Source organism: Lacinutrix cladophorae (assembly GCF_053604645.1).
Genome location: NZ_JBSHNR010000121.1, coordinates 865,073 through 919,312 on the forward strand (window position 1 = coordinate 865,073; position 54,240 = coordinate 919,312).

General features: G+C 32.0%; 49 protein-coding genes and 1 tRNA gene. 34 read left to right on the plus strand and 16 right to left on the minus strand.

The features are described 5' to 3' along the window. Positions 1–54: 54 nt before the first annotated feature. The 13 genes from ACVC3Y_RS16795 to ACVC3Y_RS16855 all read left to right on the plus strand — a co-directional run bounded on the left by ACVC3Y_RS16795 (position 55) and on the right by ACVC3Y_RS16855 (position 12,503). A tRNA-Arg gene (locus ACVC3Y_RS16795) sits at positions 55–128 on the plus strand. A 508-nt stretch (positions 129–636) separates the two neighbouring features. Beyond that, on the plus strand, positions 637–1,455 hold the full coding sequence (locus ACVC3Y_RS16800; protein ID WP_452227527.1) for a hypothetical protein: 819 nt from the start codon (positions 637–639) through the stop codon (positions 1,453–1,455). Positions 1,456–1,482: 27 nt separating this feature from the next. Beyond that, entirely contained in the window at positions 1,483–3,060 is a 1,578-nt protein-coding gene (locus ACVC3Y_RS16805) for a phage tail sheath family protein (protein WP_452227528.1), read from the plus strand. An 18-nt stretch (positions 3,061–3,078) separates the two neighbouring features. Next, complete coding sequence (locus ACVC3Y_RS16810) at positions 3,079–3,543, plus strand: phage tail protein (RefSeq protein WP_452227529.1); 465 nt, start codon at positions 3,079–3,081, stop codon at positions 3,541–3,543. 38 nt (positions 3,544–3,581) lie between these two features. Next, the gene (vgrG, locus tag ACVC3Y_RS16815) at positions 3,582–5,381 is read left to right on the plus strand and encodes a type VI secretion system tip protein VgrG (protein ID WP_452227530.1); all 1,800 of its coding nucleotides are present in this window, start codon (positions 3,582–3,584) and stop codon (positions 5,379–5,381) included. 12 nt (positions 5,382–5,393) lie between these two features. Further along, positions 5,394–5,693 (plus strand): PAAR domain-containing protein, encoded by a 300-nt coding sequence (locus ACVC3Y_RS16820; protein WP_452227531.1) that lies wholly within the window; start codon positions 5,394–5,396, stop codon positions 5,691–5,693. 32 nt (positions 5,694–5,725) lie between these two features. Next, positions 5,726–7,366 carry a hypothetical protein gene (locus ACVC3Y_RS16825; RefSeq protein ID WP_452227532.1) on the plus strand — a complete coding sequence of 547 codons (1,641 nt, stop codon included), beginning with the start codon at positions 5,726–5,728 and terminating at the stop codon, positions 7,364–7,366. A gap of 30 nt (positions 7,367–7,396) precedes the next feature. Then, positions 7,397–8,203: a hypothetical protein gene (locus ACVC3Y_RS16830; protein WP_452227533.1), complete on the plus strand. Its 807-nt coding sequence runs from the start codon at positions 7,397–7,399 to the stop codon at positions 8,201–8,203. Between the two features lie 21 nt (positions 8,204–8,224). After that, positions 8,225–9,175 carry a hypothetical protein gene (locus ACVC3Y_RS16835; RefSeq protein ID WP_452227534.1) on the plus strand — a complete coding sequence of 317 codons (951 nt, stop codon included), beginning with the start codon at positions 8,225–8,227 and terminating at the stop codon, positions 9,173–9,175. Beyond that, positions 9,138–10,490, plus strand: a complete 1,353-nt coding sequence (locus ACVC3Y_RS16840) for an ATP-binding protein (RefSeq protein WP_452227535.1) — start codon at positions 9,138–9,140, stop codon at positions 10,488–10,490. The genes ACVC3Y_RS16835 and ACVC3Y_RS16840 overlap by 38 nt, the downstream gene beginning before the upstream one ends. 10 nt (positions 10,491–10,500) lie before the next feature. Next, positions 10,501–11,016, plus strand: a complete 516-nt coding sequence (locus tag ACVC3Y_RS16845) for a hypothetical protein (protein WP_452227536.1) — start codon at positions 10,501–10,503, stop codon at positions 11,014–11,016. A 50-nt stretch (positions 11,017–11,066) separates the two neighbouring features. Further along, positions 11,067–11,582 carry a contractile injection system tape measure protein gene (locus ACVC3Y_RS16850; protein WP_452227537.1) on the plus strand — a complete coding sequence of 172 codons (516 nt, stop codon included), beginning with the start codon at positions 11,067–11,069 and terminating at the stop codon, positions 11,580–11,582. 36 nt (positions 11,583–11,618) lie between these two features. Then, positions 11,619–12,503 carry a zinc-dependent peptidase gene (locus ACVC3Y_RS16855; protein ID WP_452227538.1) on the plus strand — a complete coding sequence of 295 codons (885 nt, stop codon included), beginning with the start codon at positions 11,619–11,621 and terminating at the stop codon, positions 12,501–12,503. Here the strand turns inward: ACVC3Y_RS16855 and rpe are convergent. From rpe to tamL, 8 genes are all read right to left on the minus strand, one after another. Continuing rightward, positions 12,500–13,162 carry a ribulose-phosphate 3-epimerase gene (gene rpe, locus ACVC3Y_RS16860; RefSeq protein WP_452227539.1) on the minus strand — a complete coding sequence of 221 codons (663 nt, stop codon included), beginning with the start codon at positions 13,160–13,162 and terminating at the stop codon, positions 12,500–12,502. The two genes, ACVC3Y_RS16855 and rpe, sit on opposite strands and share 4 nt — an antisense overlap. A 248-nt stretch (positions 13,163–13,410) precedes the next feature. Further along, positions 13,411–14,274 carry a sigma-70 family RNA polymerase sigma factor gene (locus tag ACVC3Y_RS16865; protein WP_092205627.1) on the minus strand — a complete coding sequence of 288 codons (864 nt, stop codon included), beginning with the start codon at positions 14,272–14,274 and terminating at the stop codon, positions 13,411–13,413. A gap of 243 nt (positions 14,275–14,517) precedes the next feature. Beyond that, positions 14,518–15,918 carry a glycosyltransferase gene (locus tag ACVC3Y_RS16870; protein WP_452227540.1) on the minus strand — a complete coding sequence of 467 codons (1,401 nt, stop codon included), beginning with the start codon at positions 15,916–15,918 and terminating at the stop codon, positions 14,518–14,520. 229 nt (positions 15,919–16,147) lie between these two features. After that, entirely contained in the window at positions 16,148–18,391 is a 2,244-nt protein-coding gene (locus ACVC3Y_RS16875) for a polyribonucleotide nucleotidyltransferase (protein WP_303421808.1), read from the minus strand. Positions 18,392–18,554: 163 nt separating this feature from the next. Continuing rightward, on the minus strand, positions 18,555–18,824 hold the full coding sequence (rpsO, locus tag ACVC3Y_RS16880; protein WP_303420355.1) for a 30S ribosomal protein S15: 270 nt from the start codon (positions 18,822–18,824) through the stop codon (positions 18,555–18,557). Between the two features lie 150 nt (positions 18,825–18,974). After that, positions 18,975–19,832 carry an acetyl-CoA carboxylase, carboxyltransferase subunit beta gene (gene accD, locus ACVC3Y_RS16885; protein ID WP_303420353.1) on the minus strand — a complete coding sequence of 286 codons (858 nt, stop codon included), beginning with the start codon at positions 19,830–19,832 and terminating at the stop codon, positions 18,975–18,977. A 295-nt stretch (positions 19,833–20,127) separates the two neighbouring features. After that, a complete protein-coding gene (gene fbaA, locus ACVC3Y_RS16890) occupies positions 20,128–21,195 on the minus strand; it encodes a class II fructose-bisphosphate aldolase (protein ID WP_303420351.1) in 1,068 nt (355 codons plus the stop codon). Between the two features lie 121 nt (positions 21,196–21,316). Continuing rightward, positions 21,317–23,839 carry a translocation and assembly module lipoprotein TamL gene (tamL, locus tag ACVC3Y_RS16895; RefSeq protein WP_303420349.1) on the minus strand — a complete coding sequence of 841 codons (2,523 nt, stop codon included), beginning with the start codon at positions 23,837–23,839 and terminating at the stop codon, positions 21,317–21,319. Between the two features lie 103 nt (positions 23,840–23,942). Here tamL and ACVC3Y_RS16900 point away from each other — a divergent pair, with 103 nt between their 5' ends. Continuing rightward, positions 23,943–24,662 carry a TrmH family RNA methyltransferase gene (locus ACVC3Y_RS16900; RefSeq protein ID WP_303420347.1) on the plus strand — a complete coding sequence of 240 codons (720 nt, stop codon included), beginning with the start codon at positions 23,943–23,945 and terminating at the stop codon, positions 24,660–24,662. 37 nt (positions 24,663–24,699) lie between these two features. On the opposite strand, the gene porT is transcribed toward ACVC3Y_RS16900, so the two are convergent. Continuing rightward, complete coding sequence (porT, locus tag ACVC3Y_RS16905; RefSeq protein ID WP_303420345.1) at positions 24,700–25,413, minus strand: type IX secretion/gliding motility protein PorT/SprT; 714 nt, start codon at positions 25,411–25,413, stop codon at positions 24,700–24,702. Between the two features lie 3 nt (positions 25,414–25,416). Continuing rightward, positions 25,417–26,142, minus strand: coding sequence for a bifunctional demethylmenaquinone methyltransferase/2-methoxy-6-polyprenyl-1,4-benzoquinol methylase UbiE (gene ubiE / locus ACVC3Y_RS16910; protein WP_303420343.1), 726 nt, complete (start codon positions 26,140–26,142; stop codon positions 25,417–25,419). Positions 26,143–26,362: 220 nt separating this feature from the next. Here ubiE and trkA point away from each other — a divergent pair, with 220 nt between their 5' ends. The 5 genes from trkA to ACVC3Y_RS16935 all read left to right on the plus strand — a co-directional run bounded on the left by trkA (position 26,363) and on the right by ACVC3Y_RS16935 (position 30,526). Further along, positions 26,363–27,712 carry a Trk system potassium transporter TrkA gene (gene trkA / locus ACVC3Y_RS16915; protein WP_303420341.1) on the plus strand — a complete coding sequence of 450 codons (1,350 nt, stop codon included), beginning with the start codon at positions 26,363–26,365 and terminating at the stop codon, positions 27,710–27,712. A gap of 6 nt (positions 27,713–27,718) precedes the next feature. Further along, positions 27,719–29,221 (plus strand): TrkH family potassium uptake protein, encoded by a 1,503-nt coding sequence (locus ACVC3Y_RS16920; RefSeq protein WP_303421806.1) that lies wholly within the window; start codon positions 27,719–27,721, stop codon positions 29,219–29,221. A 141-nt stretch (positions 29,222–29,362) separates the two neighbouring features. Continuing rightward, positions 29,363–29,617 carry a hypothetical protein gene (locus ACVC3Y_RS16925; RefSeq protein ID WP_303420339.1) on the plus strand — a complete coding sequence of 85 codons (255 nt, stop codon included), beginning with the start codon at positions 29,363–29,365 and terminating at the stop codon, positions 29,615–29,617. A gap of 390 nt (positions 29,618–30,007) precedes the next feature. Further along, on the plus strand, positions 30,008–30,271 hold the full coding sequence (locus ACVC3Y_RS16930; protein WP_303420337.1) for a hypothetical protein: 264 nt from the start codon (positions 30,008–30,010) through the stop codon (positions 30,269–30,271). A gap of 3 nt (positions 30,272–30,274) precedes the next feature. Beyond that, positions 30,275–30,526 carry a hypothetical protein gene (locus tag ACVC3Y_RS16935; RefSeq protein WP_303420335.1) on the plus strand — a complete coding sequence of 84 codons (252 nt, stop codon included), beginning with the start codon at positions 30,275–30,277 and terminating at the stop codon, positions 30,524–30,526. Positions 30,527–30,580: 54 nt separating this feature from the next. Here ACVC3Y_RS16935 and ACVC3Y_RS16940 read toward each other — a convergent pair whose 3' ends face one another. Both ACVC3Y_RS16940 and ACVC3Y_RS16945 read right to left on the minus strand, forming a co-directional pair. Further along, positions 30,581–31,768 (minus strand): pyridoxal phosphate-dependent aminotransferase, encoded by a 1,188-nt coding sequence (locus tag ACVC3Y_RS16940; RefSeq protein ID WP_452227541.1) that lies wholly within the window; start codon positions 31,766–31,768, stop codon positions 30,581–30,583. Between the two features lie 36 nt (positions 31,769–31,804). Then, the gene (locus ACVC3Y_RS16945) at positions 31,805–32,899 is read right to left on the minus strand and encodes a fatty acid desaturase family protein (RefSeq protein WP_303420331.1); all 1,095 of its coding nucleotides are present in this window, start codon (positions 32,897–32,899) and stop codon (positions 31,805–31,807) included. A gap of 141 nt (positions 32,900–33,040) precedes the next feature. On the opposite strand from ACVC3Y_RS16945, the gene rsmG reads away from it, so the two are divergent. After that, positions 33,041–33,670: a 16S rRNA (guanine(527)-N(7))-methyltransferase RsmG gene (gene rsmG / locus ACVC3Y_RS16950; protein WP_303420329.1), complete on the plus strand. Its 630-nt coding sequence runs from the start codon at positions 33,041–33,043 to the stop codon at positions 33,668–33,670. A gap of 50 nt (positions 33,671–33,720) precedes the next feature. On the opposite strand, the gene ACVC3Y_RS16955 is transcribed toward rsmG, so the two are convergent. Both ACVC3Y_RS16955 and pruA read right to left on the minus strand, forming a co-directional pair. Beyond that, positions 33,721–36,096 (minus strand): T9SS type A sorting domain-containing protein, encoded by a 2,376-nt coding sequence (locus ACVC3Y_RS16955; protein WP_452227542.1) that lies wholly within the window; start codon positions 36,094–36,096, stop codon positions 33,721–33,723. A 151-nt stretch (positions 36,097–36,247) separates the two neighbouring features. Beyond that, positions 36,248–37,873, minus strand: a complete 1,626-nt coding sequence (pruA, locus tag ACVC3Y_RS16960) for an L-glutamate gamma-semialdehyde dehydrogenase (RefSeq protein WP_452227543.1) — start codon at positions 37,871–37,873, stop codon at positions 36,248–36,250. 148 nt (positions 37,874–38,021) lie between these two features. Between pruA and ACVC3Y_RS16965 the strand changes: the two genes are divergently transcribed. Both ACVC3Y_RS16965 and ACVC3Y_RS16970 read left to right on the plus strand, forming a co-directional pair. Further along, entirely contained in the window at positions 38,022–38,747 is a 726-nt protein-coding gene (locus tag ACVC3Y_RS16965) for an NRDE family protein (RefSeq protein ID WP_452227544.1), read from the plus strand. Further along, positions 38,740–39,735 carry a DUF6695 family protein gene (locus ACVC3Y_RS16970; protein WP_452227545.1) on the plus strand — a complete coding sequence of 332 codons (996 nt, stop codon included), beginning with the start codon at positions 38,740–38,742 and terminating at the stop codon, positions 39,733–39,735. The genes ACVC3Y_RS16965 and ACVC3Y_RS16970 overlap by 8 nt, the downstream gene beginning before the upstream one ends. On the opposite strand, the gene apaG is transcribed toward ACVC3Y_RS16970, so the two are convergent. Beyond that, a complete protein-coding gene (gene apaG / locus ACVC3Y_RS16975; RefSeq protein WP_303420319.1) occupies positions 39,732–40,118 on the minus strand; it encodes a Co2+/Mg2+ efflux protein ApaG in 387 nt (128 codons plus the stop codon). The genes ACVC3Y_RS16970 and apaG overlap by 4 nt on opposite strands. Before the next feature lie 107 nt (positions 40,119–40,225). Next, positions 40,226–41,473 (minus strand): type IX secretion system plug protein, encoded by a 1,248-nt coding sequence (locus ACVC3Y_RS16980; protein WP_303420317.1) that lies wholly within the window; start codon positions 41,471–41,473, stop codon positions 40,226–40,228. Positions 41,474–41,669: 196 nt separating this feature from the next. Here ACVC3Y_RS16980 and ACVC3Y_RS16985 point away from each other — a divergent pair, with 196 nt between their 5' ends. The 12 genes from ACVC3Y_RS16985 to ACVC3Y_RS17040 all read left to right on the plus strand — a co-directional run. Further along, positions 41,670–43,025: a Na(+)-translocating NADH-quinone reductase subunit A gene (locus ACVC3Y_RS16985; protein WP_452227546.1), complete on the plus strand. Its 1,356-nt coding sequence runs from the start codon at positions 41,670–41,672 to the stop codon at positions 43,023–43,025. Next, the gene (locus ACVC3Y_RS16990) at positions 43,025–44,230 is read left to right on the plus strand and encodes an NADH:ubiquinone reductase (Na(+)-transporting) subunit B (RefSeq protein WP_303420313.1); all 1,206 of its coding nucleotides are present in this window, start codon (positions 43,025–43,027) and stop codon (positions 44,228–44,230) included. Before ACVC3Y_RS16985 ends, ACVC3Y_RS16990 begins: the two co-directional genes overlap by 1 nt. A 2-nt stretch (positions 44,231–44,232) precedes the next feature. Continuing rightward, a complete protein-coding gene (locus ACVC3Y_RS16995) occupies positions 44,233–44,979 on the plus strand; it encodes a Na(+)-translocating NADH-quinone reductase subunit C (protein ID WP_303420311.1) in 747 nt (248 codons plus the stop codon). 3 nt (positions 44,980–44,982) lie between these two features. Next, positions 44,983–45,627, plus strand: a complete 645-nt coding sequence (locus ACVC3Y_RS17000) for an NADH:ubiquinone reductase (Na(+)-transporting) subunit D (RefSeq protein WP_303420309.1) — start codon at positions 44,983–44,985, stop codon at positions 45,625–45,627. A gap of 29 nt (positions 45,628–45,656) precedes the next feature. Then, positions 45,657–46,370, plus strand: a complete 714-nt coding sequence (gene nqrE / locus ACVC3Y_RS17005; RefSeq protein ID WP_303420307.1) for an NADH:ubiquinone reductase (Na(+)-transporting) subunit E — start codon at positions 45,657–45,659, stop codon at positions 46,368–46,370. A 1-nt stretch (position 46,371) separates the two neighbouring features. Further along, positions 46,372–47,685 carry an NADH:ubiquinone reductase (Na(+)-transporting) subunit F gene (nqrF, locus tag ACVC3Y_RS17010; RefSeq protein ID WP_303420305.1) on the plus strand — a complete coding sequence of 438 codons (1,314 nt, stop codon included), beginning with the start codon at positions 46,372–46,374 and terminating at the stop codon, positions 47,683–47,685. Positions 47,686–47,866: 181 nt separating this feature from the next. After that, positions 47,867–48,376, plus strand: coding sequence for a hypothetical protein (locus ACVC3Y_RS17015; protein ID WP_452227547.1), 510 nt, complete (start codon positions 47,867–47,869; stop codon positions 48,374–48,376). 221 nt (positions 48,377–48,597) lie between these two features. After that, a complete protein-coding gene (locus ACVC3Y_RS17020; protein WP_452227548.1) occupies positions 48,598–50,364 on the plus strand; it encodes an OmpA family protein in 1,767 nt (588 codons plus the stop codon). Positions 50,365–50,453: 89 nt separating this feature from the next. After that, a complete protein-coding gene (locus tag ACVC3Y_RS17025) occupies positions 50,454–51,542 on the plus strand; it encodes an SdrD B-like domain-containing protein (protein ID WP_303420298.1) in 1,089 nt (362 codons plus the stop codon). A 71-nt stretch (positions 51,543–51,613) separates the two neighbouring features. Then, complete coding sequence (locus ACVC3Y_RS17030) at positions 51,614–52,000, plus strand: hypothetical protein (protein WP_452227549.1); 387 nt, start codon at positions 51,614–51,616, stop codon at positions 51,998–52,000. 98 nt (positions 52,001–52,098) lie between these two features. Continuing rightward, positions 52,099–52,965 (plus strand): DUF4846 domain-containing protein, encoded by an 867-nt coding sequence (locus tag ACVC3Y_RS17035; protein WP_452227550.1) that lies wholly within the window; start codon positions 52,099–52,101, stop codon positions 52,963–52,965. Positions 52,966–53,039: 74 nt separating this feature from the next. Beyond that, positions 53,040–54,240 (plus strand): hypothetical protein (locus ACVC3Y_RS17040; protein WP_452227551.1); only part of this gene is annotated, 1,201 nt, incomplete at its 3' end.

Below are 54,240 nucleotides of genomic sequence, written 5' to 3' on the forward strand. Positions count from 1 at the left end.
CTAAGGGTAGTTATTACTGCAATTAAATAAGATTCCTGCTTTCGCAGGAATTATGGCCTCGTAGTTCAACTGGATAGAATATCAGATTTCGGCTCTGAGGGTTGGAGGTTCGAACCCTCTCGAGGTCACAAATAAAAAGAAAAGTTGCATGTCAAATCAAGCTCGCTTGAATTTGTAAATGCAACTTTTCTTTTTTCAAAGCGGAGCTTTCGAGGAGAAACGAGCAAAGCGAAGTTAGTCCTCTTTTAAGCATGTCAAATCAAGCTAGCTTGAATTTGTAAGTACAGCTTTATCTTTTTCAAAGCTGCGCTTTGAGGGAATAACAAGCACAGCGAAGTTAATCCCAATAATAAGTTTAAATCAATCTCGCTTTAACTTATTTTATGTGTAACGTTCTTAAAATCAAATAATTTCGTACATTTAAGTTCTCCCACAGAAATCAACATTAATTCTGTTGATACTGAATAAAACAACAAATAGCAGGATGGTATAATATACTGTCTTAGATTATTATTGGTTTTTTTTAGTAAAACAGAAAAGCTTTCGTTGAAAATTATTATTCCTTTTCGTGTAATTAAACTTTACTGTTTTTTGAATTATATCAATAGCTATTATTCTAATCTATAGAAATTAATTATGAGTACAGTTTCCTATAAAAAAATATGCACTATTAAAATAACGCATGAGTACTTTAATGCTTATTTAGCAGAAGGGGTTAGTCTGTCTTTAGGATGGATAACAGAACAAATAAAGAATCGATTTGATATTCAAATACAAACGATGCAGGATTCGTTAAACATATTTATTAATTCAGAGTTCGCTACAGAAGCATTTTTAAAATCTATAGAAAGTGTAACTACCAACAACTATTTTGATTTTAATATGGTAATATCGGATTCCGATTTTTACAATTACACCAATATTCCTTTTGGTTTTATTCCTTCTTATTTATATGCTAGTAATGCTATAGAAAACAAAAGCAACCCCAATACGGTAGAATTAATCCCTAAACCAAGTGCCGAAAATAGCAATGATAAATTTGCGACTATAAAAATCTATTTTCAGGATATTATTGAAGCTTCTTCTGAAAGGCAAGAGTTTTTAATAGCCTTAACAGCTAGAGCAACTTTTTGGCAATATCATATTATTAATAGAAATCTATCTAATCTATCTAATCCTTCTATTCAAGGTAATGTCGATGTGTCTTTTGGTGCACCTAAACAAGTTGTGTTAAAAAATGGACAACAAGCAATAAGCTTTACTGCTAATAAACCTTTAAAATTAAGCCAAACACCAAAGTATACATTCGATTTGATTGATGTAAAAGAAGAAAATAATCAAGTAATAACTAAGGAGATTTTCTCTGGTTTGCCTAACGCAAGCCCTCAAAACTTGGAGATTAGCATAGAACATGGAAATCAAAAGCTATTGTCACAAATATATATTTATATATAATATATGTAACTAATAAAATAGAACGCTATGACTGCAAAATATAAAACACCTGGAGTTTATATAGAGGAAGTAAATGCTTTTCATAACTCTATACTTCCTGTGCCAACAGCTATTCCAGCTTTTATTGGCTATACTCCTCAAGCTTCTTATGAAGGAAAATCGTATTTTAACATACCCACAAAAATCTCATCATTCGCAGAATTTAAATTTATATTCTGTTATCCAGATGCTCCAGCTTCGGCAATACCAAAACAACAATATAGTCCAGAATATTATCTGGTAAAGCAAAAGCAAAAACCAATAAAAGGAAGTTGTATTATTATTGCAGGTGATTTCTATGCGATAGTGCCAGATCCAAACACTATTTATTATATGTATAATAGTATTCGTCTGTTTTACGAAAATGGAGGAGAAGACGCCTATATTGTTTCTGTAGGAACTTATGGATGTCCTTCTAAAACCCCAATGCATCCTGACGATCAAATTGTAAACTCGAATGTGCAATTAAACGACTTACAAAACGGAATTGCTTTATTAAAAAAAGAGCAGGAGCCAACCATGTATATTTGTCCGGAAGCTACTTTGCTTTCTGTTGTAAATAATGCAACACTTATGCAATCTATGTTATTTCAAAATTTAGAAATGCAAACAGCAATTAGCATTTTTGATGTTATTGGTGGTCGTGATCCTGATCCTATACTTTATTTGGATGATATTGAAACCTTTCGAAATAATACAGGAGCTAGAGGCTTGTCTTTTGGTTGTGCTTATTATCCTTTTATAGGAACTACCATGATGCAGCAAACGGATATTGATTTTAACAGTTTATTTGGTGGAGATTTAGAACAATTAGAAGCGTTATTAAGCCTTGCTGAAAACGCAAATCAAAATATAACTAAAATCTTTAAAATGATTAGGGGCTTAGAGGATACAAATCTAACTATAGAAGCGCTTAATAGAGCTTTGTTAAATGCAAGTCCTTTATATTCTTTAATTATTAAAGAAACACTAATAGTAGCTAATATGCTTCCGCCAAGTGGTGCAATGGCAGGTGTTATCACAACAACAGATAATCAAGAAGGTGTATGGAAAGCTCCAGCAAATACATCTATAGTTGGAGCTGTTTCTTTACCTATTAAATTATCAAGTATAGATCAAGCTGGCTTAAATGTAGATGCAGTTTCCGGAAAGTCTATTAATGCAATTCGGTTTTTTAGTGGTAATAGTGTGCTAGTTTGGGGGGCAAGAACTCTAGATGGTAATAGTACCGATTGGAGGTATATACCCGTTCGTAGAATGCTTATTTTTTTAGAACAGTCCTGTAAACTTGCTACAAAAGCTTTTGTTTTTGAACCCAATGATAGTAATACTTGGTTAGTTGTAAAAAAGATGATAAGTAATTTTTTGACTTCCATTTGGAGGCAGGGTGGCTTTCAAGGAGCAACACAAGAAGACGCTTTTTTTGTGAGATGTGGTTTAAATGAAACCATGACTAATCAAGATATTTTAAATGATAATATGATTGTAAATGTAGGTGTGTCTATAGTACGACCAGTAGAGTTTATTGTTTTTTCATTTGTAATTCAAATGAAAAAATCAAACTAAAACAAGAAAACTAAAAATATGGCAATAGATGGAAGTAAAGAAAACGCAACTTGGCCAATGCCAAAGTTTAGATTTGAAGTAGATCTAGGAACCGAACTACAAGGTGTAGCATTTCAAGAAGTTTCAGGAATGGATGTAGAAAATCAGATTATAGAATATCGACATAGTAATAGTAAACTTTTTTCAACAGAGAAAATGCCTGGAATTGTAAAGTATGGTAACATTACTATGAAACGAGGTGTGTTTGTTAATGATAATACATTCTGGAAATGGCATGCAGAAATCTCAATGAATACTATTAAACGAAGGACAGTATTTATCAAATTATTAAATGAAAAAAGCGAAGTTTCTATGCAATGGGAACTTAACAACGCTTGGCCAACTAAAATTACGAGTACAGATCTTAAATCGGATGGAAGTGAAGTCGCAATAGATGCCTTAGAAATTGCTTACGAACAATTAACAATTTCAAATGGAAACTAAAAGCAATAATTCTTTAAACTTTAATTAAAAATAAACCAATGGCAGTAAGAAATGATATAGGTAGTGGAGGAATTGTAACTTTTGTAGTAAAAGTTGGTGGTAGTACTATTCCAGATGAAAATCGAGTATATTCTATTAAAATAGAACATGCAGTTAATAAAATAAGTACAGCTCAAATTGAAATTCTGGATGGTGATTTTAGTACTGGAACATTTGAAGCGAGTTCTTCTGATACATTTCTTCCTAGTAGAGAAATTAGTATTGAAGCTGGATATGATAATAATAACAAAATTATTTTCAAAGGAATTATTACGGAACAAACCATAAGTATTGACCATATTATAGGTTCTGCACTTATTGTAACATGTAGTGATGAAGCAATTAAAACAACAGTTGGTAGAAAAAGTAAAACCTTTATAAAAACAAGTGATAGCGATATCTTGACGTCTATTTTAGGAACCTATTCAGGTATCACTACCAATATTACTGCTACAACTTTTATTTGGCCACAACAAGTACAATATGATACAACCGATTGGGATTTTATATTAGTAAGAGCCGCAGCTAATGGTTTAATAGTAAAAACGATTAATGGTAAAGTTTCTGTTGAAAAACCAGATAGTGATACAACCTCAGTTTTAGAAATAGAATCTGGTAATAATCTTTATGAGTTTCATGCAAATCTTAATGCTATTAGTCAATTAGATAAAGTGAAATCTAGTTCTTGGGACTATGCAAATCAAGAATTAATTGATGCAGAAATGAAGAATAGTTTTTCTGGTCCTGGCAATTTATCAAGTACAAAACTTTCAGAAGTGGTAGGGTTAAAAACTTTTGATCTACAATCGCCAGCACCAATTAAAAACGACGAGCTCGAAAATTGGAACCAAGCTCAACTAATTAAAAATAATTTTTCAAAAATACAAGGCAAAGTTGTATGTCCGGGTAATCCTTCAGTTCAAATAGGCAAATACATCACCTTAAGTGCAGTGGGAGATCGCTTTAATGGAGATCATTTAGTATCTAAAGTAACTCATAATATTTCTGATGGTAATTGGATGACAGAATACGGAATCGGACTTTCAGATGAATGGATTGCTAAGCAAAATAAGACTAAAGCAATTTCTCCTTCAGGTTTATTATCTGGTGTAAATGGACTGTTTACTGCAACCGTAAAAAAAATAGACCAAGACCCAGAAAATCAATACCGAATTTTGGTAGATGTACCACTTTTTAATACTTCAGAAGAAGGACTTTGGGCTAGACTTTCTAGTTTTTATGCTTCTAATAATGCAGGTGCTTTTTTTATGCCTGAAATTGGCGATGAGGTTGTGGTTGGTTTTTTAAATGAAGACCCAAGATTTCCAATAATATTAGGAAGTTTATATAGCAATCCGAAGTTAAAACCGTCGGAAGGTCTTAATCCTAATCCGCACAATTCCACTAAAGCAATAGTGTCTAAATCTGGTATTGAAATTATTTTTGATGACGAAAATCAAACATTCACAATTACAACTCCAGATAAGAATAAAGTTGTGTTTAGTGATGCCGATAAACAAATTATTATTCAAGATCAAAATGACAATACAATTACCATGTCTCAAACTGGTATTGAATTAAAAAGCCCGAAAAGCATTTCTATTGATTCGAGTGAAAAAGTTAGTATTATAGGTGCTCAAGGAATTTCATTAGTAGCTCAAGGAGGAGATGTGAATGTAAAAGGTCTAAATATTCAACATAAAGCAGATGTAGAATTTTCGGCAGAAGGAAGTGCTTCAGCAAGTGTTCAAGGAGGAGGACAATTAACGCTTCAAGGAGCAATGGTAATGATAAATTAAACAAAAAGAAATATGCCAGAAGCAGCAAGAGTAACCGATTTTCACGAATGTCCAATGCAAACATCAGGAGTACCTCCTATTCCTCATGTTGGAGGCCCAATTCTAGGCCCAGGAGAACCAACGGTGCTAATTGGTGGTATGCCAGCAGCAAAGGTTGGAGATGCTTTAGTTTGTGTTGGTCCACTAGATTCCATTGCTACAGGGTCTGCAACCGTTTTAATTGGAGGTATGCCAGCAGCTAGAGTTGGAGATGCTACAGCACATGGAGGTAAAATAGTAATAGGCGCTCCAAACGTAATTATAGGAGGGTAAAATATAGAGTTGGAATTATTAAAACGAATATTTTGAATACATATAAGGGGAATTTACACGCAACTGTTCTATCTGTTTTAAAGGAACAAGAGTTAGAACAAAAGAAATTAAATGCACAATTAAATGCTTCACTTTTTAGTCATTATTATTTGCAAGGAGATGTGATTGTAGCACAAGAAAATCTAAAAATAACAAATCAAGAATTTGAAACAAAACATAGTATAAATAAGCAGCTAGTAAATATTAGTAATATTTCAAATAACCTTTTAGACTATGCTAGGCAAGAAAAAAATGATGTTGATCAAGCAATTACAAATACTGCAGTTGCAGCTGGAAATGTTCAGGTAGCTGCAAATGCGATTTTAAAATTAACTTCAGATATAGCAAGTGTTTTTAGTAGGATAAAAGCAGAAGATTTTGGTGATGCTGTTGAGCAACTTGCAAGTGAGGCTAATGATCTTATGGTTATTACAGCCTATGATGCTGAAAAGACGTCGCTATTAGCTATGAATGCTTCTTCGTCTACCGCAAAAATTTCTTCTAATACAGTATTTGAAAAAGCAAACGCTACCAATATACTAGTTGAAAAATTATTTAAAATTATTGTGTCAGAGTTAGAAGAAGTCTCCAATAGGATAACAACAGATAATGTTTTGATTGGTCAAACAAAGCGTAAAGAAGAAAAAGCAAAAGGGAATTTAAAAACTAGTGTAATTAATTTATCGACAGCAGAATTAGCTTATTTTAAGAACAATAAAGAATTAAATTTAAATCTTAGAATACTAGAAAAAGCGGATGCTAATGATCGTTATTCCGTTAGTTTCGATACTATAAAAAGTCCGTTTAAAAAAGCGAATCAACCAATTAGTAATCCAGTAGAAAAGTATTTTATCTTTTTGGTAAAAGAGAAGAACAAAAATATTTTTAATTTAAATAGTGCAGAGCAAATTGTTTCCAAAGGTACTAATAATAAGGATTTCAAAGAAATTAAGGAATTTGATGATTCGGTTGAATTATCAATTACTATAAAAGCATTAAATGATACGGATGGAGAAAAACTGCAGTTAGGAGAACAATATGTAATTATAGTTTATGCTATCTATAAAACGGTATATAAAAAATACATTAATAATTTTGAGGATTTTTTATCGATACCTTCTCTGTCATTTAGTTTAGCACATTCGTTAATAGGTCCAGATATTAAAACCTTTGACATACAAGAAGAGCGAATTATTACTCCTTTAAATGAAACTATAGAAACCACATTTTCATTTATTATTCAAACAAAAACAAATCCAGATATTTCTGTTATTTATCGCTGTATGTTTTTACCAAATTATATAGCAAGGCAATATCAATATCAGGAGAAGAATATAGAAAAACCTTATTTCAATTTACTTTTAGCTGAGCAAGTTTCTAGTGGTAATTTTATAGAAGCAAGCTTAAAAAAAGATACCACTAAAAAAGGGGAAGTAAATACAGCGATGTATGTTGCTAAATTAGGTGCCGAAAGTACTGATGTTTATGGTAATATCATGGTAAAAGGTAATCGTTATACTCCAGTTGTTCTTACAATTCCTTTAGTAAAACCTCATTTTTTAGGGGAATACACGAATGCAGTTTCTAACCCTACGAATACTAAATCATTTGTTTTTCAAAAATGGAAAGATTAAAGAATTTAAAATGAAATAAATAAGCAAACCATGAAAAACAGCATATATAATATTAACGAAAAAAAGCAAGCTGCAATTAATGAATTAACAACGCAAGTATTTGATGCGCAATATGAAGTTGAACAATGTCAAACTATTGTTAGTTCGCTTAGAGAGAAAGCAAGTAAATTTCAAGGATTTCTTACTTCTTCTGAAGAGATTAAGAAACAGGCACAAAACAACCTTTTGTTGATAGAACAAATTCTTGCTGCAGCAAAAGATTTAGAGAGCAAATCTAATATAGCTTTAAGTGAAACCATAACCGCAAATGATGGGATAGATAAAATGGCTTCTTCAATGAAAACTGTTGTAAATAAGCTTATTTATAGTGCAGAAGTAATTAAAAAACTTCATACTTTAATAATTCGAAATAAAGCAAAGAATCCTCTTATTTCAAACGAATTGATTAATAGAATAATATCTTCAGAAAAAGATGCAACTAATGCAGTAACACTTGCTTTAGTCGCTTTAACATCTTCCTCTAATTCACAATCTTCTATTATGGAATCTAATGGGATTGCTAATTTAGAGAACCAAGAATCTATAAATTTAGTTTCAAATATAAAAGCCATTTCTAATTCGCAAGAGGATGCAATGAATGCTCAATCATTAATTTATAGCCAATTACAAAAAGCTTATAAAAAAGCAAAAGAGGAAAATATAAAAGCGATAAAAGCGAGCCAAATTACAATAAACCAGCTTGACGAAGCTATAAGTAATCTTAATAAAGCAGAAGTCAAGTTGCATTCATTACAAGCTGGATTAAGTGCTGCTAATGCAGCGTATTTAGGTTCTTAACACAAAACTAAAACAATAATTATGAATAATTTATATCAAAAATTTCACGAAGATTTTTATTTAAAAACAGGAGGATATATACCTTCAATAATTCAAAATCAGAATCTGTACCCTGGTGACTTTTTTCAAATTAAAGATGGACAAATGGTTGTTTTAGGGAACGTTTTTAGAGATGGGATTGTAGACAAGAATGATTGCGAAATAGAATCTAACATACTATTAAATGCCGCAAACTGGAATTTTAATGAAGGAGTTTCTAAACCATATTCTGGTAGAACAAATGGTGAAAATGCTTTAGAAGGAAATTTTGAATGGAGTAAACAAATATTAGCATTTAAAAGTGCTGGTAGTTATTGGTTTACAGCAAACAATCCGAAATCTACAAAGCTTTTTAATTGGAATGCTATTAAGGATGCGCTTATTATAAAAATGACTCAAACATATTATTCCTTTCGCGAATTGTATGTTGTTAACGAATGTGCAACTGCAGAAGGTTGGTCTTTAGTAGTTTCAGGTAATAGTGATGCAGAATTAGAGTTAGCTACTGAAGCAGAAAATTTTGGACTACAAGATTTGTTTTGCCATGATACTACTAAAACAATTAGCTCGCGAAATATTGAGTATTACCAAAGAGAAGACAAACGAATTCCTCAGTTTTTTAAAGCAAAAAAATTAACTGTTAAGAATGAAAAAGTAGAAGCCTTTATAAGAGATTTAATTTCTAAACAAAAGAATAAAGAGGATTGGGCTAACGATTTTTTTAATCAGGATTATTATCAGGATCCTAATTTTGTTTCTCAAAAACATTGCGTAAATATTGCGTCTAATGTTTTAGATATGCTACCCCCAAATACGCTAAATCCGAATACTGCACTGAGTTACTTTAAATGGGAAGATGCAAATTTAGAAGATATTAATAAATTATTTATACGCTATGGGTCAAACGGAAACTTTAAAAACGATATACAATGAAATCGATTGGTTACAAAAAGTAATAGATCAAGTTCTTAAGAGTTATTTAAAACAAGAAGATAACCAAAATAAATGGCAAGATATTCCCTTGCCTAATCTGGAAAATAAAAGAGATTATTATGCTACAAGTGTTATAAGTTGGGAGCTTAATATCTACCAACGATTAGTGCTTGTGTTAGCTATGACTCCAAATATTAAACCAGAAATTCTGGATGTTTTCTTAGAAAAAAATCAAATATACAAAAGAGAATTCACTGCGTTTGGTGGAATAATAGATGAAAAACATAGAGGGTTTCTGCCAACTGGTGAAACAGTTATGTTTCTAATTTCTGCAACAAATCCTGCGTTAAGGTATGAAGCGATGCATTTATTTAACCGGGATTCTATTTTAATTAAAGAAGATGTTATTGCATTGAGTAAAACAAAAAAATATATTCCTAAATACAACGGGATCCTATCTTTAAATGACCAATGGCTAGATTATTTTATTACAGGATATATGCAGGAAGTAAAACAAATACCCAGTTTTCTAGCAAAAAAAATAAGCACAAAATTAGAGTGGAATGATCTTGTGCTAGATGATACTGTTTTAGACCAAATATTCGAAATAAAGACATGGTTACAACATGGTAGTACAATTATGAAAGATTGGAAATTAGAACAAAGGTTAAAGCCAGGATTTCGCGCTTTTTTTCATGGTCCTCCTGGAACTGGGAAAACGCTTACCGCAACCTTACTTGGTAAAGTCACAAATAGAGATGTGTATCGAATAGATTTATCAATGGTTATTTCAAAATATATTGGTGAAACCGAAAAAAACCTCAGTAAACTATTTGATAAAGCCCAACAAAAAGGATGGATACTCTTTTTTGATGAAGCAGATGCGCTATTTGGTAAACGAACTAACGTGAGTGACGCACATGATAGTTATGCGAATCAAGAAGTGTCCTATTTATTACAACGTATAGAAGATTTTTCTGGTGTGGTGATACTTTCTTCTAATTTAAAAAATAATATAGATCAAGCTTTTATTAGAAGATTCCAATCTATAATTCCTTTTAGTATGCCAAATGCGGATTCTCGTTATCAATTATGGAAGAATACATTTTCTAATGGTTGTAAATTATCTAAAGATATTGATGTAAAGCAACTTGCACAAGATTATGAATTATCAGGTGGAAGTATTAATAATGTACTTAGATTTTGTGCATTAAAAGCAGTAGAAAGAAATTCTATTGAAGTCACAAAAAAAGAATTACTAGAAGGTGTAAAAAAGGAATTCCAAAAGGAAAATAATACTTTAAATAGTATTTAGTTACAGCATGATGGAAAAGTCTAAAGTAATTATAGATGGGACAAAAAGACAATTATTTAAATTGGTTTATAACAATTGGCATCATCGTATTCCAAATGAATTTCGTAAAATAATGATTGCAGAATCTTTGAATAAAGCCGTTATAGAAAAAGACATGAACATTCATGGCTATCTTATAATGGAATCTAAAATGATTTTGTATGTGGAGTTGATAGGAGAACAAACAAAGCTTTGGAAACAATTTTATGATTGTTTTAATTCTACTTTCAAAGCTTATTTATATGAAAAGGAACAAAATGGTGAGATCACAAACGTAGATTTTGGAGGTGGAATAGCAAGCTTTTTTTTAACACAGAAATTGTACGATAAAGATTTAGAATTAGTATTAACTGGAAGGAAAGTAATTAAACCTTATCATAACCCAAATTTCTTAAAATTGAAAGCTATATTAAAACAAACAAGGTATTGCTCTATACTAGATTATTCAGGAGGAATAAGTCCTGTATTGATTCATAAAACTACGTAAATTATTTGCTCAAGTATATATAATAAAAACCTACTATAAAGAAGAATAAAATGAAATTAAACGAAGATGTTTTTATTAATAATGCAGGATTGGTGCTTTTAAATGGGTATTTTCCATTACTTTTTGAAAGGCTTGCACTTACGGAAGGTATTCGTTTTAAAAATGAGAAATTACAATTACAAGCGGTTCATTGTTTACAATACTTGGCAACAGGAATAGAACAAACTGAAGCACCTTTTTTAGTTTTAAATAAACTAATTTGTGGCCTTCCTATAGAAACTCTAGGGAATGAGGAAACTCCAATTTCAGAAAATCAAAAAGAACTTATGCAGGGTTTATTGGATGCAGTAAAATCCCAATGGACTGCTATTGGAACTACTTCTCATGACGGACTTCGTAAGAATTGGTTTCAAAGAGAAGGAAAGCTTTCCGAAAAAGTAGCACACTGGGAATTAACTGTGCAAAATAGATCTTATGATATGTTGCTATATAAAGTCCCTTTTTCTTTTAGAATCCTTAGTTTTCCTTGGATGCTAAAACCATTACATGTAAATTGGCAGTATTAATTTTCTTCAAAATTACATAAAGCCTACTTAAACTAAATGATTAACTCCTTTTTATTACAGCAAGCAGATTCGGAAAGCACACCTTTAGTTTTTAAAATCGTCCTTGTTATTCTAGCTATACTTGTGGCACTTATGGTAATATTTACCGTTTTTCGTAGCTTATTTATGTTCTTTGAAATGGCATATGTGGAGTATTTTAAAAAGCAGCAGTTTTTTGCAAATCCATATTTTAGAAAAAAAAGACTAGCAAAGGAGTATAAATCTATTCTAAAACAAGAATTCGATTTCTACAATCAACTAAAGCCTTCAAAACAAAAGCATTTTGAACATCGTATTCAGTATTTTATTACACAATGGGAGTTTGTAGGAAAAGATACCGAAATTAATAGTACGATGAAAGTCAAGGTTGCTGCAACTGCAACAAAATTGACGCTTGGTTTTAGAGATTACAAAATTAGTGCTGTAGATAAAATAGTAATATATCCTAAAACATATTTCTCAAGTATTAATCAACAAATGCATAAAGGGGAGTTTAATATGTCTTACAAAGCTTTAGTTTTTTCTTGGGAAGATTTTGAAAAAGGGTATGCTATTACAAGCGATAATCTAAATTTAGGTGTACATGAATGTATTCATGCCATGCATATTACCTTTTTAAAATCTAGAAGGTATAGTACCAGTGCAGCTATTTTTTTAGACTCATTTCAAGAGCTTACAGCATATATAGAAACCAATAAGTCTGTTAAAGAAAAGCTTGTTTCTTCCGGTTATTTTAGAGATTATGCCTTCGAAAATCATTTTGAATTCATATCGGTTTTAGTAGAAAATTTTATTGAAACCCCAAGCGAATTTCGATCAGAGTTTCCCAAAATTTATGACAAAGTAAAACAAATGTTAAACTTTAATTTTGCAGGATATTAACTGTTTGCTAGCCTTTTTAAGTTAGCAATGGCAGCAGTAGGATTCTCGCTTTTAAAAACGTGACTTCCAGCAACAAAAGCATCTGCGCCAGCTTCTACAAGTTTTTCAATATTTTTATCGGTGACACCACCATCAATTTCAATTCTAGTGTCTAAACCTTGGTCTTCTATCATTTTACGAAGTTTTTTAACTCTAGAATAAGTCATCTCTTCAAATTTCTGACCGCCAAAACCTGGGTTGATGGACATTAGTAAAACCATATAACATTTAGGTAAAATATCCTCTAAAACAGAAACTGGAGTTGTTAGGTTTAATACCACGCCAGCTTTACAACCAGCATCTTCAATTTGTGTAAGTGTTCTATGTAAATGTACAGTAGATTCATGGTGTACAGTTATAATATCTGCACCAACTTTAGCGAATTCTTCAATGTAACGTTCTGGTTTTTCAATCATTAAATGTACATCTAATGGCTTTGTTGCATGTTTTTTAATAGCAGCAATTACTGGCATTCCATAGGATATATTAGGTACAAAATGACCATCCATTACATCAATGTGAAACCAATCTGCATCACTATTATTAACCATTTCTGTATCACGTTGTAGGTTGCCAAAGTCTGCGGCAAGCATCGAAGGAGCAATTATTTTTGAAGCCATTTTTAGTTTTTGTTGTGTTTTGCAAATATAGAAAAGTCTTTTCTAAAGTCTCTCCACTTTGTGTAGGGATTTAAAAATGGGAAGCTTCTTCTTTTCGCGAATATGTACGATGAGTTTTAAAATGAGTGAACCCAGAGTAATCAGCTCTGGGTTCTTTCATCAATCAAAAAACGAACAGTTATGAGATACCCGATTTCTCGAGCTTAAACTGTTTGTTACGGTAATTTAGTCGTAATATTTAATAATTACTATCCTAAATATGTTTTTAATATTTTACTTCTAGACGTATGTTTTAATCTACGAATAGCTTTTTCTTTAATTTGTCTAACACGCTCACGAGTTAAATCGAACGTTTCTCCAATTTCTTCAAGAGTCATTGGGTGTTGGTTTCCTAAACCAAAGTATAAACGAATAACATCTGCTTCACGAGGAGTTAATGTTTCTAAAGCACGTTCTATTTCTGTACGTAAAGATTCGTGTAATAAATCACGATCTGGATTTGGCGATTCACCAGAGTTTAATACATCGTATAAGTTAGAATCTTCCCCTTCTACTAAAGGCGCATCCATACTTACGTGACGACCAGAATTTTTCATAGACTCCTTAACATCGTTAATAGTCATGTCTAATTCTTTAGCAATCTCTTCTGCACTTGGTGGTCTTTCATGTGCTTGTTCTAAGAAAGCAAACGTTTTATTAATTTTATTAATAGAACCAATTTTGTTTAAAGGCAAACGTACAATTCTAGATTGTTCTGCTAAAGCTTGTAAAATAGATTGTCTAATCCACCAAACCGCGTACGATATAAATTTAAAACCACGAGTTTCATCAAAACGTTGTGCAGCTTTAATTAAACCTAAGTTTCCTTCATTAATTAAATCTGGTAATGTTAAACCTTGATTTTGGTATTGCTTCGCTACAGATACAACGAAACGTAGGTTAGCCTTTGTCAACTTCTCTAAAGCAACTTGATCTCCTGCTTTAATACGTTGTGCTAATTCTACTTCTTCGTCTGCTGTAATTAAGTCAACCTTACCAATTTCTTGTAAATATTTGTCTAATGAAGCGGTTTCTCTATTGGTAACCTGCTTGGTAATTTTAAGTTGTCTCATCTAATGTTTTCGTGTAAAAATTTGTGTGAATAAAACGTTCTATATAGTTATACGTAGAAATAACAGTAAATGTTACAAAAAGTTTCATTTTATTTTTTTGACGTTCCCTTTTTAAGCAAAAAAACTTAAAAGGGCAGGCTTTTCGTTATATCTTTTTTAAGAAAAATAAAAAAGGATGCCACTACAATCCTTAACGCGCTTAACAATTATCTTTTTCAATTACAGGGTGTTACGTCTAGTTAATTAACGCGTTAACCAACCGCTTTTAGCAGCAGTTGCTATAGCGTAAGGTGTAATCCAAAATAACCCAAAGGTATATAAAATACTATATGGATAAGCCCAAAAACCTTGAGAAGATTTATGTTTATTTGTAAAAAACACCAACGAAAAAGTGGATAAAATTAAAATACTAACCATTGTAGAACCTAAAAAAAGCAATGGATGTACTAAAACAAAGAATAGCATAAAAAGAATTAAAGGATAACTCATTATTAAGTGCATAAAATGACTAATAAATAATAATCTTGTTCCTGTTTTTTTTCCTTCTCTAAAATTGGTGAAGACATATTTTCCCATTTCTAAATTTTCACGAACATTACTTCTTCCCCAGCGAATAAACATTTTATAAAGCCCTAAATATTCTTCTGGTACATTCGTGTAGGCAATAGCGTTTTTTTGAAAGAGAACATGTTTCCCCTGTTTTAAAATCATGTTAGTCATTGCTCTATCTTCTCCAATATCTGAAGGAGTTCCTCTAAAAGTTTGGTTTATCCATTCTGGTAAGCAGTCCGAAACGGCTGTACTACTGTAAGCAGCTAAAGCACCAGGAGTGCATAATACCGATTTTAAATTACTTTCTGCCGAACGTACAAACTCAAAACTCATTACAAAACTTACATCTAGCATTTTAGGAAGCATTTCCTTTTTGTTATTTAATACTCTAATATTTCCTGCAACAGCGCCACAATTTTTGTCTTTTACAAAAGGGCTAACTAAGTTTCTAAGGGTGTCTTCTACTACAATCGAGTCACTATCTACCGTTATAAATATTTGTCCAGTACCTATATGAAACCCTTTGTGTAAAGCATGACGTTTTCCCATGTTTTTAGGTTGTTTTATTATTTCTAAACAATCGCCTAGTTGTTCTTTGGCGTCTAGCATCCATTTCCATGTGTCATCTTTGCTACCATCATCTATAGCTAAAAGTTGTAATTTATGTTTCGGATAGTTGCTTTTTGCTAAACTCATTAATGTGTGCCAAACTTGTTTTCCTTCGTTATATGCTGGAACAATTACGGTGCAAGTTGGTAATTCACTATCGCATACAGAACTAATAGGTTTGTATTTTATATAGTGGTAGGCTGTATATATAAAAAACAAGGTTTTGTAAATAAATAGACTTGTAGCAATAATTATAAATGTATAACCTATTTGTGATCCCGTTGTGTAATTATTAAACGTATTGAAATCATTATGAAATACAGAAAAAAAATAAATACCCATTAAAAGGAGTAAAAAAGTACTTAACAGTACCATTTTGTTTTGTGAGTTTTCTGTTTTTTTATTTGTGTTTAAAAAGGTTTTAAAAAAGCTGTTTAATTTTTTAGAATTACTTTTTGAGGGTTTTGGGGATTTTGTGGACATAAATCTTTTGGTTGTTAAGTTTCTATTTACAATTAGATTTACGTGGATGTTGTAGGTTTAGATGTTTTAAAATAACGATTTAAGTTTTTTTTAAGTTTTAGAATATTTATGTTTTAATTCTATGTGGTTTAACAAATAATTTAAATAAAAAAAGAGTTTAAGGAATTAAAAAACCCAAATAGAAATTCATCTATTTGGGTTTTTAATTTAAAGTTTTAAAATAAAAATTTTATTTATCTTCTCTAGGTTTTCTATCGTCACGTCTGTTATCACGTCCGCGATTATCTCTCCCTCTGTTATCACGTCCACCAGAACGTTTATCATCTCTTGGTGGTCTTTCTACATAACCTTCCGGTTTTGGTAAGATTGCTTTTCTAGATACTTTTTCTTTACGAGTTCGTTTGTCTATACCAAAGTATTTTACATCAAAAACGTCTCCCATGTTTACAACATCACTTACGTTCTCTGTACGTTCCCAAGCTAATTCGCTTACGTGTAATAACACTTCGTTTCCTGGTGCTTCTGTGTATTCAACAACAGCACCAAAATCTAACATTTTGATTACTTTTACTTCATATACACTACCAACTTCTGGTTTGAATAAAATAGCATCAATTTTTGCCATTACAGCATCAATACCTTTTCTACCAACACCTAATATTTCAACAATACCTTCTTCAGTAACAGGGTCTTCGTTAATAACGATAGTTGTTTCTGTTTCTTTCTGCATCTCTTGAATTACTTTTCCTCCAGGTCCAATTAATGCACCAATAAATTCATTAGGAACACGTCTAGAAACCATAGTAGGTGCATGCTCTTTAACATCTGCAGCAGGAGCAGCAATTGTATCTGTTAATTTACCTAAGATATGTAAACGACCATCACGAGCTTGTTTTAGTGCATTCACTAAAATCTCGTAGCTTAATCCTTTTACTTTAATATCCATTTGGCAAGCAGTAATACCTTCAGCGGTACCAGTTACTTTAAAATCCATATCTCCTAGGTGATCTTCATCTCCTAAAATATCAGATAAGACAGCATATTTTCCAGATTCTGCATCCGAAATTAATCCCATTGCGATACCAGAAACAGGTCTTGTCATTTTAACACCTGCATCCATTAATGCCATTGTACCAGCACAAACAGTTGCCATAGAAGAAGAACCGTTAGATTCTAAAACTTCGGATACTACACGTACTGTGTATGGGCAATCTTCAGGAATCATTCCTTTTAAACCACGTTGCGCTAAGTTACCATGACCAACTTCTCTACGAGATGTTCCTCTTAATGGTCTAGCTTCACCTGTACAAAAAGGAGGGAAGTTATAGTGTAAATAGAAACGCTCTTCGCCTTCGTAAGATGGCATGTCTATTTGGTTTGCATCTCTAGATGTTCCTAAGGTAACGGTTGCTAATGCTTGCGTTTCTCCACGGGTAAATACAGAAGAACCATGTGTAGATGGTAAGTAATCTACTTCACACCAAATAGGTCTAATTTCATCTGTTTTACGACCATCTAAACGTAAACCTTCATCTAAAGTTAAGTTTCTAATAGCAGCTTTTTCGGCTTTGCTATAGTATTTAGATACTAAGTCTCCAAAATCTGCTAACTCTTCTTCAGTGAAAGTTGCTTTAATTTCTTCTTTAATTTCAGAAAAAGCCATTCCACGTTCTTTTTTAGAAGAACCTGCTTTGGCAATAGCATATACTTTATCGTATGCCATTTCATGAATTTTTTGTGCTAATGCTGCATCTTCTCTTTCTGGAGCGTACTCACGTGTTTCTTTTTTACCAAAAGCTTCTGCTAATTTTACTTGCGCAGCACATTGTACTTTAATCGCTTCGTGTGCAAATTTAATTGCATCTGCCATTTCTTCTTCAGAAATTTCATCCATTTCACCTTCTACCATCATTACAGAATCTGCAGAAGCTCCAATCATCATATCGATGTCAGATTCTGCTAATTGTGCTCTTGTAGGGTTGATAACGAACTCTCCATTTACACGACCAACTCTTGCTTCAGAGATTGGGCATTCAAAAGGGAAATCGGATAATTGTATAGCTGCCGATGCTGCTAAACCTGCCATTGCATCTGGCATAACGTTTTCGTCATGAGACATTAACTGTATCATCACTTGCGTTTCTGCGTGATAATCTTTTGGGAATAATGGACGTAAAACTCTATCCACTAAACGCATAGTTAATACTTCACCATCACTAGGTCTTGCTTCTCTTTTGAAGAATCCACCAGGATAACGACCTGCAGCTGCAAATTTTTCGCGGTAATCTACCGTTAATGGTAAAAAGTCTACATCACTTTGTTTGTAATTAGATACTACCGTACATAGCATCATACATTTTCCGGACTGAACAACAACGCTACCATGCGCTTGTTTTGCTAGTTTACCAGTTTCGATAGAGATTTCTCTTCCATCGCCAAGGTCTATGACCTCTTTAAATACTTTTGGAATCATAAATTTTTTAATTCTAATTAAACATTGGTAGTTGTGTTGTGTAGTTGTTGTGGACCAATGAAAAACTGTATTTAGCTTCTTCAATTTTGGAGTTTAGACTCTTCCAAATCGAGTTGATTTATAACAAAAAACCACGCTGAAAAGCGTGGTCTTTTTATTTAGATTATTTTCTTAATCCTAATTCTTTAACTATTGCACGATATCTTAAGATATCTTTCTTCGTTAAGTAATCTAGTAAGCTTCTTCTTTTTCCTACTAATTTTACTAAAGAACGTTCTGTATTATAATCTTTACGATTATTTTTTAAGTGTCCTGTTAAATAGTTAATTCTGTAAGTGAATAAAGCAATTTGTCCTTCTGCAGAACCAGTGTCTTTTGCACTTTTACCATGTTTTTTAAAAATGGCTTCTTTTTCTTTTTGATCTAAATACATGCTAATATTATTGTAAATGATTGTTATGTACACGAAAGCTCTTCTTTCGAGCGGCAAATATAGTTATTTTATATTTATATAGATATATAAATAATAAAAAAGACCTTTAATTTTTGGAGTTAAAGGTCTTTAGAGGTATTGTTCTTATTTTTAAGCTCTTAAAGGTTGGTTTTGTACCAAGTCTATATAGAGGTTTACTCGATTTTTTAATTCTTTTCTGTGTGTAATAAAATCTAAGAAACCATGTTCTAGTAAAAATTCTGAAGTTTGAAATCCTTCCGGTAGTTCTTTTCCAGTAGTATCTCTTACAATTCGTGGTCCCGCAAAACCAATTAAGGCTCCTGGTTCACTAATGTTAATATCTCCCAGCATGGCAAAGGAAGCTGTTGTTCCTCCTGTTGTTGGATCTGTACATAGAGAAATATAAGGTATTCCTGCGTCTGCTAATTGTGCAAGTTTTACCGATGTTTTCGCTAATTGCATTAAGGATAATGCTGCTTCCATCATTCGTGCTCCTCCAGATTTAGAGATTATCATGAATGGTAGTTTCTTTTTTAAGGCATAATCTGCCGCTCGAGCTATTTTTTCTCCTACAACACTTCCCATAGATCCACCAATAAAGCTAAAATCCATACAAGCAATTACTAAATCGTTACCTTTAGATTTCCCTACTGCTGTGCGTACTGCATCTTTTAGTTTGGTTTTTTCTTGAGCAGCTTTTAAACGGTCTGGGTATTTTTTGGTGTCTTCAAATTTTAAAGGGTCTTTAGATTCTAGTTTAGTATCTAACTCTTTGTATTTATTGTCGTCAAAAAGAATTTCGAAATATTCGTTGCTACCAATTCTAACATGATAACCGTCTTCTGGACTTACGTAAAAGTTTTTTTCTAGTTCTTTTGCGTCTACTATTTTACCTGTTGGTGATTTGTACCAAAGGCCTTTTGGTGTGTCTTTTTTTTCTTGAGTCGAGGTAGTGATACCTTTTTCTTTTCTTTTAAACCAAGCCATATAGATTTACGATTTTAGTTTTCTAAAATTAATTTAGTTAGTTCTTACTTTTAAATAAGGTAAGTGTGCAAAATTACTGATTTTATTAATACCAAGGAAAAATAGAGGGGGCTATCTTGTTTTCTTGTATTTGTAATATATACAAAATTCCGTTTAAGTGCTGATTAAAAACAGTTTAAACGGAATTTTATTTTATGTAATTACCTGTGTTTGCGTCAGGGATGGAGCAATTGTTGGAGCACATCTTTGATTGCGACTTGCGAGAGCCCGACCCTTGGGTAACGCCAAAATAATTTTAAAGGGTATTTACATTGTTTAGGTCTTCGAATGCTTTTTTAAGACGTTCTACAAATGTTTGTTCTCCTTTACGTAACCAAACGCGAGGATCGTAGTGTTTTTTGTTTGGAGATTCTGGACCGTCTGGACTACCTATTTGTGATTGTAGGTAGTCTGTTTTTTCTGCCATGTAATCTCTAATACCTGACATGAATGCGTATTGCATATCGGTATCGATGTTCATTTTTATTACACCATAACCTATAGCTTCTCTTATTTCTTCTAGTGTAGATCCGGATCCTCCATGAAATACAAAGTCGATATGGTTGTGTGGTAGGTTGTGTTTTTTAGATAAAAATTCTTGGGAGTTTTTTAGAATTTTTGGTGTAAGTTTTACATTGCCTGGTTTGTAAACTCCATGTACATTACCAAATGCTGCTGCGATAGTGAATTGGTCGCTTATTTTGCTTAATTCTTCGTAAGCATAGGCAACTTCTTCTGGTTGTGTGTATAGTTTAGATTCGTCTACATCGCTATTGTCTACACCATCTTCTTCTCCTCCTGTGATTCCTAGTTCTATTTCTAGGGTCATTCCCATTTTGCTCATTCTTGCTAGGTATTCTTTACATATTTCTATGTTTTCTTCAAGAGGTTCTTCGCTTAAATCGATCATGTGGGAACTGTATAAAGATTTACCAGTTTCTTTAAAATGTTGCTCACTTGCATCTAATAAACCGTCAATCCAAGGAAGTAATTTTTTAGCACAATGGTCTGTATGTAAAATTACTGGAACACCATAGGCTTCTGCCATTAAGTGTATATGTTTTGCTCCTGCAATGCTTCCTGCAATTGCTGCTTTTTGATTTTCGTTACTTAGCCCTTTTCCTGCGTTAAACTGTGCACCACCATTAGAAAATTGAATAATTACCGGAGCATTTAATGCTGCAGCAGTTTCTAAAACACCATTAATAGTGTTTGATCCAATTACATTTACTGCTGGTAAGGCAAAACCTTTTTCTTTAGCTAATTTGAAAATTTCTTGAACTTCTTTTCCAGTTGCAACTCCTGGTTTTATATTATGTGCCATTTTTATTTGGTTTTTTATTTAAAAATATGATTAACCAAAAGTACGCAATTTTTGAATAATTATTGCAGAATATGTAGATTCTTAACTAGAAAACTGCGATAACGTTTTCGTTGTAAATGCCTTAAAACGGATAGTTTATACCAATATTATATACTGCATTTCCAAAGTTGTAGTTTCTAAACCAGCGATTGTTTTCTAGTGCTGGATTGTAGGTTTTAAAGCCTAGATCAAGTCTTGCTACTGCAAATCCAAAATCGTATCGGATACCAAAACCAGAGCCAATAGCTATATCTTTTAAGGAGGAAAAGCTATTGAAAGTGTATGCGTCGTCTTCTACATCATCTAATACATTCCAGATATTACCAACATCGATAAATAGTGCTGCGTTTACATCTCCAAAGACATTAAATCTATTTTCAAAACTAAAGGCTAGTTTTAGGTTTGCTTCATTAAACTCGTTGTTAGAACCTGAACTTCCTGGGCCAAGACTATAGGCTGTCCATGCGCGATTATCGTTGGTTCCTCCAGCAAAGAAACTTTTAGAGAAAGGGATGTTTGTAGAATTGCCATAAGGTATTGCTATGCCTACAAATCCGCGAGCAGCAAGAACATTTTTCTTTCCTAAATCCCAATGACGAATATAGTCGAATTCTGTTTTTACAAATTGCGAAAATGCAACATTAAAAAATTCATATTGATCGTTACTGTTTTTTTCTAAGTTTAAAAGATTGGATGCTGTTGAGAATATATTTCCGGCTAATTCTAATTTAAAACGAAATATAGAAAAGGTTTCGTCGAATAAGTTTTCGCGCTTATCTTTTGTGTAATAATAATTTGAAGAAAAAATCAAGTTGTTTTCTGTTAATCTATCTTTACGTTCGCTTATTGCAGAAATGGTTTGGTAATCTTCATCTCCTGAAGTTAAGGAGGTATTATTGTTTATTAATACGTCTTCCATAAATAGATCTGCTTCTTCTGGAATGCTTAAATCGGCACCGTCTGTTGTGTAGTCTAAATCTTGAGCAATATTATTTAAATTATTATAGGAAGTTTCATAAACATTAAAATAATTGTCGGTGTTTAAGTTTCTTACGTATTGTGCGTTAAAAAGGTCTAGTCTATTGGTTACCATGTTATTGGGGAACCATTTGTAGTTGAAAGTTCCGGTAACGGTTTGTTTGTCTAAACCAATATTGGTTTGACTAGACATTGCTAAAGATATTATTGTGCTAGGAAACATGTGTTTGGGGATTATTTTTTCGGTATTAAATGGGAAAAATAATCTTGGGATGGTTAGTCTAAGATTTGCGCCTATTTCATTAATATCAAAAAATTGATCGCTATCATTTGCTGCATCTTTAGATGCGCCAATGGACCCAATAGCAGAGAGTTCTAGGGTTTCTGCTCCTCTAAATACATTTCGCATTAAAAGGCTTGGGTTTAAAGCAAAACCTACGGTTTGTATATTACTTTGTGAGACTTCGGCACTAAAACCAAACTTAAATTTCTTTAAAGGAGATAAATATATATTTGCTGTAAGTGTTGTGTCTTGGTTTTCTATATATTCTATATCTGGATATTTAAACGTTTTTAGGTTACTTAAATGTCTGTAAGAGCGTGTTTTATTGATGTCTTTAAAAATACTGTTTGGAGTGATAAAAACAGCATCTGTAAGAGCTTTAGGTTTAAAACGCATTTTGCCAATACTAAATAGGTTGTAGTTGTTATATGTTAAAGTATCACTTATGGTTTTGTTTCTGTTATCATAGGTGCTATTGGTATAAATGTTTACATCTTTGACTTTATATGTTTTAAAAGGTAGTCTGTAAATTGAGTCTTGTTTTCTAAGCAGGCGATTTTTTATTTGTAAATCGACCATTACTTTTTGGTTATTGTCAATAGAGTCCATCTCAAAATATATATATTCTTGACTAAAATGATAGACTCCAGAATTTAAAAATTGATCGGTAATACGTTGTAGCTCATTATCAAAGTTACTTGTTTTATATTGTTCTTTTTTTAATAATGATTTATGTGATTGTGTTTTATATAAAGAGTCTAAAACAGGAGAGTCTATTGATGTTGTAAGAGAGTCTACAAAATATGCTTTTCCAGTATTTACTGTATATTTTATAGTTGCTTTTTTGTTGGTTAAGGTATCGGTTTTTGCAGATGCTTTTACATTAAACCAACCATTGTTAAAGTAATAAGCTTCTAAAATGTTTAATGATTTTTTAGTTCTTGTTTCATTAACAATTACTGGTGCTTCTCCAGTTTTTTTTAGCCAAGCATTAAAATTTATTTTTGCTTGTAAATATTTATCTAGTTGTTTTTTAGAAAGAAAGTTTTCTAATCTTGCCTTGCGTTTTGGGTTTCTGTTAATTTTTTCATTTACAATAGAATCTATATTTGGTCTAGCAGTATTGTAAATGTGTAATCGTAATGGAATACCTAAAAGCTTTCTGTTTGGGCTTTGGTATAAAAGGTTATTTATTCTTTCGGTATTTACTTTTTTGTTATTTACAACAATAGTGTTGTTAACTAGTAAGTGTTCTTTTTCACCAACCCTTTTAACTGCATCACAAGAAGCAAAAAGTACTGTAAGTAATACAAAAAATACTATTTTAAAGGACTGTAATTTCAAGAATGTTATGTGATAAATTAATACTAATTTTGTTTAAATGAATTTAAGGTTTCATCTTTATCCAGAAAAACCTTTTTTATAGTTTCAAAAATACATTATTTACATGTTAACCAAAAGCCAAATAAAATTAATAACTAGTTTAAAGCAAAAAAAGTATAGACAGCAAGAAGGTTTATTTGTTGCAGAAGGTATAAAAACGATAAAAGAGTTATTAGATTCTTCATTAACGTTGTATCATGTTTTTACTACTACATCCTTTCATTTAGATACTAAAGAGGAAACTATTATTACAGAAAAGGAATTAAAAAAAATTAGCTTTTTAACCACACCTAATACCGCTTTAGCTATTTTTAAAATTCCAGATGCAACATCGATTAACGCTAATAATTTAATAGTTGCTTTAGATAATGTTAGAGATCCAGGGAATTTAGGTACCATTATACGATTATGCGATTGGTTTGGAATAGTAGATTTGATTTGTAGTACTGCTACTGTAGATTGTTATAACCCAAAAGTAATTCAAGCAACAATGGGTTCTATTACGCGAGTAAATGTAAGTTATCTAAATCTGGAAAATTTTTTAAAAGAAAATGAAACAGAAGTTTTTGGTGCTTTTATGGATGGAGAAAATGTATATAAAAACCAATTACCCAATAAAGGGGTTTTAGTTTTAGGGAACGAAGCAAATGGTATTTCTGCAACTACAGAAGTATTGGTGACTAAACGAATTAGTATTCCTAGGTTTGGGCAGATTCAAGCAACCGAAAGTTTAAATGTAGCTACTGCTACAGCGATTTTGTTAAGTGAGTTTAAAAGGAGTTAATGTGTTTCTATAAACAAGACTAGCCCTTTTTACTAGTTTATTGAAAGGTTAAGTTTATAAACAAACCTCTTGTTTTCATACTAGCAACATTACTGGTCCAAGGACTATTTGGATCTACATCAGGAACTAATTCTTCATTCATAGCAAATATACCACGAATAGAAGGTGTAAATTTAAAAAAGAACATATAGAAATCGATACCAAAACCTAGCTCATAAAAAAGGTTGTTTTTTTTCATTCTAAATTCTCCAGAAGAATTATCATCAGGGTTATCTTGATTACTCGATAAGTTTAAAGCTGTAGAAATACCTCCAACAATAAAAGGTTTAAAATTGTTTAGTCTTTTTGTAGATAATTTTAATAATAGCGGTATGTGTATATATGTAGATTTAACTTCTCTTATTAAATCTGCTTCCGTAAATTCTGTTCCAGCAAAGTAACTTTCGTCATAAATTAAGTTACGAGAAGTAATAGATAAGCCAGGTTCTAATCGTATATCAATATAATCGTTGATTCGTAAGTTTCCAATAAGTCCAACATTAAAACCTGTACTGGTTTCTACTTGAATATCTTTTAAATCTTGGTTGTAGTCAAAATTAAAATCATAGCTATTAAAACCAAGAAAGTAACCATAGCTTAGTCTAGCTTTGTCAATATTTTCATTGTTTTTTATTTTCTCTCTACTAAATAGTTGTGCCGAAGATGTTTGAAAAACAAATAGTGTAATTAGTATAGCAAGTATATTTTTCATAAATTATTTTGACGATTTATAGATTGTTGCCACACCAAATGTTTGTGGGAAATCTGTAACATTAATAAACCCAGTTTCTCTTAAAATATTGTTTAAAGCTTCTCCAAAAGGAAAAACGGAAGCAGATTCACATAAATATTTATAAGCACTTCTATCTTTAGAGAATATTTTGCCAATTAGAGGGAGAATATTTTTTGTGTAAAAATTATACCCTTGTTTGTAAGGTGTTTTTGTTGGCATAGAAGTTTCTAAAATAACAAAAGTACCTTTAGGTTTTAATACTCTATGAATTTCTTTTAGCCCTTTTTCTAGCGTTTCAAAATTTCTAACACCAAAAGCTACGGTTATGGCATCAAAAGAGTTGTCTTCAAATGGCATGTTTTCACTATCGCCTAAAACCATTTCAATAGTGTTTTCTAAACCATGCTTGTTTATTTTGGTTTTACCAATATTAAGCATGCCGCTACTAATGTCTAAGCCAATAATTTTTTCAGCATTCGTTTGTGCAAGGTTAATAGCGAGATCTCCAGTACCAGTTGCAATATCTAAAATAGTTTTTGGTTGTGTTTCTTTAACCATTGCAACTACTTTTTTTCGCCAAGAAACATCAATTCCAAAAGAGATAACTCTGTTCAAGCCATCATAATCTTTAGAAATAGTATCAAACATTTTGGTAACTTGTTCTTTTTTACCTAAATCGCTATCCTTGTATGGTTTTATTTTCGACAAATCTATTTTTTTGGCAAACTTACATATTTTTTTTATTTTAATAGTTCTTGAGTAATCAAATCAAATACGGCAACTTATTTGAATCTTAATAATTTGCAGTATATTTGCATACTTTTTATTTTAAAAACAAATGAAACATGCCTAACAAACCTATTAATGGTTTGTTATTTATTAAATGCATATTACATCTGACTTTTTAAAAAAAATTATTTAATAACAGATGAAAATAATTATTGCTGGAGCTGGTGAAGTAGGATTTCATTTAGCAAAATTATTGTCTTACGAATCGCAAGAAATAACCTTATTAGATACTAATAAAGATAGTCTGTCTTATGCAGATAATCATTTAGATATTAAGGTGATTAAAGGGGATGCTACGTCAATTTCAATTTTAAAAGAAGCAAATGTTAACCAGAGTGATTTACTAATTGCTGTAACCGCTTCAGAAACTACAAATATTACTGTTTGTGTTTTAGCAAAACAACTTGGTGCAAAACGTACCATTGCTAGAATCTCAAACACCGAGTTTATAAACCATAAGGATGAAGTTGGTTTTACCGAATTAGGTATCGACGAATTAATTTCTCCAGAATCATTAGCCGCATCAGAAATTAATCTGTTATTAAATCAGTCTGCATTTAACGATAGTTACGAATTTGAAGAAGGCGCGCTAACTATGGTTGGTTTAAACTTATCTAGAACGGCTTCCTTTGTTGGTAAAACAGTAAAAGAAGCAGCGCAATTGTTTAATGAAATTCATTTTATTCCAATCGCAATTCAACGTTTTGGTACGCAATATACTATTATTCCAAGAGGAGATACACAGTTTAAAGAAGGTGACAATGTCGTTTTTATAACTAGTGAAGGAGGAGGAGAAGAGTTATGTAGAATGACAGGGAAAAGTAATACGGAAATTAAAAATGTTATGATACTTGGAGGGAGTAAAATTGGTTATAAAACCTCTAGAGATTTATGCAATAAAAGTTTTAATGTAAAACTTATTGAAAAAGATAAAGAGCGAGCATTTGATCTTGCAGATGAGTTAGAAAAAGTGCTAGTAATAAATGGAGACGGAAGAAATGTAGATTTGTTAGACGAAGAGAATATTAGTGATATGGATGCTTTTATTTCTGTAACAGGAAATTCGGAAACCAACATTATGTCTTGCTTAGTAGCAAAATCTAAAGGGGTTAAAAAAACAATTGCACTTGTAGAAAATATGGATTACTTTGAGCTATCTCAATCTATTGGTATTGATACGCTTATTAATAAAAAATTACTTGCTGCAAATAACATTTTTAGATATATACGTAAAGGCGAAGTTGTTGCAATGACTAAACTGAATAACATGAATGCAGAGTTATTAGAGTTTAAGGTAAAAGCAACCTCGGAAATTAATAACAAGTTTATTAAAGATGTAGGTTTTCCAAGATCAGCAATTATTGGGGGTGTTATTAGAGATGGAAAAGGACATATAGCATTAGGAAGCTTTAAAATACAAGAAAACGATAATGTTGTGGTGTGTTGCTTGCCAAGATCTATTAAGCGCGTTGAAAAAATATTCTTGTAAATGAAAATGAAAGCAATTAAGCTTAACTACAAAATTATTTTCCATTTTTTCGGATTACTATTATTGTTTAATGGTGGCTTTATGCTATTGTCTTCACTAATAAGTTTGATTTATAAAGATGGTGTAACTTTAGAGCTGTTTCTTTCTGGTATAGTGACATTGTTGGTTGGTCTTTTTGGTATGGTTTATACTAGAAATCACAGCAAGGAAATGAATAAACGTGAAGGCTATATTGTAGTTACTTTTGGTTGGGTAGTGATGTCACTCTCTGGAACACTGCCTTATGTTTTTACAGAAAGTATCCCGCAATTTACAGATGCTTTTTTTGAAACTATGTCTGGTTTTACAACAACAGGAGCTTCTATTTTAAATGATATAGAAGTAGTGCCTGAAGGTGTTTTGTTTTGGCGAAGCCTAACCCATTGGATTGGAGGAATGGGTATTATCGTACTAGCAATAGCTATTTTGCCTTTATTAGGAATTGGAGGGATGCAACTTTTTGCAGCCGAAGCTCCTGGGCCAAGTACCGATAAATTACATCCAAGAATTACCGATACTGCCAAACGTTTATGGTTAATTTATTTTGGTTATACTATAGCCGAAACGATTTTACTACAAGTAGCAGGAATGACATTTTTTGATGCTATTAATCATTCTCTTTGTACTTTGTCTACAGGAGGTTTTTCAACCAAAAATGCTAGTGTTGCTTACTGGAATGATAAGCCTGTTATACAATATATAATAATCGTATTTATGTTTTTAGCAGGAACTAACTTTGTACTAAGTTATTTTGCTTTTAAAGGAAAAGTTCAGAAAATTATTCGTGATGAAGAGTTTAAACTCTACTTTAAATTTGTCGCTATTTTTACATTAGTTGTTGCATTGATAATTTATTTTAAAGCAGATCTTACAGAGTCATCTATTGCACATCCAATGGTTTGGGGTGAAGGAGAAAGTGCTTTTCGTCATGCTTTATTTCAAGTGTTATCTGTTATAACTACTACTGGATTTGTAACTGCAGATTATACTTTATGGACTCCGTTTTTAGTGGTTTTCTTTTTTGGTATTATGTTTCTTGGTGGATCTGCCGGAAGTACTTCTGGAGGTGTTAAAGTGGTTCGTCACTTAGTGCTTATTAGAAATGGGTTTTTAGAGTTTAAAAGAACCTTACATCCTAATGCAATTGTACCTGTGCGATATAATAAAAAAGCGATTTCAAAAGAAATTGTATTTAATATATTAGCCTTTTTTATCCTTTATATGCTGTCTTTTATAGTTGGTGCTTTAGTGTTTTCTATGATGGGTATTAACTTTGAATCTTCTATTGGTTTGGCAGCTTCTAGTTTAGGTAATGTTGGTCCAGCACTTGGGGATTTTGGTCCAGTAAATAACTATGCCGCGTTGCCAAATTTAGGGAAATGGTGGTGTAGTTTTTTAATGCTTATTGGTAGGTTAGAATTGTTTACTGTTCTTATATTATTTACGCCATTCTTCTGGCGAAACAGATAATATTTTAAAAATATTTTTTCAATAAGTTTTGTAATAATCATAGGTGTTTCTACGCTATTGTAGCGTTTCAAGGTTATTGGTGTTGTAACAATTTTATAATTGACTCGTCTTTATTATACAAACCAATTAAAATCATCAATCATGGAATTAGTATTTACAACACAAGATTTAGAACCACTTCCCAAATTAGAAAATGACATCGTAACTCAACCTTTAGGGTTTTTAAATTCTAACTACCAAAAGATCGTTAAAAGTAATTTTGAAAGAGCGAATGCAAATTCTATTTTCGGAATTAAACAACGATTAAAGAGCAGACAATTTAATACAACTTGTAGTATAGAAACAGTATTAAAAGTATCGTTGTTTTTTGTAGCATTTCTTATGGCTACTATTTAGTGTATTTCTGAATCCATTTTTTTTCATTTCGAAAGTGTAACATTTTAATAATAGATGCTACTTATATAGTATAAAGCAGCTTTTATGCCATTTGCCAATTGAAATTACTGTAAAAGAAAATGACTAGTTTTTTTCTTTATATGAAATAGAAAAATAAAGCATAGCCTTAGTTACGGTTTCTTTTTAAATTGAAATAGAAAGGAATAAGACACATTTTATTACAGTTGTTTAATTAGTAAATGGTATTCGTACAGATTGTTAACTGATGATCTTTGAGCTATTCTCAAAATAATCTTTTATAGTATTTAAATAGAAAACGAGAATTTTCATTCTTGTAATACACTTCTATTGTCTAAAAATTTAATGTTTCACTTTTTAAACCGAAAATTTATGGGATTTGGTGGTTCAGTGCAGTCCATGATTACTATTCTTAAGAATAATGAAAAAATGCGTTCAAATCGAAGTAAAAGAAATGCTTTGGAAGGAAGTTATTCTAGTAGTAAACTAGAATTTCCTAATAAAGCAACTAAACTAGATTTGATAAAAATTGAAGAGAAGATAAAGCGAGAACAAAAACAAACTAGAGTCAAGCAATTGTTGCTGCTGAGCTTTGTTTTAAGTTTGCTAATTACCTTGATCTTTATTTATATATAAGCTATGCCTTTAGGAGAATCGATGTTATTAACGTTAAAGAATAATAAAAATCTAAAACGTTTAAAAAAGAAGATTACGAGATCGTTTTTTGGTGAAAAGATCAAAACAACATCTTTGTATTCTTTTCCAGAAGCTACACCAGAGGTGTTAGAACGAATACGCTTGCAAATGGCTATTCAAAATAAAGAAGAAACTATTGCGTATTTAATAAGTTTGGTAATTACTTTGTTAGTTCTTGTATTTGTAATTATATGAAAAAAGCCATAAACACATTGTGTTTATGGCTTTAAAATTTATTTAAATTAAAATTTAGCTAAGCGCTTCTTTAATTCTTTTAATTGCTTCTTTAATTTGATCTTGACTTGCTGCATAAGAGATTCTAATGCAGTTAGGGTTACCGAATGCATCCCCTGTAACTGTTGCTACTAAAGCTTCTTCTAAAATATATAATGAAAAATCGGTAGCATTGTTTATTGTTTTTCCTCTTATTGTTTTTCCAAAGAAAAAAGAAATATCTGGAAACACATAAAAAGCACCTTCTGGTGTATTTGTGTTAAACCCTTCAATATCTTCTAATAAATTTAAAACCATATCACGACGTACTTTGAACTCGTCAATCATATAATTCACAACACTTGGATCTGCATTTAAAGCAGTTATAACAGCGCGTTGAGCAATACAGTTTGTCCCACTAGTTACTTGTCCTTGCATTTTGTTACAAGCACGAGCAATCCAGTCTGGAGCACCAATAAATCCAACTCTCCAACCTGTCATGGCAAAAGCTTTAGAAACACCGTTTACTGTAATTGTATTGTTAAACATACCGTCTATTCCAGCCATACTTGCGTGGGGCTTTCCTGTGTAGTTTATGTGTTCGTAGATCTCATCAGAAACCACATAAATATTTGGATGCTTTACTAAAACCTTAGCCAAAGCTTCTAGTTCTTCTTTGCTATATAGGGATCCGCTCGGGTTACAAGGAGAACTAAACCAAAGCATTTTTGTTTTTGGTGTAATTGCCGCTTCTAACTGTGCAGCTGTCATTTTAAAGTCGGTATCAATAGAGGTTTTTACTTCTACTGGAACACCTTCAGCAACCTTAACAATGTCGCTGTAACTTACCCAATACGGACAAGGTAAAATAACTTCGTCTCCTTTGTTTAACATGACTTGCGCAATGTTATAAAGCGATTGTTTTGCACCTGTGGAAACCACTATTTGTGGTAAGGTATATGTTAATTTATTATCTCTTTTAAATTTTGTAATTACGGCTTCTTTTAAATCTACATAACCGTCTACAGGAGAGTACGAATTGTAATTATCGTTTACCGCTTCTATTGCAGCGTCTTTAATAAAATCAGGAGTATTAAAGTCTGGTTCTCCTAAGCTTAATCCTATAATGTCTTTGCCTTCGGCTCTAAGTTCTCTTGCTTTTGCTGCCATTGCTAAAGTGGCAGATGTAGACATGTTTGTAATTCTTTCTGAAAGTTGGTTCATTTATAAAATGTTATTTTGAAGTGCAAAAAAAGGGTGTTATGCTATAGTAGGTTTTTGTCCTAATACTTTTAATTGTTCATAATGCTCGGCTATTGCTTTCCATATAGAGTTGTATTCGTTGTATGGTAAGCTAAATTCATGTGCCGTATCTTTAACAATTTTAGCTATGTTTTTATAATGAACGTGACTAATATGAGAAAATAAATGATGTTCTACTTGTCTATTCAATCCTCCTGTATAGAATTCTACTAACCAACTTTTAGGTGAAAAATTAGAAGTAGTAAATAGTTGATGAATCGCCCAAGTGTTTTTCATATTTCCTTCTTTGTCAGGCACAGGCATATCTGTGTTTGGCATTACATGCGCTAATTGAAAAATTACACTTAAAATTATTCCAGCGGTATAATGCATAATTAGAAATCCAATTAAAACTTGCCACCAAGTATAACCTAAAGATAAAGGTAAAACGACCCAAATGGAATAGTATAGTATTTTACCAATAATTAATTTAGTCCATTGTGTAGCAGGTTTAGGAAAATCGCCATACGATAGTTTTCTTTTTAAATAAACATAAGTTTGTTTAAAATCGGTAGTGATAGCCCAGTTTACAGTTAATAAGCCATATAGGAAAAAGGCATAATATTTTTGATACTGATGAATTTTTAACCATTTTGAATGTTTAGAAAAACGAATAATTCTTCCAGCATCAATATCTTCATCATGACCTTGAATATTAGTATAGGTATGGTGTAAAACGTTGTGTTGTACTTTCCAATTATAATCGTTACCAGCTAAAATATGGATGCTGCTTCCCATTAATTTGTTCACCCATTTTTTGCTTGAAAATGAACCATGATTTGCATCATGCATTACGTTCATTCCTACTCCAGCCATTCCAACACCTATAATCATCATAGATATTATTTGAAGCCAAGTCGGTAAATCTACCGTTAGTAGTAACACTAAAGGGCCAAGTAATAATGTAAACATTATTATGGCTTTAATGTAAAGTTTCCAATTTCCTGTTTTTTTAATGTTATTCTCTTTAAAATAATTATTAACACGTTTGTTTAGTGTTCTAAAAAATTTTGCAGAGTCTGTTCTAGAGAAAGTTATTGTTTGTTTTGTCATGCTATTTATTTTTACTGTATTTAAACGAATAAATACAATATCAATTAGGTAAACAAAGATAAATAATAAAGACTTGCATCTTAATAAAATTTTCATAAAAATGCACAATAATTTATCTACTTTTGTGCAAAATTGAAAACCATGGAGCTAATTCTTAAGTATTTTCCAAACCTTACTGAAGATCAAATTGATAAATTTACAAAGTTAGAAGCTTTGTATCAAGACTGGAATTTAAAGATTAATGTAGTTTCTAGAAAAGATATTGATGAATTGTATTTGCGTCACGTACTACATTCTATAGCTATTGCTAAGTTGATTAATTTTAAGCCTAAAACCAAAATCATGGATGTTGGTACGGGAGGAGGTTTTCCTGGAATACCTTTAGCTATTTTGTTTCCTGAATGCTCTTTTCATTTAGTAGATAGTATTAATAAAAAATTAAATGTGGTTAGAGAAGTTGCTGAAGGTTTGGGTTTAGAAAATGTAAAAACGACCCATTCTAGAGTTGAAGAAATAAATGATACTTACGATTTTATTGTAAGTAGAGCAGTAGCAGCGATGCCAACTTTTGTGCATTGGGTAAAAGGTAAAGTAGCAAAAAAGCAAAATCACGAACTTAAAAATGGAATTATTTATTTAAAAGGAGGGGATTTAACAGAAGAATTGCAAGATTACCCCAAAGCTACTATTTATAATATTTCAGATTTTTATACTGAAGCTTTTTTTGAAACAAAAAAGCTGGTGCATCTACCATTAAAATATAAACTATAAATTAAAAAGCTTCTCATTGAGAAGCTTTTTTAATACTTTGGATTTAGGTGTTATCTTACTATAAATTTTGTCTTTAAGTTTTTCTTTTCTTGCGTCTCAATATTTAAAATATATAGACCAGAAGCAATATGTAAAGGGATGCTTGTTTTCGTGTTTAAGTTTAAAACGTTGTTGTAAACCATTTTTCCTGTCGCATCTACAACGGTAATTCTTGCGTTTTCATAAGTTTTTGAACTTAGAATATGTAAAGCATCTGTAATTGGGTTTTGTTCTAGTTTAATGCTGTTTTGTATGTTGGTATCTGTGGTTAAAGTTTCTTGAAAGATTTCATTTAATGCAAAAGCTACATTCTGTTCTGTTAAGGTAACATGTGGTTCGTTTTCGGTAGGCATATACCAAGCATCAAAAGGAGTTGTATTAGATGTAGCTCTAGCTGTTGTAACTCCAGAAGGTGTATGAAACCAATTGATTTGGCCTGCTGTTATTTGAAAAGCCATAGCGCTAACGCTTGGTATAAAGTTAAAGTGATCGGTGGTTAATGCTCCTAAAAATTCGCCAACTAAACCATCTGTAGCTAAATCCTCTGTTAGTCCTAATATGTCAAAAAGCCCACCTGATGCTGCGTCAATACCATTAGAATAGGTGAAAGAAGTAGTTCTTGCGTTATTTTCTCTATCGTTAGCTAAAGGAAACCACCAAGGAAAATCTAAGTGTACTTGACTCATTTCAATTTGTGTGCCAGCAGCAGGTGTGAAAAACGTGTTTGCTTTTAATTCTGCAACATCAAAAAGATCAATATTGGCATTTACAATTTGACTGCCTGGAACTAAATTGTTTGCGTTTGTTGTGTTGTCTGGGTATCGACTATTATTTCCACTACCATTAATAATGGAAACGTTTCTGGTTAATTCAGGAAACCCAGAACTGTTAAAACTGTTTATATTATTGTCAAAAGTATTTTTGTAAGGATGCGCTCTTGGTGTTGACAAGCTATTATTAAAAGTCACTCCATCACTATCTGTTATATGCGGTTCGAATTGGTCTGTAAGCATTTGTCTTGCTGCTGCAGAAGTAAGCATACCGTCAATAATAGGTTGTAATTCTTCTACATTTTGGTCTCCCAGAACCCAAAAATCATCTAGCCCAAAAGCAAGAAAATTGAATTGGTGTTGAAAACCTATAGGTACATTTGCACCATGATGTGGCGCATCAAAAGAAATCCATAATCTAGTTTCATGACTCATGCTTTGAGCTTCCATATAATTTAAAGCATATCTAGAAATTAATCCTCCCATACTTGGACCAATAACTACGTTTTGAGCTGTTCCTACTTTTTGCGCATTTATTAGATTTATTAATTCTACTAATAGCATGGCATTGCGTTCAATGAAATCAGATCCACCATCAATAATAGCATTGTCTGCTGCTCTAGTGTAGATTGGGAAATTTAAATAGACTACATCAAAACCTTCTTCTTTAACTAAAGCTTCTAAGTTTGAAGTGGTGCCATTGTCATCAAAATCTAATAATTCGCGTAAGCCTGTTATATCTCTTCCGTCTCCAGGATCAAATCCATCGACTAAAAAAATAGGCTTATCTAATACATTATCGTCACTTAAGTATATTTCATATTCCCCAACACCAGGATATGAAGTAGCTTCTCCATAAGCAGATAAGTTTGGGGTAATACTGGAAGTAAAGGTGAAAACTTCTCGGTTAAAAATGTTGCTTAAATCTTCGTTTGAGTATTTAATCTCTATTTTTGAAGTTCTTGAAAGGACTTCTCCAGTATGTAAAGTTATAGCAAATTGGAGTATTTTTTCTCCTTCTTCAAAATAGAGGATACTTATGTTTTGGTTAGGGTTTACTGTTTTAAAACCTTCTCCATTATTAAAGTCTATTGCTATATTTTCAATTGCATTATTTGTAGTGTTAAAAATATTATTAGCATCTAAGCGAAATGTAGTTTTTAACCCTTTGGTTTTTGTTCGAAGTGCGGTAGCAGTGGTTACTGTGCTTTTTTCAAAAATGGATGTTGTAGTGTTTGTTCGGACTAAATTTCCTTGTGCATTCCTGGTAACTATATTGTTTTGCATAGCAGCATCTGTTATAGATTCAAATTCACTATGTAGTATTGCAAGCGGAATTATTTTTGTAAAGTAACTCTCTGTGCTCTGTTCTTTTAAACTTTGAACAGGTAAAAGACGTTCTTTTGTATCTCCTTGCGCGATAGTCTTATAGACTTGATAGAAGTTTAATTTGTTAATTGGTTTTTGGTTGAAACTTGTAATATCTATTATAGTAGATTTTTGTGCTAAAACAGAAGTTTCCATATCGGAAACATCCAATTTTTGAAACGCTTTTTTATTTTGAGCGAGAGCACTTAAAGTAAAGAGGGAAAGTAATAATAAGTAGTAACTTTTCATATTAATAAAAAGATTGATTAATCTTTTTAAATATATGAAGTTCTATTAATAGATTTTTAATAATATGTGATTTTAAGATAAAAGGCGTAAAAAAACCTTTAAAATGATAAAATTTTAAAGGTTTTTGTAAGAATATGTAATCATTTGGTGTTTATCCTAAAAATGGATATCTGTAATCTGTTGGAGTTACAAATGTTTCTTTAATCATTCTAGGGGAAACCCAACGCTGTAAGTTTAAAATACTTCCAGCTTTATCATTTGTTCCAGAACCTCTAGCGCCTCCAAAAGGTTGTTGGCCTACTACCGCTCCAGTTGGTTTGTCGTTGATATAGAAGTTTCCAGCACAGTTTTCTAAAGCTTTAGTCGCTTCTATAACAGCATATCTGTCTGTAGCTAAAATTGCTCCAGTTAAAGCATACTCGCTCGTTTCGTCGACAAGTTTTAATGTTTCCGAGTATTTATCATCTTCAAAAACATAAATAGTAATAACAGGTCCAAATAATTCATCACACATAGTTGTGTATTTTGGATCTTCTGTTACAATTACTGTAGGCTCAATAAAGTACCCTTTGCTTTTGTCGTGACCACCGCCAACAATAATTTCTGCATCTTTATCTGTTTTAGCTGCATCAATATATTTTGCTAGTTTGTCGAAAGAACCTTCGTGGATTACAGCAGTAATAAAATTGCTCATATCTTCTGGAGATCCCATTTTAAAAGATTTTACATCTTCAATAACATGTTTTTTAACTTCATTCCAAATACTTTTAGAAATATAAGCACGTGAAGCTGCGCTACATTTTTGGCCTTGAAACTCAAAAGCACCTCGAGAAATAGCTGTTGCTACTTGTTTTGGGTTTGCAGATTTGTGAGCTACAATAAAATCTTTACCTCCAGTTTCTCCAACAATTTTTGGGTATGTTTTGTAATTATGAATATTGTTACCAATTTGTTTCCATAATTCTTTAAATATAAAAGTAGAACCCGTAAAGTGTAAACCTGAAAAATCTGGGCTAGCTAATACGGTATTAGTAATCATTACTGGATCACCAAATACTACATTAATTACACCAGCTGGTACACCTGCTTCTTCAAATACATCCATAATAACTTTTGCAGAATATATTTGAGAATCACTAGGTTTCCATACTACAACATTTCCCATCATCGCCATGCAAGCTGGCAAGTTTCCAGCAATAGCTGTAAAATTAAATGGAGATACTGCGTATACAAAACCTTCTAATGGTCTGTATTCAATTTTATTCCAAGCACCACTAGTACTTTCTGGTTGTTCATGGTACATATCTGTCATAAACTGTACGTTAAAACGTAAAAAGTCTATTAATTCACAAGAGGCATCAATTTCTGCTTGGTGAATTGTTTTAGATTGCGCCATCATAGTAGCAGCGTTAATTCTTGCTCTATAAGGCCCAGCTATTAGTTCGGCTGCTTTTAAAAAAATAGCAGCACGATCTTGCCATGGCACTTGCGACCAGTTTTTTCTTGCTTCAAGTGCAGTAGAAATAGCATCATCAATATGCGTTTTTTCTGCTACATGATATTGTCCTACAATATGTTTATGATCGTGTGGTGGAGACATTGGTTTGGTATTACCTGTAGTAACATCTTTACCGTTTATGTACATTGGCACGTCTAGATTGCTATTGTACATTTCCTTATATGTTTTTGCAATAGCTTCACGAACTTTGCAACCTGGTGCGTAATCTTTAACTGGTTCGTTAACTGCAATTGGTACATTAAAAAATCCTTTTCCCATGATTGTTTTTGGTTTTGTGATTCAAAAATTTTTAAAATGCAAAGTTACGATATTTTTATAGATTAGAAATTCTTTGTAATGCTAAAGGCAAGTTAAATTATAAGATTTTTTTTGTAAGTTGCTATGCGCTTTAAAGACTACAAAAAACATGTGTACAGTAACCATTTTTTCTAAAGGCAGAAATGATTTTGTGTTAACCTCTAATAGAGATGAAGCACCAAATCGTATTTCATTACCTCCAGATTTTTATTTGGTAAATAATACTAAAATGTTATTTCCAAAGGATGAAAAATCCGGAGGGACTTGGATTGGTGTAAGTGATAAGAATCGAATAGTTTGCTTGTTAAATGGAGGTTTTGAAGCGCATAATAAAAAAAAGAACTACAGATTAAGTCGTGGTGTTGTGGTTACAGATTTATTAGCTTCGGAAGAAATTGTAACTGCGATTGAAGCCTATGATTTTAAAAATATAGAACCATTTACATTAGTAATTGCAGATTGGAATACCGAATTAGAATTTTATGAATTGGTTTGGGATGGGGCTCAAAAACATTTTAGTAATTTGCCGAAAATGGCTAGAGTTTGGTCTTCTTCAACTTTGTATTCTAAAAAAATGAAAGAAGAACGTAAACAATGGTTTGATGATTTTAAAAACGGAACCGAATTGACTTCCGCGAAAGCGTTACAATTTCATAAAGAAACTAATGTAAAGAATACCGATTATGGTGTAATAATGGATAGAGGTGTTGTTAAAACTACTAGTATCACACAAGTAGTTAAGACAAAAGATTCTGTTTCTATGGTTTTTGAAAACCTGCAAAAAAATACTACATTATCAAAATCTATTTCATTTCCAGAAACTATTCATGAATAATACAGCAATTATTTTAACACTTGCCTATCCTGAAACTATTGTTATGGTTGCAGACGAATGGTATTCTCCATATTTACGTTTTTTAGGAGTTGGTAAAAAGAATTATTTGAGAGCTGGTCATGCTGCTTTGGTTTTAATTGAAAAAGCTACAGGTATTTTAGAATATCATGATTTTGGAAGATATATTACTCCAGAACCTAATGGAAGGGTTCGAGGAAAAGACACGGATCATGAGTTGTGTTTTCCGGTTGTTGCCAAATTTGAAAATGACAAAATTGAGAATTTAAATGAAATTTTAGAGTTTCTAGCGACACATCCTAAACTTACACATGGTGATGGTAAATTAATAGCTTCGGTTTGTAATGCTGTAGATTATTATTCGGCAAGACAATATATCACTATGATGCAGCAACGAGACTTTATACGTTATGCAGCGTTTATTAAAGAAGCTTGCAATTGTGCACGTTTTGTAACGGACGCTTTAATTGTTTCTGTAACCGATAAGTTGATAAAAGATAAATTAGAAAAATCGAAATGGTTTACACCAAGTACCATTGGGAATGTGGTAATTGCAGATACAGAGAATATGGTTTATGAGGTTTCTGAAACTGGAGAAATTTCAGAATATAAATCGACTGTAAGTAAAGATAATAGGTTGTATTTTTTGGATAGATTAAAAAATCATGTACCAAGTTTTGTTGGTACATTAAAACCTAAGCCTGTTGAAAATCTTCATGAAAATGCACAATGGCTTTCGGGTATTGCAGCAGGAGCTTGGTACGAATTACATGCTACTGAAAATAGATTAGAGTATTGGTATAAAAGAATTTCGCCTTATGGAAACATTGATGTACACGCTTTATATAAAGTCACAAAAGCAGGATTTAATTACCAGGAAGCATTTGAGTTTATTCATTATTCTAATTGTAAGTTTTTTCATGTAAAACAAAAAGAAACTGTTTATAAATTTGAAATAAAAGAAATTTAATTTAGAGCAAAAGGAGCGCTTAATTTAAAGGTAGGAATTGCTACTTGAAATTTTTTGGTATTGCTAAAATTTACCATTTCATAATATCCTTTCATTGCTCCAAAAGGAGAGGTAAGTAAACATCCGGAATTATAAGTATGAGATTCTCCTGGTTTTAAAACAGGTTTTTTACCTATAACACCTTCGCCAGAAACCGTTTCTACATGATTTAAAGCGTCAAAAATTATCCAATGTCTTGCATTAAGTTGCACAGAGTCTTTGCTCTGGTTTTCAATAGTTACTTGGTATCCAAAGGCAAATTGTATTTTATAGTTTCTATAAAAAGTGCCTTCAAAAGTAGTATCTACTGAAATCTTTATGCCTTTTGTAACTTGTTGAACCATTTTAACTTCTGATAATCAAGGGGTTTAATAGTCAAAAATACTAAAAAAATAAATTATTCAACCTTTATTTAGTATTTCTTTGATAGGAAGATAGTAAATTATTTTTATTAATTAGTGATATTTACAGAGCTTGCTTCACCTAAACCAATAATTTTATCGTAGCGTGCACCTAAATCTTTGTAGTAAACTAATACTTTGTAATTGTTTTCAGTTTGCCAAAAATTTCCGCTAATAGCACCTTCATCTAACTTTCCGTTTTTATTTACAACAACATATTTGTAGTTATAAAATCCTTGTTTTAGTAATATTTCGTTTTTATAAACTCCTTTTTCTGCATTAAATCTCATTTTAGTACTTTCATCAATAGTGTAATTATTAAAGTTACCATATACATGTAGTTCTTTGTTTTCTGGTAATTCTTCTAACAATAAAGAGAAAAACATCCATACATAATCTGCTTCAATACTTGAGTTGCTAGCGTCTAATGCAGTTACTAGATAATTACCATTAATATCTGGATTGTAAGTGTAAGGTGTGTCTCTCCTAACAAGGTTGGTGTATAAATAATTGTGGTATAATTCTTTTAAATCTATAAACTGTATTCCTGTGTTTGCAGCTCTTACATCTTTGTTTTCAAACCATAAATATTCATTTCCTGCCCAAAAGCTAGTTTCGGTGTTGTATTTATAAATAAGTTCATTGCCAAGGGTGTACATTGGTTGTATGCCAGAAATTGCAGTGTTTAAATTATTGTTTTGTATGATAACTGTTTTAATAGTCTGCTTTGGATTGTTAAACGGAGTATTGTTAGAAGAAATAGTAATATCTACAGTTTGTTTGTCTTTAATGTTTCTAACATCTCGAGATCGTTTTATTGCGACTCCAACATTTGCACTTTCTTCGTAAACCATGAATTTTCTGGAAAATGCTAGCTCGTCATAATCGTCATATATTTTAAGCATATAATTTCCAGATACTTTTAATCTTCGTGTTCTTTCATTTGGGATTGTAAGTTGGTAATTCGAATAAATTTGTAAGGTGTTAAACGAATTTTCGTAAGTTCGAATACGTTGGTTGTCAAAACCTTCTAGATATTCCATTTTAGCTAAAACCGAAGGTGTCCAATCGTAATTATAATGTTCAATTATATAATAATAATCTTCTTCGTCTCCATTTAGCGCGTCAAATTCTAATTGTAAGTATTCTCCAAGTTTTAAAACAGGTAATTGACTTTCATCTGTATTTCCTTTAAAAGTAATTGTTTTAATGTAGTCAGGTGGAGCAACTTCTTGTGCGATTTGTGCAATTAAGCTTGTAGAGAATAAAAGGGTTGCTATAAGATGTTTAAAATTCACAGATCTGTAATTGTTGTTTTGCAGTAAATATAAGCAATTTTTATGCCTAAGCTTATTAATTTATTTAGATTGAGTATAAATAGTATGGAAGGCGATTTTTAGACGTGTTTTTATGGATTAATTCGTAAATTTGCATCGATTTTTAAGAGACTTAAAAATTTAAAACACTATAACTATTAACAAATAGATTTATAATATGTCAAACGACATTAAGATTAAAAAAGGTCTAGATATTAAGTTAAAAGGAACTGCAGAAGCGGCAAAAGAGAACGCTATTATCAGTAACTTTTTCTCTGTAAGACCAGAAGATTTCCACAGTGTTATACCAAAATTAATTGCAAAAGTTGGAACTAAAGTAAAAGCAGGAGAGCCTATTTTTTACGATAAATCTAATGAAGCTTTAAAGTTTGTTTCTCCAGTTTCTGGTGAAATAATAGACATTCCTCGTGGAGAAAAACGCAAAATTTTAGCAGTTAAAATTCAAGCTGACAAAGAGCAGTCTTACCAAGATAATGGTAAGCTTAATGTAGATGCCGCAAAGGCAGAAGACATTAAAGCACATTTGTTAGCTTCAGGTTGTTGGCCTTTTATTAAGCAACGTCCTTATGATGTAATTGCAAATCCAGACAAAGCACCAAAAGCAATTTTTGTTTCTGCTTATGCTTCTGCACCTTTAGTAGCAGATTTAGACTTTACCCTTCAAGGTAAAGAAGCAGAATTACAGGTTGCAGTTACTGCTTTAACTAAATTGACCGAAGGGCAAGTTCATATTTCTGTTGGTAAAAACGGGAACTCGCCACTGGCAAATGTTTCTGGAGCAACAATACATCCAGTTTCCGGACCACATCCTTCTGGTAATGTTGGTACGCAAATAAACAAAATTGATCCTGTTAATAAAGGAGAAGTAGTTTGGACGGTTAACGCACAAGACCTTGTTATAATTGGGGAATTATTATTAACGGGTAAGTTTAATGCAGAGCGAATTGTTGCTCTTGCAGGTTCTTCCGTTAAAAAACCTAGATATTTTGTTACTAAGTTAGGAGCAGAAGTTGCTTCTATGATTTATGATAACGGTGTAGATAAAAACGATAACATTAGAATCATTTCAGGAAATGTATTAAGCGGAAAGCAAGTGCAACCTGATGGCTTTTTAGATTATTATAGCAATACTATTACTGTAATACCAGAAGGTAATGATTATGAATTTTTTGGATGGAATAAACCTGTGTTTAACAAGGTTTCTACTTCAAGAGCACTTACATTTTCTTGGTTAACTCCTAAAAAAGAATACGATTTAAATACCAATACAAATGGGGAACATCGTGCTTTTGTTACTACAGGGACGTACGAGGAGGTTTTTCCTTTAGATATATATCCAATGCAAATTTTAAAAGCTTGTATGTATCAAGATTTAGATGAAATGGAAGCTTTAGGAATGTACGAAGTTGCACCAGAAGATTTTGCTTTAACAGAATTTGTATGTGTATCTAAACAACCACATCAAGATATTATAAGAAAAGGTTTAGACTTAATGCTAAAAGAGATAGGATAATGGGTTTAAAAAGTAGTTTACATAACTTAAAAGAAAAGTATAAAGGTACCAAAATGGCTCCTGCATTTAATGCAATCCATACCTTTTTATACTTACCAAATGAGACCACGCATAATGGTACTCATATAAAAGCAGCAGATGACTTAAAGCGTACCATGAATACCGTAATCATGGCACTTGTACCATGTTTAATATTTGGTATGTTTAATGCAGGCTACCAACATCACTTAGCTTCTGGAACGATAGAAGCTGCTAACGGGTTTTTTAGCTCCTCTTTTTGGACTTGGGATAACTTAGTTATTGGTTTAGTTAAAATTTTACCACTAGTAATTGTTTCTTACGGAGTTGGTTTGCTTATCGAATTTATTTTCGCTGTAATTAAAGGCCACGAGGTAGAAGAAGGATACTTAGTAACAGGAATGTTAGTGCCGTTAATTGTACCAATTGATATTCCATTATGGATGCTTGCAGTTGCAGTAGCCTTTGGTGTTGTTATAGGAAAAGAAGTGTTTGGAGGTACAGGAATGAATATTTTAAATCCAGCATTAACTATACGTGCTTTTTTATTCTTTGCATATCCTACTTGGATGTCTGGAGATAAAGTTTGGGTGCAAGGAGCTGTAGAAGCAGCTGGTACTCCAGATGCTATTTCAGGAGAAACCATTTTAGGAACTCTTGCACAAAACAACGAAGTAACGCATTCTGTTGCAGATATGTTTTTAGGATTTATTCCTGGTTCTGTTGGTGAAACTTCTACATTATTAATATTACTAGGCGCATTATTCTTAATCTTCGCTAAAATAGGAAGCTGGAGAATCATGTTGTCTTCTGTAGCAGGGGCTTTAGTAATGGGATTAATATTTAATGGATTTGTAAATGCAGATGTCATTGCAGATAGTAGTAAGTTTTACGGATTAATGAGTACTCCTTTTTGGCATCACTTACTTATTGGTGGTTTTGCTTTTGGTACGGTGTTTATGGCAACAGATCCTGTTACTGCATCACAAACTAATAAAGGTAAATGGATTTACGGATTCTTAATCGGATTCATTTCAATACTAATTAGAGTATTCAATCCTGCATATCCAGAAGGAGTTATGCTAGCCATTCTATTAATGAATGTGTTTGCTCCAACCATTGACCATTATGTGGTACAAGGAAATGTAAAAAGAAGAATGAAGCGTTTAAAAACTAAAGTTGCTTAAACATGGAAAAAAGAACAGATAAAAATTCATATACTATACTTTTTGCCATTGCTATGGTAATTGTAGTAGGAGGTTTGCTAGCTTTTACAGCATCTGCACTACGTCCTAGAATTGATAATAACGAAAGATTAGAAAGGCAACAAAACATTTTGTATGCTATGGGGGTTAATGAAAATGAAGGCAATTCTGCTATTTTTGTTTCAACAGATAAAGCTCCTGAATTATTTTCACAATACATTAAAAAACAATTAGTGTTAGAAGGGGATAAAGTTTCAGAAAATCAAGAAGCATATCTAATCGATGTAAAAAAAGAACAAACAGCTGCTAAAGCAGGTGATGTTAGAAAACTTCCTTTGTTTGTAGGTGAAAAAGATGGTCAAACATTTTATATAGCACCAATTAGAGGAAAAGGATTATGGGATGCCGTTTGGGCGTACATTGCTATGGATGAAAACATGGTAGTACAAGGTGCTTATTTTGATCATAAAGGAGAAACTGCTGGTTTAGGTGCAAACATTAAACAACGTTTCTTTATGGATGACTTTATTGGTGAGCACTTAAAGTCTAACGGAAACTTTAAAGGTATTAATATATCTAAAAGCAACAACGATCCTAAAAACGAAGACAAAACAGATAATGAGGTAGATGCTATAGCTGGAGCAACTATTACAGGAGACGGTGTTTCTGCAATGATAAAATCAGAGCTTAAACAGTATGTGCCTTATTTTGATAACTTAAAAAAGAATTAATTTATGGGACTTTTATCAAAAAAAGACGCAGCATTAATTACAGACCCTTTAGCAGATAATAACCCTATTACAATTCAAGTTTTAGGTATTTGTTCTGCATTAGCAATTACTGCAGAATTAGAAGCAGCAATCGTAATGTCCGTTTCGGTATTATTTGTTTTAGGAATTGGTAACGTAGTTATCTCTTTAATGCGAAACATTATACCTTCAAAAATTAGAATTATTGTTCAACTAATCGTAGTTGCTGCATTAGTAATTATAGTAGATCAAGTCTTAAAAGCTTTTGCTTACGAGTTAAGTAAAACGCTTTCTGTATTTGTAGGATTAATTATTACAAACTGTATCATTATGGGACGTTTTGAAGCTTTTGCTCTAGCGAACAAACCATGGCCTTCTTTTTTAGACGGTATTGGTAACTCTTTAGGATACGGTGTTATTTTAATAATCGTAGCATTCTTTAGAGAGCTTTTAGGAGCTGGAACTTTATTAGGTATTCCTGTTTTAGGAGATCCTATTGAAAAAACAGGATTATACGCTTTAGGTTACGAAAATAATGGTTTTATGATTATGCCTCCAATGGCATTAATTGTTGTAGGAATTATTATTTGGGTACAACGTAGTAGAAACAAAGCATTAATTGAAGATTAAGCTAGTAACTACTAACAAACTATAAAAAAATGGAACATTTAGAATTATTTTTAAAATCAATATTTATAGATAACATGGTATTTTCCGTATTCTTAGGAATGTGTTCATACCTTGCAGTATCTAAAAAAGTTAGTACAGCAGTTGGTTTAGGAGCTGCTGTGATTTTTGTATTAGCTATAACAGTACCTTTAAACTGGTTATTAGATCAATATGTGTTACAACCAGGAGCACTATCATGGTTAGGTGAAGAATATGCAGACTACGATTTAAGCTTCCTTTCTTTCATCATGTTCATTGCAACTATTGCAACCATGGTACAATTAGTAGAAATAGTGGTTGAAAAATTCTCACCATCATTATATAATTCACTTGGTATTTTCTTACCATTAATTGCAGTAAACTGTGCTATTTTAGGTGGGTCTTTATTTATGCAATCCCGAGAAATTCCAACATTAGGATTAGCTACCACTTATGGTATTGGTTCTGGAATAGGATGGTTTTTAGCAATTCTAGCAATTGCAGCTATTCGTGAGAAAATTAGATATTCTAACGTGCCTCCTGCATTAAGAGGTTTAGGTATCACATTTATCATTACAGGTTTAATGGCAATTGGTTTTATGAGTTTTGGTGGAATGTTAACAGGAGGAGATGAAGAAACTAAAGAAGATAAAACAGTACAAATCGAAACTGTAGATCAAGAGAACACAAAAGAGTTAGCTAACAACACAACAATAACAGAGTAACATGATATTAGCAGCAAGTACATTAGGAACCATAATAGCAACTGTAGCAGCTTTTTTACTAGTAACTTTACTATTAGTATCTCTGTTATTATTTGTAAAACAAAAATTATCTCCATCTGGTCCTGTAAAGATTACTATTAATGGAGAAAGAGAAATAGAAGTAGGTTCTGGAGACAGTTTACTATCTACTTTAGGTGCACAAAAAATATTCTTGCCATCTGCTTGTGGTGGTGGTGGAACATGTATTCAATGTGAATGTCACGTTCTTTCTGGAGGTGGTGAAGCATTACCAACAGAAACACCTCACTTTTCTAGAAAAGAATTAGCTCATGGAGCACGTTTATCTTGTCAGGTAAAAGTGAAACAAGACATGGAAATTACAATTCCTGAAGAAGTTTTCGGAATTAAAAAATGGGAAGCAACTGTTGTTTCAAACTATAATGTAGCAACATTTATTAAAGAGTTTGTAGTAGAAATACCTGAGGATATGGACTACAAAGCAGGAGGGTACATTCAAATTGAAATTCCTAACTGTGAAATTAAATATTCAGATATGGATATTACTGCGCATCCAGAAGATCATCCTGGAGAGCCAAATAAATTTGAAGCAGATTGGGATAAGTTCGGTTTAAGACCTTTAGTTATGAAAAATAACGAACTTGTTGAAAGAGCATATTCTATGGCTTCTTACCCAGCAGAAGGAAGAAAAATCATGCTTAACGTACGTGTTGCAACTCCTCCTTTTGATAGAGCCAAAGGTGGCTGGATGGATGTAAATCCTGGAGTAGCATCATCGTATATATTCAACCAAAAAGTTGGAGATAAGGTAACTATATCTGGACCTTATGGTGAATTCTTTATCAATGATAGTGAAGCCGAAATGTTATATGTTGGTGGTGGAGCTGGAATGGCACCTATGCGTTCTCATTTATATGAATTGTTTAGAACTATTAAGACAGGAAGAAAAGTAACTTATTGGTATGGTGGACGTTCTAAAGCAGAATTATTCTACATCCATTACTTTAGAGCATTAGAAAAAGATTTCCCGAACTTTAAATTCTTTATTGCATTATCCGATCCTACGGAAGCAGATAACTGGCAACTTAAAAAAGATGTTGATGATACAGAAGGAGACGGATTTACAGGATTTATTCACCAAGTGGTAATTGATCAATATTTATCTAAACATGAGTCACCGGAAGATATAGAATTATATTTCTGTGGTCCTCCATTAATGAATCAAGCGGTTCAAAAAATGGGAGAAGATTTCGGTATTGATGATGAGAATATCCGATTTGATGATTTTGGAGGATAGAAATTAAGAGTCTTTAAAAGACTGTAATTTTAAGAAAAGTAAAAATTAATGATATACAGACCTTACAGTTTAAAAACTGCAAGGTCTTTTTTTTTTTTTGAATTTGTTTCAAAAAGGAGGTAACAATTTTACATGCTTCTTTATATAAGTATGAATAACAAAATTTAAAACCTTTTTTATAATGAAAAATTATATTTACAAATTCGCTTTTATTAGTATGTTTTTTTTAGTTTTTTCAAGCTGTAGTACTAATAATAATTCCGTATCAAGAGCTGCTGAAAGTATTGAGATTATTATCGATAACGGAATACCTCAGAACTACTCTTATAATATTATCGCAAAAGATTACCCAATGACACCAACTTCAGGTTATAATTGCGAGTTTACTATTACATCTGAAGATTTAAGCGCAAATACTTTTATTGCAAATTTAGGGATGCAAGTAGCAACTTGTCCTTTTACAGTTACAGCTCCATTTTCTAATACTATGACAGGATCTTTAAGTCCATTTTTTACCATTCCAGGAATTAACTTTGATGATGCAGCAGCTAACAGTATTAATTTTAATATTATTGCTTTTGGTGATAATCCAGGAGACGATATAGATATTGTTTTGTCAGGAACTTTTTATGTAGTTTCAGATCCAAATCCACATACACTTTTAATAACTATTCATGTGCATAGAGATTAATTACCTTAAATTATAAGCGCACTTTTAACCCAACATATTCCTGTTGGGTTTTTTATTCTACCTACATAAACAAGTCCAATCTACATATATAAGTATCCCCTTATATATAAGAAGTTCTAATAAAATATTTGTTCTGCTATAAATTAATACCTAATACAGGGTAACAATTTTACCTGCTTCTTTATATAAGTATGAGTAACAAATTAACAAAAACTTTTATCATGAAAAATTTATTAAAATTAGTATTAATGTTATTTGTATTTGCAAATACATTTTCAGCCATGGCACAACAAGAGCCATTAGATCGAAATTATTTTCAATTAAGCCCAAGAATTGGTTATGATTTTCCTACCTACAAAAATAACACGCCATACATAGATTATAAAGGAGGAATAGATTTAGGTCTTTCTTTAGACTATTATTGGAACTGGTTCGGGTTGGGTTTCGATTTTGATTATATCAAAAACCAGCCAGAAAGTACATATCCAACTACAGATCTTTATGCATCTGATGGATTGACACCTATAAATACTTTCCGCGTAAGCGAAGATAATATAACTCGTATGTTTTATGGTATTGGTCCAAATGCTCAGTTTAGAAATAAATCGGGTACATTTAAAACAGAACTGAATACACGTTTTGGTTTCGCTTCAATAGATGGAGGAAGAACCTATTTAGAAGGTACATCTACATTAGGAACAACGCCTTTAAACTTTCATGCTGGTTATAAAGATTCCGGGGTATTTACTTTTAAAGGTCAAGTGCGTTTCACTTATTTCTTAAGCAAAAATTTCGGTGTCCATGCAGGAGCATATTATATGAAACATTTTGGTGTACAAGAATTAAACGAATCAGGAATATCGGCTATGTACCACCCTTTTAGTTCTGGAACAGGAAGTGTAGGAGAACCAATTAATGAATTAGACGCAAATCCTTTATTAAGAGATGAGTCATGCGATTGTGATATTTCTTCGGTAGGCATATTTGCAGGTGTCACTTTTAAACTAAATAAGAAGGAAAATGTTTGCCCTGTGTGTAAAGAAGACCATATGCCACATTGTTGCACAACTTGCGGATGTGGAGTAACGGTAACAGCAAAAGATAAATTTTCAGGAATAGTATTACCAAATACAGATGTGGTTTTAACAGACTTAAATGGAAATATTGTGCAAACAGGAACAACAAATACATACGGAGTAATTGTTTTTAATGATGTTGTAGAAGATAATTATATCATTAAAGGACAGCTCTATAATATAGATTTATTAGAAGGAAGTATTGCTAAAGAGGAATTTAAAAATTGTCAAAAGGAAAGCTCCGGAATTCAAAAAACAATTCTATACACCAATGAGAAATTTATACTTAAAGGAAATGTTTTAGAGTGTAATACAGATGAAGGAATACAAGGTGTAGATATTATTTTAAAAGATAAAACAAAAGCATCACAGAAGAATACGTTATCAAATGCAGAAGGTGATTTTATATTTCACCTAACACAAGAGTCCACTTTTGTGTTAAACGGAAGAAAAAATGGTTACTATTCAAATGAAGTAGAAGTTTCTACAGGATGGTACAATAGAGATACTACACTATTTATAGACTTAGAAATGTGTGTAGATCCATGTGGTAAGGCAATTAAACTGGATAATATTAATTTCGATTTAGATAAGGCCGAAATTCTACCAATATCCATTCCAGATTTACAACGTGTAGTAAAACTAATGCGTGATAATCCAAGCATTCAAGTAGAAATGTCATCACATACCGATAGTCAAGGTTCTGATGCCTATAACAAACAATTATCACAACGTCGTGCAGATGCTACAGTAAACTATATAGCAAGCCAAGGTATATCTAGAGATCGCTTAATAGCCAGAGGAGCAGGCGAAAGTGAATTAAAAAACACAAAATGTGAAAATAATGTACCATGTACAGATGATGAGCATCGTGTAAACCGAAGAACAGAATTTAAAGTAGTATGCTTTTAATATAATTTGATTTAATCTGCTATTAATCAATAACCAAATCCAAGCAGTTGTTAATTGCTGCTTGGATTTAAACTAAAAATTTAGAAATTATGAAAACAATAGATAAAACAAACAATACCCAAATAAATACAATAACCTATACCTTTTTTAAACTAGTTTTTTTATGCTTTTTGTTCCTACAGTTTTCTTGTAGTAGTGATGAATCTTGTGAATATATTACAGGCGGACCAGTAATTCCACCTACTTGTGATTTGCAATCCGAATTAAATCTTTCTACAGGAATAGATACAAATGGAAATGTGCTTACTCCTGGGAAAGGAATTGTAGATCCATTTTGGAGAGTGATTAATAACCCACCACTATTATCTTGTTCAGACCCTTTAGTTTCAACAATTAATGGAGATGCTTATGTAATTAACTTTGCCAATTTTGGTCCAGATGGATGGGTTAATCAAACAGGATCTACAACATTAGCACCAATGGATTTAGGAACCACAGATACTTTTGGTTGTAATAACGCAAGTAATAATAATGGAGATAAAGTGCCATATGTTTTTGAAAGACCTTTTTGCATATTAGAAGATACTTGTATAGACTTTAGTTTTACCTTAAAAGGAGATGATCAAGTGTATTTAGAATTAATTGATAATTCAAATAATTTTCCAATAGATACAAGTCCAACATATATTTGGTCTAATACAGGAATTCAAACTTGGAGCACTTCTAATTTATGTTTGTCCTCAGGAAGTTATAGTTTAAGAGCCTATTTGGTAAATACCAACGCTACAGTCTTAGGTTTCTCACTTGTAGGGAATTTAGTAACTACTAATGGAGATGCTTCTATTTCTAATAACGTGGAAGGATGTTGTCAAAACAATGTAATAAGTGTTTTAAATATTTTAGAAGAAAATTGTGATTCTGTTTTTGATAATGGCGTAGATCAATTAGGAAATGGTTGGTCATTTATCTTAAAAGATATTTCAAATACCATTATAAGAACAGAAACAACAGATGCAAATGGAAATGTATTCTTTTCTGGATTAGAAGATGGAACCTATACCGTAGAAATTGTGAACCAAACAGGTTGGATTTCGTCTAATCCAAGCACTGGAACAATAACCGTAACTGTAGCAAATAATGAAGCTACTATACTAGAATTTTTTAGTTGTATTAATTAATAATTATATTAGCCTTTAATAAAAAAAGGCAATGGAGAAACAATCAAAGTTGCCTTTTATAAAAAAACACCATGAAAATAACATTGAAAATAATATCCCTTTTAGTTTTTATTTTACTAATAAGTTCTTGTTCCAGCGATAACAATGAGTCAGAAAGTGAAAGTTTGGAAGGGCAAGGACAATCGCAATTAATATTTAGCGCTTTTGGAGATATTGGATGTGGCGTAATTACAGTTGCTGTAGATCTACTGGAAACAAAAACTATGGACGGTCAAGATCCTTCTACCGGTTTTGTGTATTGTCAGGACTCAAGCGCGTCTGTTGTACAATGGATTGATATTCCTGCAGGTACATACAATTACGTAGCTAGTTGTTCGGGATATACTTGGACAGGAACTAGAGTCTTAGGTATAGGCAGTTGCAATAATTTAAGCCTTACCGTTGGTTCCGCAGATTAAAAGAAATATTATTTCTAGAAATAAAACGCGAAATTTATAAATCGCTTAAAAAATTTAAACCCAATACGAAAGTGTTGGGTTTTTTCGTTATAAACGCTATGAAGAAATTTGTATTACTTGTTTTATCACTATCAGCAATTGTTGTTTGCGTCTTTCAATTTAAACCAGTAAAAAAGATGGTAGCAAAAGTGGAAGCAACTATAGTAACGACAAGTCTTATAAATAAAGACAGTCTTACCATTGTGTCGAGAGTAAATTTGCCTATAGGATATAAACGAGTAATCTACCCCAAAGGATCTTTTCAAGAATATTTAAGAAACTATCCATTGAAACCCTTTGGAAGTAAAATAATTAATTATGATGACACCGAGTATTTTTGGCAAGGAGGACATATCGGAATTTTAGAAGTTCCTGTTCCAAAAAACGGACTCCAACAATGTGCTGATGCTTTAATTCGAATTAGAAGCGAATACCTTTGGATGCAAAATAGAAAAGACGAAATTGGTTTTAATTTTACTAGTGGTCATTATTGTTCTTGGTTAAAATATGCAGCAGGTTTTAGAGCAAAAATCAATGGAAATAAAGTTAGTTTTTATAAAACAGCAACGGAAAACCATACGAAAGAAAATTTTTATAAATACCTTAATCTAATCTACATGTATTCGGGGACATTGTCTCTTTTTAATGAGCTAAAATCTATAGAGGCTTCAGATTTAAAAATTGGCGATATGTTAATTAAAGGTGGTTCTCCAGGACATATTGTAATGCTTGGTGACGAAGCAGTAAATAATAAAGGAGAAAAAATATACTTGCTGTTTCAAGGCAATACGCCAGCGCAAAGTGTACATCTTGTTAAAAATTTAGAAAACACCAAGCTTTCTCCTTGGTATTCTTTACAAAAGAATACAACTATTCCTGTGTCGAACTATACCTTTCAAAGTTCCAAGTTTGTACGATTTAAGTAAAGTTTAAATTTTTATGCTCACATTTTACAATCGTTTCGATGTAATAGTATATAAACCATAAAAAGCTATTAATCATGAAACGATTATTACAATTAATTACTTTGCTATGCTTGACTAGTACAGCAACATTTTCGCAAGTCACTTGGATTGGCGCAGGAACAGATAACGATTGGGACAACCCAGCCAATTGGGATGTATTTGCCATTCCTTCAACAACAGATGATGTTATAATACCATCCGGATATACAGTCGTCCTAAACGTATTTGGCAACATTAAATCCATCAATTTACAAGGCGATTCTGTATTTGAAATAAATACAAATCTAACTTTTACAGCGCCTTCTAATTTTGGACCTAATACTACTGTTAATTGGAATTCAGGAACCATTAATGGTTCGCTAAGTTCATTAACCAATCAAGGTGTTATAAATTTGCGAACTACTTCTAATAAGTCTATAAGTGGTGAAATGACACTTGAAAATGAGGGGTTCATCAACATTACTTCTAGTGGCGATTTACTCATTACTGGTAGTGAAAGTGTGTTGCATAATCCAATAGAAGGGATTATTGATATGCAGGCAGATGCAGGAAATATCAGTTGGTCGGGAACAACAGGTGTTTTAAATAATGAAGGATTGATAAAAAAGACAACTTCTTCTGGAGTCGCTGCAATTGTACTTCCTATAAATAATAATGATGGAACTATTCAAGTAGAAGCTGGTACACTTTCTTTTCAAAATGCATTAGGAAAAAATTTTACAGAAGGAACCTATAATGTATTTGCTGGTGCTACTATGGATTGGGATACAACCATTAATCCATCTGGTACACTAGAAGGAAATATAGTGGGTAACCTAAACTGGAATAGTATTTTAAATATCCCAGACGGAGAAAATGCCACTTTTAACTTTTCGGAAACAGATAATTTTAATTGGACAACAGGAACTCTTTCAGGAGGAGGAACCTTAATAAATACGAATGTTTTGAAACTTATCGGTTCTTCTAATAAGTTTGTTTCAGGAGATTCAACTCTAGAAAACTTAGGTACATTAGTGCTTACCTCGAATGGGGATTTACTCATTACTGGTAGTGAAAGTGTGTTGCATAATCCAATAGAAGGGATTATTGATATGCAGGCAGATGCAGGAAATATCAGTTGGTCGGGAACACCAGGTGTTTTAAATAATGAAGGATTGATCAAAAAGACAACTTCTTCTGGAATCGCCGCAATTGTACTTCCTATAAATAATAATGACGGAACTATTCAAGTAGAAT

Excerpts from the sequence above, each read along its gene's own strand:
- accD (WP_303420353.1), bottom strand. The coding sequence starts at position 19,832 with ATGGCTTGGTTTAAAAGAAAAGAAAAAGGTATCACTACCTCGACTCAA.
- ACVC3Y_RS16855 (WP_452227538.1), top strand. The coding sequence starts at position 11,619 with ATGATTAACTCCTTTTTATTACAGCAAGCAGATTCGGAAAGCACACCT.
- ACVC3Y_RS16925 (WP_303420339.1), top strand. The coding sequence starts at position 29,363 with ATGGAATTAGTATTTACAACACAAGATTTAGAACCACTTCCCAAATTA.
- ACVC3Y_RS17000 (WP_303420309.1), top strand. The coding sequence starts at position 44,983 with ATGGGACTTTTATCAAAAAAAGACGCAGCATTAATTACAGACCCTTTA.
- ACVC3Y_RS16965 (WP_452227544.1), top strand. The coding sequence starts at position 38,022 with ATGTGTACAGTAACCATTTTTTCTAAAGGCAGAAATGATTTTGTGTTA.
- pruA (WP_452227543.1), bottom strand. The coding sequence starts at position 37,873 with ATGGGAAAAGGATTTTTTAATGTACCAATTGCAGTTAACGAACCAGTT.
- ACVC3Y_RS17015 (WP_452227547.1), top strand. The coding sequence starts at position 47,867 with ATGAAAAATTATATTTACAAATTCGCTTTTATTAGTATGTTTTTTTTA.
- ACVC3Y_RS17035 (WP_452227550.1), top strand. The coding sequence starts at position 52,099 with ATGAAGAAATTTGTATTACTTGTTTTATCACTATCAGCAATTGTTGTT.
- ACVC3Y_RS16830 (WP_452227533.1), top strand. The coding sequence starts at position 7,397 with ATGAAAAACAGCATATATAATATTAACGAAAAAAAGCAAGCTGCAATT.
- ACVC3Y_RS16985 (WP_452227546.1), top strand. The coding sequence starts at position 41,670 with ATGTCAAACGACATTAAGATTAAAAAAGGTCTAGATATTAAGTTAAAA.
- ACVC3Y_RS16820 (WP_452227531.1), top strand. The coding sequence starts at position 5,394 with ATGCCAGAAGCAGCAAGAGTAACCGATTTTCACGAATGTCCAATGCAA.
- ACVC3Y_RS16970 (WP_452227545.1), top strand. The coding sequence starts at position 38,740 with ATGAATAATACAGCAATTATTTTAACACTTGCCTATCCTGAAACTATT.
- ACVC3Y_RS17030 (WP_452227549.1), top strand. The coding sequence starts at position 51,614 with ATGAAAATAACATTGAAAATAATATCCCTTTTAGTTTTTATTTTACTA.
- ACVC3Y_RS16920 (WP_303421806.1), top strand. The coding sequence starts at position 27,719 with ATGAAAGCAATTAAGCTTAACTACAAAATTATTTTCCATTTTTTCGGA.
- vgrG (WP_452227530.1), top strand. The coding sequence starts at position 3,582 with ATGGCAGTAAGAAATGATATAGGTAGTGGAGGAATTGTAACTTTTGTA.
- ACVC3Y_RS16845 (WP_452227536.1), top strand. The coding sequence starts at position 10,501 with ATGGAAAAGTCTAAAGTAATTATAGATGGGACAAAAAGACAATTATTT.
- porT (WP_303420345.1), bottom strand. The coding sequence starts at position 25,413 with ATGAAAAATATACTTGCTATACTAATTACACTATTTGTTTTTCAAACA.
- trkA (WP_303420341.1), top strand. The coding sequence starts at position 26,363 with ATGAAAATAATTATTGCTGGAGCTGGTGAAGTAGGATTTCATTTAGCA.
- ACVC3Y_RS16840 (WP_452227535.1), top strand. The coding sequence starts at position 9,138 with ATGGGTCAAACGGAAACTTTAAAAACGATATACAATGAAATCGATTGG.
- ACVC3Y_RS16870 (WP_452227540.1), bottom strand. The coding sequence starts at position 15,918 with ATGTCCACAAAATCCCCAAAACCCTCAAAAAGTAATTCTAAAAAATTA.
- rpsO (WP_303420355.1), bottom strand. The coding sequence starts at position 18,824 with ATGTATTTAGATCAAAAAGAAAAAGAAGCCATTTTTAAAAAACATGGT.
- apaG (WP_303420319.1), bottom strand. The coding sequence starts at position 40,118 with ATGGTTCAACAAGTTACAAAAGGCATAAAGATTTCAGTAGATACTACT.
- ACVC3Y_RS17025 (WP_303420298.1), top strand. The coding sequence starts at position 50,454 with ATGAAAACAATAGATAAAACAAACAATACCCAAATAAATACAATAACC.
- nqrF (WP_303420305.1), top strand. The coding sequence starts at position 46,372 with ATGATATTAGCAGCAAGTACATTAGGAACCATAATAGCAACTGTAGCA.
- ACVC3Y_RS16875 (WP_303421808.1), bottom strand. The coding sequence starts at position 18,391 with ATGATTCCAAAAGTATTTAAAGAGGTCATAGACCTTGGCGATGGAAGA.
- ACVC3Y_RS16955 (WP_452227542.1), bottom strand. The coding sequence starts at position 36,096 with ATGAAAAGTTACTACTTATTATTACTTTCCCTCTTTACTTTAAGTGCT.
- ACVC3Y_RS16865 (WP_092205627.1), bottom strand. The coding sequence starts at position 14,274 with ATGAGACAACTTAAAATTACCAAGCAGGTTACCAATAGAGAAACCGCT.
- ACVC3Y_RS16935 (WP_303420335.1), top strand. The coding sequence starts at position 30,275 with ATGCCTTTAGGAGAATCGATGTTATTAACGTTAAAGAATAATAAAAAT.
- ACVC3Y_RS16800 (WP_452227527.1), top strand. The coding sequence starts at position 637 with ATGAGTACAGTTTCCTATAAAAAAATATGCACTATTAAAATAACGCAT.
- ACVC3Y_RS16900 (WP_303420347.1), top strand. The coding sequence starts at position 23,943 with ATGTTAACCAAAAGCCAAATAAAATTAATAACTAGTTTAAAGCAAAAA.
- ACVC3Y_RS16945 (WP_303420331.1), bottom strand. The coding sequence starts at position 32,899 with ATGACAAAACAAACAATAACTTTCTCTAGAACAGACTCTGCAAAATTT.
- nqrE (WP_303420307.1), top strand. The coding sequence starts at position 45,657 with ATGGAACATTTAGAATTATTTTTAAAATCAATATTTATAGATAACATG.
- ACVC3Y_RS16850 (WP_452227537.1), top strand. The coding sequence starts at position 11,067 with ATGAAATTAAACGAAGATGTTTTTATTAATAATGCAGGATTGGTGCTT.
- fbaA (WP_303420351.1), bottom strand. The coding sequence starts at position 21,195 with ATGGCACATAATATAAAACCAGGAGTTGCAACTGGAAAAGAAGTTCAA.
- ACVC3Y_RS16810 (WP_452227529.1), top strand. The coding sequence starts at position 3,079 with ATGGCAATAGATGGAAGTAAAGAAAACGCAACTTGGCCAATGCCAAAG.
- ACVC3Y_RS16930 (WP_303420337.1), top strand. The coding sequence starts at position 30,008 with ATGGGATTTGGTGGTTCAGTGCAGTCCATGATTACTATTCTTAAGAAT.
- ACVC3Y_RS16940 (WP_452227541.1), bottom strand. The coding sequence starts at position 31,768 with ATGAACCAACTTTCAGAAAGAATTACAAACATGTCTACATCTGCCACT.
- ACVC3Y_RS16835 (WP_452227534.1), top strand. The coding sequence starts at position 8,225 with ATGAATAATTTATATCAAAAATTTCACGAAGATTTTTATTTAAAAACA.
- ACVC3Y_RS17020 (WP_452227548.1), top strand. The coding sequence starts at position 48,598 with ATGAAAAATTTATTAAAATTAGTATTAATGTTATTTGTATTTGCAAAT.
- ACVC3Y_RS16805 (WP_452227528.1), top strand. The coding sequence starts at position 1,483 with ATGACTGCAAAATATAAAACACCTGGAGTTTATATAGAGGAAGTAAAT.
- rsmG (WP_303420329.1), top strand. The coding sequence starts at position 33,041 with ATGGAGCTAATTCTTAAGTATTTTCCAAACCTTACTGAAGATCAAATT.
- ACVC3Y_RS16995 (WP_303420311.1), top strand. The coding sequence starts at position 44,233 with ATGGAAAAAAGAACAGATAAAAATTCATATACTATACTTTTTGCCATT.
- rpe (WP_452227539.1), bottom strand. The coding sequence starts at position 13,162 with ATGGCTTCAAAAATAATTGCTCCTTCGATGCTTGCCGCAGACTTTGGC.
- ACVC3Y_RS16990 (WP_303420313.1), top strand. The coding sequence starts at position 43,025 with ATGGGTTTAAAAAGTAGTTTACATAACTTAAAAGAAAAGTATAAAGGT.